The organism is Kitasatospora sp. P5_F3, assembly GCF_054049135.1.
The window spans coordinates 1-56,467 of record NZ_JBFUMY010000015.1 but is presented as its reverse complement, the minus strand read 5'-3'; the positions used below and the strand labels follow the sequence as shown (position 1 = coordinate 56,467).

The window sequence follows — 56,467 nt, the reverse complement described above, 5'->3', positions numbered from 1 at the left end:
GCCTCCCCCCGAGGCGAGTTGGACGACCCCCACAGATCGAGGCAGGAGCATCCCCCACATGCGAACTCCCCGAACCACCAGAAGAGTGGTCGCCGCCGCGACCGCCTGGAGCACGGCCGCGGCTGGCGCCGTCGCCCTCAGCTTCACCCTGGCCCCGACCGCGAGCGCCAGCGAGTTCCTCGGCAACGGCGGCTTCGAGACCGGCAGCGTCTCCCCGTGGAGCTGCACCGGCGGGCTCGGCAGCGTCACCAGCCAAGCCAGGACCGGCAGTTACGCGCTGGCCGGGGCCGCTTCGGCGAGCGACTCGGCCAAGTGCAGCCAGACCGTCACGGTCAAGCCCAGCACCACGTACCAGCTGACCGGCTGGGTCAAGGGCGCGTACGTCTACCTGGGCGTGGACGGCGGCACCAGCACCTGGACCCCGAGCACCGGCGGTGCCTTCCAGAAGCTCTCCGTCAGCTTCACCACCACCGCCTCGCAGACCAGCGCCACCGTGTACACCCACGGCTGGTACGGCCAGGGCACCTACTACGCCGACGACCTCTCACTGGACGGCCCCGGCGCGCCGAGCCCCTCGCCGAGCGGCACCGTGGTCACCGACCCGCCGCCGTCCCCCTCGGTCTCCGCCTCGCCGTCGGCCTCCGCTTCGGCCTCGCCGTCCCCGTCTCCCTCCACCTCGCAGTCGCCGACCGCGCCGCCGAACGGCCTGCCCGCGCACGCGCTGGTCGGCTATCTGCACGCCAGCTTCGCCAACGGCGCCGGCTACACCAAGGTCGCCGACATCCCGGACTCCTGGGACGTCATCAACCTCTCGTTCGGCGAGCCGACTTCGGTGACCTCGGGCGACATCCGGTTCAACCGCTGCCCGGCCACCGAGTGCGCCGGGGTGGAGTCGGACGCCGACTTCAAGGCGGCGATCGCGGCCAAGCAGGCCAAGGGCAAGAAGGTGCTGATCTCGATCGGCGGCCAGAACGGCCAGGTCCAGCTCACCACCACGGCGGCCCGGGACACCTTCGTCAGCTCGGTCTCCGCGATCATCGACAGGTGGGGCCTGAACGGCCTGGACATCGACTTCGAGGGCCACTCGCTGTCGCTGAACACCGGGGACACCGACTTCAAGAACCCCACCTCGCCGGTGGTGGTCAACCTGATCTCGGCGCTGAAGACGCTCAAGGCCAAGTACGGCCAGAACTTCGTGCTGACCATGGCCCCGGAGACCTTCTTCGTCCAGCTCGGCTACCAGTACTACGGCTCCGGCCCCTGGGGCGGCCAGGACCCGAGGGCGGGTGCCTATCTGCCGGTGATCTACGCGATGCGGGGCGACCTCACCCTGCTGCACGTCCAGGACTACAACTCCGGCTCGATCATGGGCCTGGACAACCAGTACCACTCGATGGGCGGCGCCGACTTCCACGTCGCGATGACCGACATGCTGCTCAAGGGCTTCCCGGTGGCGGGCAACACCGCCAACATGTTCCCCGCGCTGGCCGCCTCCCAGCTCGCCATCGGCATGCCGGCCACCACCAACGCCGGTAACGGCTACGTCAGCCCGACCGAGGTCAACAAGGCCCTGGACTGCCTGACCAAGCTCACCAACTGCGGCACCTACGTCCCGCGCAGCGGGGCCCAGCCCAACCTGCGCGGCCTGATGACCTGGTCGATCAACTGGGACCAGTACAACGGGGTCCGGGAGTTCTCGAAGAACTTCGACAGCTACTTCGGCTGACCGAGCTGAGAACGAAGGAAGGCCCCCACCGTGAGGTGGGGGCCTTCCGACCGTCTGTGCGCCGCCAGGGACTCGAACCCCGGACCCGCTGATTAAGAGTCAGCTGCTCTAACCAACTGAGCTAGCGGCGCGTGCTGACGAAGAGAACATTACCTGGTCAGCAGCGGAAAGCAGAAATCAGTTCCCCCAGGGGGTGATCACCGCCTTGCCCCGGACGTGACCGTCCTCCACCAGGCGGTGGGCCTCGGCGGCGCGGGACAGCGGGAAGGTCGCGGCGATCTCCAGCCGGAGTGCGCCGGACTCCCAGAGCTCGGTCAGCTCGGCCAGCCGGGTGGCGGTGCGCGGGCCGCGCAGGGCGGTCAGGCCGAGCCGCTGGGCGCCGGGGTAGTCGACGATGGTGCCGATCCGGGACCGGTCGGGGACCAGCTCGAGCGAGGCTTCCAGGGCGCCCCGCCCGGCCGCGTCCAGTGCGGCGTCCACGCCGTCGGGTGCCAGCTTGCGGACCCGGTCGGCCAGGCCCTCGCCGTACGTGACCGGGATCGCGCCGAGCTCGCGCAGGTAGGCGTGGTTGCGCTCGCTCGCGGTGCCGATCACGGTGGCGCCCCAGGCCCGGGCCAGCTGGACGGCTACCGTGCCGACCCCGCCCGACGCGCCGTGGATCAGCACCGTGTCGCCCCGGCCGACCTTCAGCTCGGTCAGTGCGACGTGCGCGGTCTGCGCGGAGGCGGAGAACGACCCGGCCTCGGCCCAGCTCATCGCGGCGGGCTTGGCCACCAGCTGGGCGCTGTCCACCGTGACGTGCTGGGCGTGGCAGTTCAGCAGCCGGAAGCCGAGCACCTCGTCGCCCACCTCCCAGCCGAAGCTGCCCGCGCCGAGCTGCTCGACCACCCCGGCGAACTCGTTGCCCGGGATCGCCGGGTACGTGATCTCCGCGCCCGGCGGGCTCCAGCCGGCCCGGACGGCGGTGTCGGCCGGCTGGATACCGGCCGCCAGCACCCGGATCAGCACCTCGCCCGGGCCCGCTACGGGCACCGGCAGCTCCGCCACGTACAGCACCTCGGGGCCACCGGGCTCGTTGAACATCGACGCCAGCATGGGACCGCTCCTCTTGGTTCGTCGGCTTCTGCCGCCCACTCTCGATGTTCAAGTGCGCTTGAAGTCAAGTACCCGGCGGCGCGCCGGAGCACGGCTTGGCGCATTGTCAGATTTATCCTGACCCGAGGGTCCGTCAGAACCGAGAGGACGTCACTCCGTGGCTCAGCTGTCACTGCTCTTCCTGGTGCTGCTCGCCTCGGTGGTGACCATCCCGGTGGCCCGGCTCAGCCGAGTGCCGCAGCCGGTGCTGATGACCGCGATCGGGCTGCTGTTCGCCTGGCTGCCGCAGGTGCCGGACATCACCGTCAACCCCGAGCTGATCCTGCCGCTGGTGCTGCCACCGCTGATCTTCGCGGTGGCCCGGCGCTCCTCGGTCCGGTACTTCCGGGCCAACATCCGCTCGATCCTGCTGCTCGCGGTCGCCCTGGTGATCGTCACCACCACGGTGGTGGCCGGGGTCTTCCACTGGCTGATGCCCACCCTCCCGCTGGCGGCCGCCGTCGCCCTCGGGGCGCTGGTCTCGCCGCCCGACCCGGTCGCGGCCGTCGCGGTGGCGGGCAGCGTGGGACTGCCCCGGCGGCTGGTCGCGGTGCTGGAGAGCGAGGGCCTGTTCAACGACGTGACCGCGATCGTCATCTACTCGGTGGCCGTCGAGGCGGTGGTGACCGGGGACTTCTCGGGGAGCCAGGCGGCGCTGCGGTTCGTGCTCTCGGCGGTGGTCGCGGTGGTGGTCGGGATCGCGCTGGGCTGGCTGAACGCCAAGCTGGCCGGTCTGCTCGAGGACCCGACCCAGCAGGTCGCACTCAACCTGCTGGTGCCGTTCGCCGCCTACGTGCTGGCCGAGGAGATCCACGGCTCCGGCGTGCTGGCCGTGGTGGTCTGCGCGCTCTACCTGGCGGACCGGGCGGCCGACGCCGACGACGTGGCGTACCGGCTGGTCGGCAACGCCTTCTGGGAGATCGTCGAGATCCTGATCACCGGCGTCGCGTTCGGGCTGATCGGGCTGGAGCTGGCCCCGCTGATGGAGGAGGTCAGGGACAGCTGGCACGGCATGGTGGGTGACGCGGCCTGGGTGGTCGGCGCGCTGGTGCTGGTCCGGTTGCTCTGGCTGCTGCCGGCCGCCTGGATCTCCAAGCGGGTCAGCCGGGCGGACGAGGACACCCCGATCAGCTGGCGGGAGACCGTGGTGCTCTGGTGGTCCGGGATGCGCGGGGTGGCGACGGTCGCGCTGGCGCTCGGCATCCCGCTCACCATCGACGGCGGCGCGGCCTTCCCCGGGCGGGACGAGATCATGGTGGTCGCCTTCGCGGTGGTGCTGTTCACCCTGCTGGTCCAGGGTCTGACGCTGCCTCTGGTGGTCAGGATGCTCGGCCTCGGCGGCGCGGCGGACGCGCACGAGGAGGCGGTCAAGCAGCTGTGGTGGCGGGCTGCCAAAGCCGGGCTGACCCGGCTCGGCGAGCTGGAGGACGAGCGCGACCTGCAGCCCGAGGTGGTCGAGCGGCTGCGGGAGCGTCAGCACGACCGGCTGGCCAGGCTCTGCCCGGAGAGGTACGCCGAGGAGGAGGCGCAGGAGGCCAGGGAGCGGTTCGTCCAGTGGCAGGCCGCCGCCGACCTCGAGCAGGAGATGATCGCCGCCTCCCGCCGCGAGGTGCTCGCCGCCCGGGGCGAGCTCGGCGGCGACCCGGAGATCGCCGACCAGGTGATGCGCAAGCTCGACCTGCGCTCCCGGCGCAAGTGACCGGCAGGGGTGGAACCGACGAAGTGTCCGTGACCGCAGGTGGCGGCGAGGGTGACGGTCCGCCAGGGCGGTTAGGCTGGCCCGGGCAGGCCGTCAACGGAGTCGGCGCACCACACCTGTACTACCGCCGGACCTCGCGTCACCCTCCCGCTGGGCCCTGCCGGTACTCACAACCGGATGACTTCGAGGAGCAACCGATGACGGCGCTGAACCGCACCCCCCTGGACCGGCTGCCGCAGTGGACGGCACTGGCCAAGCACCGGGAGGAGTTCGGTGACACCCACCTGCGCGAGCTGTTCGCGGCCGACCCCGGCCGCGGGGCCGAGTACACGCTGCGGGTCGGCGACCTGCTGGTGGACTACTCCAAGCAGCTGGTGACCGGCCAGACCCTGAGCCTGCTGCGGGAGTTGGCGGCCGCCACCGGCGTCGCCGAGCTGCGCGACGCGATGTTCCGCGGCGAGAAGATCAACATCACCGAGGACCGGGCCGTCCTGCACACCGCCCTGCGCGCCCCGCGCGGCGCGGTGGTCGAGGTGGACGGCGAGAACGTGGTGCCCGCCGTGCACGCGGTGCTGGACCGGATGGCCGCCTTCGCCGACAAGGTCCGCTCCGGCGAGTGGACCGGACAGACCGGCAAGCGGATCAGGAACATCGTCAACATCGGCATCGGCGGCTCCGACCTCGGCCCCGCGATGGCGTACGAGGTACTCCGCTCCTACTCCCAGCGCGACCTGACGGTGCGTTTCGTCTCCAACGTGGACGGCGCGGACCTGCACGAGGCGGTCCGCGACCTGGACGCCGCCGAGACGCTGTTCATCGTGGCGTCCAAGACCTTCACCACGATCGAGACCATCACCAATGCCACCTCGGCCCGCGAGTGGCTGCTCGGTGAGCTGGGGGCCGGCCAGGAGGCGGTCGCCAAGCACTTCGTGGCGCTCTCCACCAACGAGGCCGGGGTGGCCGACTTCGGCATCGACGTGGCCAACATGTTCGAGTTCTGGGACTGGGTCGGCGGCCGTTACTCCTTCGACTCGGCGATCGGCCTCTCGCTGATGATCGCGATCGGACCGGACCACTTCCGCGAGATGCTGGCCGGCTTCCACCTGGTCGACGAGCACTTCCGCACCGCGCCCGCGGAGGAGAACGTCCCGCTGCTGCTCGGCCTGCTGGGCGTCTGGTACGGCGCGTTCTTCGACGCCCAGGCGCACGCGGTGCTCCCGTACTCGCACTACCTGGCCCGCTTCACCGCCTACCTCCAGCAGCTCGACATGGAGTCCAACGGCAAGTCGGTGGACCGCGAGGGCAACCCGGTGGACTGGCAGACCGGCCCGGTGGTCTGGGGCACCCCCGGCACCAACGGCCAGCACGCCTACTACCAGCTGCTGCACCAGGGCACCAAGGTGATCCCGGCCGACTTCATCGGCTTTGCGAAGCCGGTCGCCGAGCTGAGCCCGGCGCTGGCCGCCCAGCACGACCTCTTGATGGCCAACTTCTTCGCCCAGACCCAGGCGCTGGCCTTCGGCAAGACCGCCGAGGAGGTCGCCGCCGAGGGCGTGCCCGCCGAGCTGGTCCCGCACAAGACCTTCAAGGGCAACCACCCGACCAGCACCGTGCTGGCCGCCGAGCTCACCCCGTCGGTGCTCGGCCAGCTGGTCGCGCTGTACGAGCACAAGGTGTTCGTCCAGGGCGCGGTGTGGAACATCGACTCCTTCGACCAGTGGGGCGTCGAGCTCGGCAAGGTGCTGGCCAAGCGGATCGAGCCGGTGCTGCTGACCGGCGAGGGTACCGAGGCGCTGGACAGCTCGACCGCCGCGCTGGTGGAGAACTACCGCTCGCTGCGCGGGCGCTGACGGACGGGTGGCCCTCCGCCTCGGCGGAGGGCTGTTCCGGCTGAGCACCCCTGGAAACGAAGGAAGGCCCCCACCGTGAGGTGGGGGCCTTCCGACCGTCTGTGCGCCGCCAGGGACTCGAACCCCGGACCCGCTGATTAAGAGTCAGCTGCTCTAACCAACTGAGCTAGCGGCGCCTGTCTGACGTGGAAAACATTAGCAGCGTGATCCGGCGGAACCAAAATCGGTTTCAGGCCTCGGTGGGCTCGGCCGGCGCCTTGGCCCGGGAGGCCCGGACGCAGGCCCAGAGCACGGTGGCGGCGCCCGGCAGCCAGGGCTCCCGGGAGTCCGGCGCGACGATCCAGCGACCGGCGCCCTGGCCGGGCGAGGCCGGGGCGTCCACCATCCGCTGGATCGGCGGCACGGTCACCGCGTCGCCCTGCCCGTGGCAGAGCAGTGGCGGCACCTCGCGGGCCCACTCCTCCCAGGCCAGCAGGGTACGGAGCCGGGGCGCCGCGCCCGGCTGGACGAACAGCAGGGTCCGCCCCCGGAAGGAGGCGACCGGACCGCAGCCCGGGCCGGTGGCCCAGAGTTCGTCCAGCACGGCGCGGCCGAACAGGGCCGGCATGCTGATCACGTCGAAGGCCCGCCCGCAGGGCAGGACGGTCGGCGCCCAGGGGCGTGACTCCCAGAGGGCGCGCATACTGCGCGGGTACTCACTCGCGGAGGCCAGCCAGGACTCCCCGGCCACGGTGACGTACTCCACGGATTGATACGTCCAGATGTCCACGGGCAGCAGACTGGCCCGGCCGGGGTGAGCCGCGCCGGGAAAGTGACGTTCGGCGGACAGCGGGCGGGGGAGGGGCGTACCCTTCCCGCCTGCATATGCCAGAGGCGTGTCGAAGGGCCTAGTGCTGCTCGCCGCTGTGCTGCTGCCGGATCAGGGTGCGGCCGTACTCGACCATCCTGGCCGCGTAGTCCGGCGTCCAGTCGATCCGGGTGGCGATCTCGGCCGGCGAGAGCGCGTCGAACCGGCGGGTGTCCGCGAGCTGGGCGGCGGCGATCGCCTGGAAGTCGGCGGCCCGCTCGGCGGCGACCCGGAAGGCCAGGGTCAACTCGGTGGAGCGGCGGAGCAGTTCGGCCGGGTCGTCGATCGACTCCAGATCGAAGAACCGTTCCTCCTCGGGCTCCGCAGCCGTCGGCTCGAACAGCAGCTGGGCCGGGCGCAGGCGGCGCGGCGGCGGGGTCTCGGCGGTGGGCGGAGTGCTGCTCGGCTCGCCAGCGGAGGAACCGGACTGCGCCGGGAGTGGCGGTACGGCTTCGCGGTCGACCGGCTGGGCGGACACCGGCGGATGGCGGTCGGGCATGGGGAGACACCTCCGAGATGGCGGGTGAGGGGGCTGCCGTCCATTGTCGCGCGGGAACGGCCGGTAACGGAACGGTGCACGTGCAGGCGCTATTCCCCGGCCGCGCGCCCCCGTCAGTGGACCTGTACCCGGTGCTCGTTCAACTGGGCCAGCACCGCGTGGTTGGCCTCCCAACCGTCCGGGAACTTCATCGTCACCCCGAGCTGGACCGGCTCGGTCGCCGGATGCTCGTCCAGCAGCTCCGGGATACCGGCCCTGGCCACCACGATGCAGGCGTGCCGGTGCCGGGACGCGAGCACACAGAGCCGCCCGGTCTCCAGGTGGAAGGCGGTGGCGTCCGGGCGGCCGGAGAGCGGGTGCAGCACGACGGTGACGTCGTACTCGCGGCCCTGCAGACGGTTCGCGGTGTCCACGGTGACGGCCGGGCCTGCCGAGCCGTCCACCGGCACGCCGAGCCGCAGCAGCTCGGCCCGGACGGCGGCCGCCTGGTCCCGGTGGGCGGTGCCGACCGCGATCCGGTCGGCGGTGAGCGGGGTGCTGCCCTGCTCCGAGTGGGCGGTCAGCCCCCGGGTGAGCAGCCGGTGCACGGTGGCGGCGGTGGCGGCCACCGCCTGCGGGTCGGTCCGCACGGTGTGCCGGGCGGGCAGCTCCAGCAGTGCCCAGCCGTGCTCGGCCGCCTCGTCGATCGCGGCGTCCAGCGCGGAGCCGTCCGGGGCGGTGGTGGTGGTGGTCAGCCGCCGGTCGTCCGGGCCGGTGCCGGAGCGGAACGGGGTGTACGGGTAGAAGGCGGCCGAGATCAGCGGCGCGGCGGAGTACGGCAGCCGCCAGGAGACCGGCAGGCGGTGCGGCCGGATCTCCGGGTTGTGCGCGAGCAGGGTGACCACCGCGCTGCTGGACGGGTCGTAGGACAGGCCCGCCCACTGGTCGGTGCCGACCACCGTGAACGGGTCCAGCTGGCCGGGGTCGCCGACGAACAGGGCCCGCTCGAACAGCCCGGCCACCGCGAGCAGCGCGTCCGAGCGCATCTGGTACGCCTCGTCCACGATCGCGTGCCGCCAGCGCGTCTCGGTCTTCACCCACTGCCACTTGGCGGCGGTGGAGATCACCACGTCCTGCTCCAGCAGGTCGCCGACCTTCGGCGCGGCGGTGACATTGGCGTACCGGGACAGCTCGGCGGCGGGCTTGCTGTCGGCGGCGTGCAGCCGACCGATCGTGAGGTCCGGGCCCTTCTCGGCCAACCGGGCGACCAGGTCGTCCACCTGACTGTTCGTCTGGGCCACGATCATCAGCTTCTCGCCGCCCGCCACCAGCTCCCGGGCGGCCCGCACCACCAGGGTCGACTTGCCCGCGCCGGGCGGTGAGTCGACCACCACCCCGCGCGGGGCGCCCGGGGCGGGGTGGACGGTGGCGGCCAGGATCGCGGCCACGGCGGAGTCGGCGGCGGCACCGGGATTCTGGTCGGGGCGCTCGTTGGTCGGACTGCTGGTCGGACTGATGGTCATGCCGGTGGTCATTCCCACTCTTCGGTGGCGGTAGGCGAACGATCGCTGCCGCCGGGCGGCCCGCCGTGCGTCCACGGCGTGTCGTCCGGCTCGGGGAGCGGGGCGGACTGGCGGGGCGTCAGCTCGAACAGGGTCAGCACGATCCGCTCCCCGGGCTCGGGCAGGCTGCCCGGCTCCGGCTCCTTCTTCCGGCCCATCCCGTTCAGCACCCGGACGGTGACGGTGCCTTCGGCCGGGTCGGACCCGACGATCACCGCCTCCTGGGCCGAGCTGTGGTTGGCCCGGTACACCTTGCGGCCCTGGTCGGCGTGCGGGCGGTCGGTGGTGCGGATCACCAGCAGCGGACGGGGCTTGGGCGAGCGGCCCGAGGTGTCGTACTCCGGGACCACCTCGGTGACCACCCCCGCGAACGCCTCGCCGGACAGCCGGTGCTCGGCCATCGCCAGCGGGTCGTCCAGCGCCTCGTGGACGTCCAGCCGGGCCTGCTCGCGCTCCCGCTGGGCCAGTTTGCGGGCGGCGGTGACGGCGTCGTCCTGCTTGGGCTGCGGGGGCTCGCCGGCCGCCAGCCGGTCGCGGTGACCGGTGTAGGACCAGCGGTCGCCCTCCCAGCGCTCGGCCAGGTGGGCGGCCGGGGGGAGGGCGCGGAGCAGGTCGAGGCCGCGCCAGACGTCCTGCCAGGTGGGCAGCAGCACCTGGAGCAGCACGGCGTGCAGCTCTTCGGTGGTCTGTTTCACCCGGAGGCGGGCCGGGTCGCTCTGGGTGGTTGCCAGTGCGGCCAGTGCGGTGTCGTGCCGGGTGATGGCCGGGGCCAGCACCCGGGCGTCGAAGGCCGGGTCGGTGGCGGGGCCGGCCGGTGGGTGGAGCAACTGGCCGGCGGCATCCCGCTCGGTCTCCACCCTGGTGGCCAGCTCGGCCCCGCCGATACCGAACGGCGGCCGGTGCCAGGCGAGTTGGGCACCGAGGTGCTGATCCTCCAGGTGGCTCTGGCCGGTCGCCCAGTGCCGGGACAGCAGCCCGGTCATCGGCAGCAGCAAGCTGGACCCCGGCACCTGGGCCCGCTCGGTCAGATGCGTCAGCCAGCGGCCCAGCAGCGGCACCCTGGTCGGCGCGGGGTAGGGCCCCGGGTCCGGATCCTCGGCGGTGCGGCGGAACCGGGTGGACCGGCCGAGCAGTGCCAGGTGCTGCACGGAACCGCTGTTCGGCACGATCAACTGGGGGGCGTCGGCGCAGAGTTCGCGGAAGGCCTGGGTCTTCTCGCCGGTCTCCGGGTCCTTCTCGGTGCGCTCGATCTGCTCGACCTCGGCGCCGTACGACTCCAGGTAGGGCACCAGCTCGGCGGCGAAGCCGGCCAGGAACTCGAAGCGCTGACTGCGGTTCAGCGGCTGCGGCACCAGGTGCAGCCGGGGCGCCGCCCGCTCGGTGCCGAGCAGCACCGCGAGCGGCGCCCCCGCCTCACCGGCGGCGGCCAGCGGGACCAGCACCATCGGCCGGTCGGACAGATGCCGGTGGCGGACGGTGGCCAGCGGCTCGGCGTGCCCGCTGCGGACGGCCTCCAGCCGGGCCAGGGTGGCGAGCAGGCTCACCGGCCGGCCCCGTTGGCCCCGTTGGCTGCGAGGGCTTCGGCGCGTAGGGCTGCCGCGTGCGCCAGCCGGGCGGCGGCCTCGCTGTCGGCCTGCGGGCCCTGGGCCGTGGCGGCCGCGAGCGCGGCGGTGACCGTCCGGAGGCTGCCCAACTCGCCCCGGACACCCCGGCCGAGCTGCTCCACCGCGTCCGCGCAGCGGGCCTGCGCCCGGCAGTGGAAACCCAGCTCGCAGGTGGAGAGGCAGTCCGGACTGTAGGCGGCCGGGACGGATTCGACGGACTCGGTGAGTGCGGCCACCGGGCGGGTCGGCGCCCCGGCCTGATCCGGTGCCAGGTCGAAGCTGGTGCCGGCCGGAAGGGCGTCGAGCAGCTGCTCGATCCCGGTCAGCCGGGCCAGCTGCCGGCGGGTGGTGGCCAGCTCGCGGCGGACGTCCACGGCGGTGGCCGTCGGCCGGTTGGTGAAGTCCCTCGGGCAGACCAGCAGCACACTCAGCTCGGGGCTGCCGGGGAACTCGTCGGTGGCGTACGGGGACTGATCGGCCGTCGTACCGGCCAGCCCGGCCGCCGTCTCCTGCAGCGCCAGCACGTACACCGCCGCCTGCCGGGCGGCTGCCCCGACCTTCGCCGGGTCGGCCGAGCCGTCGATGATCGGGAAGGACTTGATCTCCACCACCGTGCAGCGCCCGCCGTGCACCACCACTGCGTCCGGCTCCAGGTAGGCCGGGCTGCCCGCCACGGTGAGCCGGAACATCGGGTGGTCGAGCAGTGTCCAGCGCCCGGGATCGGCGGCGGCCTCGGCCAGCGCCTGAGCGGTCCGCTCGGCCCGGGTCGCGGGGGCCGAGCGCGGCAGCAGATCCGGCACCGCCAGCTCGACGCCCTCCGGCGGTGCGCCGAGCAGCCGACGGAGCGGCTCCAGCAGCGCCGCGTAGCCGTCGGCCTTGAGCCTGGCCTCGAAGACGTTCCCCCGGGTGATCGCGAACGGGGACTGCCCGAACGGTGCCGGATGCCCGAGCCGCTCGGCGACCGCGCCCTTGTCCACCCCCGCCGCGTCCAGCACCGCGCGACGGCGGCACCCCGGATTGGCCGCGAGCGCGGCCAGCGCCCGGGCGTCGAGGCTGCGCTGCGGCGCCGGGCCGCGCAGATCACGGAGCCGCCGCGCGACCGGCTCCGCCTGCCCGTAGGTCAAGACGTTCATGGTGCGGCCAAGTCTCGCACCCGGCACCGACAAACCACCCCGGAATGCGCTCCCCGGACCTTCCGGGGCCATCCGGACGCTGGACGGTTGACTCGAAGTGCCCGGGCTGTGAGGGATCATGGGGAGGTCGAAGCAGCCCCCTGTCTGCGAGGAGTCCGCTCATGCCCGCCCGTATCGTGCTTGTCCGGCACGGTGAGACCGCCTGGTCGGCCAGCGGTCAGCACACCGGCCGTACCGATGTCCCGCTCACCGAGGAGGGCCGCGGGATGGCCCTCGCCCTCGGGGCCCGGCTGGCGAAGGCTCCGTGGAACGGACTGCCGGACGCCACCGTCTACACCAGCCCGCTGTCCCGGGCCAAGGAGACCTGCGAGCTGGCCGGTTTCGGCGACCGGGCGACCGACCGGGACGAACTGCTGGAGTGGGACTACGGCCAGTACGAAGGGCGGACCGGCCCCGACATCCGGGCCACCGACCACCCCGGCTGGCTGATCTGGCGGGACGGCGTGCCCGGCGGCGAGAAGCTCGCCGACGTGGCGGCGCGGGTGGACGGCTTCCTCGCGGATCTCAACTCCGCACACGGGAAGCCGCATCCGGAGACCACCACCATGCACTGTGCCGACCACGACGTGGTGCTGTTCGCGCACGGGCACCTGCTGCGGATTCTGACGGCGCGTTGGCTGGGGCTCCCGCCGGAGTTCGCGCAGCGGTTCAAGCTCGGGACGGCGGCGCTGTCGGTGCTGTCCTGGGAGTACGGGGCGCCCGCGGTGGAGATCTGGAACGACCACAGTCACCTGCAGGGCTGAGCTGGCGTTCGGTTCGGGTCACTACGGAAGTGCCTGACCATTTACGTACGGATCACCTTTGTAGAGGTCGGCGCCGCCGTTCCCCGGGCCCCTGTCTTCCGATGCGTTTGCCGAAGTTCAAGCGGCCTCGTAGGTGGTGAGGAAGGTGGCCACCTCGGGGACGGTGCGGTGTGGGCGGAGGCGGTCTGCGGTGGCGGCGAGCATGCTGCGGATGCGGGCCGAGCGGACCTGGCCGAGCAGGGTGGCGGCGGCCGTGCCGTGGACTGCGGCGCCGGCCAGGTCGCCGAGGCCGAGGCGGTCGTGGGCCAGCTCTGCGGTGTAGAGGACCCGGTTGCGGACGAAGTGCGGCTCCTGCAGGGAGATCGCCCGGCAGACCCGTTCGGTGGCCCGGTCGAACTCGCCCAGCGCGGACCAGCACTGGGCTTCGAGGCCGGCGATCTCGGCTTCGCCGAAGAAGCTCATCCACTCCGGGTCGGCCTCCGACTCGCCGCGGTCGAAGAGCGTGTGCGCTCGCCCCAACGCCCGTTCGCAGGCGGCCCGGTCGCGCAGCAGTGCCCAGGCCCCGGCCTCCCGCATGACCAGCAGCGAGAGCAGCCGGTCGGAGTCCAGGTGCCGGGCTGCGGCCTGTCCGGCCTGGGCCGCCCGGAGTGCTTCCCGGGCCCGTCCGGCGTCCCGGGCCAGGAAGGCGCTGTTGGAGAAGACGTGCGCCTCCAGTGCCGCGTCGTCGGCCATCCGGGCGGTGGCGAGGGCCTCGGAGTAGAACGAGCGGGCGTCCGCCAGCCGGTCCGAGTCGTGGGCCAACCAGCCCACCGAGATGGCCAGTTCGCCGGCCCCGGACTGCAGCCGACGTTCGGTGGCGGCGCTGTACTCGCCGTCGTTGAGCATCACGTATGCGCCGCGCAGGGACTGACCGGCCAGTTCGAACAGGGCGTCCGCGCCGTGCACGTCGTCCAGCAACCGGATGTCGCGGACGGCCTGCTCGACACCGAGCACCTCGGCCGCGCCGACCCGGCGTGGGGGCGGCACGACCGGTGTCGCGGCCTGCGCGGGCAGGTCGAGGCCGAGCGCGGTCACCAGGGCGGTCGAACCGCCGTTCAGGAATGTACGGCGACGCACGTCGTCGTTCTCCTCGTCGGGATGGTACGAGTCGCCGAGCCGGTTCGGCCCGCCCGGCCCGAGCCTGGGGGTCGGGACTGACGGTGGGTCGGCCACCCGGCGGCGGACCGTCGTACGTGGGGTGAACCCGAGCTCGGACAGGGAGCGGCCCGGCCACATGTGCCGGAACACCCGCTCGTAGGCGTAGTTGGGACAACGGATCTCCCCGGCCTCCACCCGCCCGACGTAGCGGGCGTCGCAGGAGACGTGCTCGCCGATCTCCCGGGCGGCCCGGCGGATCGCGACCGCGAACTCGCCTGGGGAGAGGTCGCCGCGCAGGGCTCGCATGGCGGCGTTGGGGGTGAGGGGCCTCGTGGCTGCCATCTGATGCGCTCCGAGCTGGTGCGTCGGGGGTCGGTCCGTGGTGCGTCCGTCGTCGGTGCTGCCTGTGGTGCTGGTGGTGGTGCCGGTGGCCCGGGAGGGCCTCGATCCAGCGCAGACAGTACCGGCCGTCACAGACCGATCACGTCCAGTTGCGGGTCGATCTGCGGTCAATTGGCATTAAATCGGGCGCTGTTGCCGAGATCTGCCATGAAATGCCACGCCTTGCTGTACGTCGCCCCGTGGCCTTTCGGCCCGCCCGGCGTTGTCCTGATACGTGGAAGCCATCGCCGCGCCCCCACCGATCCGATCCTCCGATCGAGGGACTCCCGGCTTCCGACCTGACGAGGTGACAGGAGGGCCCCATGGCCACCGGACTTCCGCACTACCGACGCATCACGGCCGGAGCAGGCCGGGGCCTTCCCGGTCTCGTCCCGGCCCTGCACCCCGCGCTGCATCCCAGCTCGGGGGCGGGCGGGGCGGACCAGGAGCCCTCCAGCTTCGCCGTCGGTGGTGGCGGCCCCGGGGTGGGGCGGCCCGCCCCGGCGGGGTTCGACACCGTCACTGTCTCGGTCCGGCACGGCCTGGAGACGGTGGACATCCTCCGGCTCCGCCGGGCCTGCGGCACGGTGCACCAGAGCAGCGGAGGGTCGGCGATCGCGTTCCTGGTCCCCGCCGGGGTCGCCGGGCAGTGGCACCTGCCCGGGACCAGCTGTACGCCGGGGGCCAAGCAGCTCCCCGCGACCGACCCCCGCTGGGTGATGCCGCCCGCCGGGCCCGCCGCCGCAGCCCGGGCGACCGACCCCTGGGTGCTCCGCTCGGCCCTCTGTGAGGCGGCCTGCACCCTGACGGCGAGCGGCCTCGGCCCGTTCTGACCTGCGCCGTCGTCCTGCCACCGTTTCTCGCCCGCCCCGCCGGCCGCGGCAGTCGGCCCGCCCCGCCCGGCGATAATGGTCCCCATGGGACGCAGCAACCGGGCCGGTCGGGCTCGCACCGAGGCCGAGCCCGCCACGACGACCGCCCCCGCCGGGTCGCCCGGCGGTCGTACGCACGCGCAGGGGCCGCTGGCCCGTCCGGTCGCCTCCGGCCTGGCCGAGCTGATCCCGGACCGTGACCGCCCCTGCGCCTGGACGCTGCTGCTCGACGGAGCGCCGCAGTCCCTGGTCGACCTCGACGACCCGAGCCACCTGGGCTTCGAGTACCAGCGCCGCCTCGGCCACCTGATCGACCTCGCGGCCCCGCCCGGCAAGCCGATCACCGTGCTGCACCTCGGCGGTGGCGCCCTGACGCTGGCCCGCTACACCGCCGCCACCCGGCCGAGATCCCGTCAGCAGGTCGCCGAGATCGACCCCGAGCTGACCGAACTCGTGCGCGCCGAGCTGCCGTTGGAGCGCAGCTGGCAGATCAAGGTCCGCGGCGCCGATGCGCGGGCGGTGCTCGAACGGACCCCAGAAGCCTCCGTCGACCTGGTGATCGCCGACATCTTCTCGGGTGCCAGGACCCCGGCCCACTGCGCGACGGTCGAGTTCGCCACGCTGGCCGCCCGGGCGCTCGCCCCCGGTGGCCGGTACGCCGTCAACATCGCCGACGGCGGGGCGCTGAGCTTCGCCCGCTCCCAGGTCGCCACCCTGCTGGCGGTGTTCCCGGAGGTCTGCCTGACGGCCGATCCGGCGGTGCTGCGGGGCAAGCGGTTCGGCAACCTGATCCTGACCGCTGCTCACCAGCCGCTGCCGCTGGACGAGTTGGGCCGTCGGGTGGCTTCCGACTCCTACCTCGGCCGGATCGAACACGGCCGCCCGCTGGCCGACTTCACCGCCGGGGCCGCCCCGGCCACCGACGCCACGGCGGCACCGTCCCCGGCGCCCCCGCCGGGCGTCTTCCGCTGACCTGCCTGGCCCGATCCGACCTGACCCGACGTCGGCTGCCCGGTGGCCGCCGATCAGTGCCCGCTGGGGATGCCCCGGTGCTTGTACATCGCCGCCCCGGTGAGCAGCAGCCCGGCCGCGATCGGCACCAGGACGGCGGTGAGCTTGCCCTCGGTCTCCACCGGGGCGGCGGTGGCCAGGGTCAGCTCCGGTGGGACGGTCTCCCAACTGCCTTCCACCAACTGGAGGTCGGCGCTCCGGGCGACCGTCGCGGCCCGGTCCGGAGCGGCGGCGGTGACCGCCGCCGGCTGCCCGACCACCGCCGGGCGCAGCGCGGCAGTGGCCACCAACGGAGTGTCCGCCGCCGGTGTCTCGGCGCCCCCGCTGGACCGGGAGGCCCGGGGTTCGCCGTCCCCCCGGGGCTGCGGCGGTACGGCGGGCAGCAGGACGGCCGCGATGGCGAAGGCGTCCGGCACCGTGGTGGCCTGACCGGGCAGCGGCAGTCCGTCGCTCCTGATCCGGTCCTGCAGGGCGCGGCCCACCGTGGCGGTCTGCTGTTCCAGCACGGGCACGGTCGCCCCGGTCAGGCGGCCCAACAGCTCCGGGGCGTCGGCCTGGTTGACCGTTGTCCCCGGCCCCGCTCCGGGCCCGGACGCTCCTGACACTCCGGGTCGCCGCTCGGGCCTTCGACTCGCGGTCGGGCCGCGTGATTTGCTCGCACGACAAGAGAGAACGACCGGTCGGGTGGTCAGGTCACGCGGCCGCCGTCACCCCCGCTCCGGCAGGGTTCCGGTACGGATCACCTCGGCGTACCAGCGGGCGCTGGCCTTGGGCGTACGGGCCAGCGTGGCGTAGTCGACGTGCACCGCACCGAAGCGCTTGGCATAGCCGTACGCCCACTCGAAGTTGTCCAGCAGCGACCAGAGGTAGTAGCCCCGGACATCGGCTCCGGCGGCCACGGCGTCGGCCACCGCGGCCAGGTGGCCGTGCAGGTAGGCGATCCGGTCCTGGTCGTCCACCAGACCGTCGGGGCCGACGGTGTCCTCGAAGGCGGCGCCGTTCTCGGTGACCAGCATGGGCAGGCCCGGGTGTGCCCGGTGCACGTCGAGCAGCAGGTCGGTCAGGCCGGTCGGGTCGATCGGCCAGTCCATGGCGGTGCGTTCGCCGGGGGCGAGGTGGAACGCGACGTCCTCGGCACCCGGCCAGGGCGACTGGTCGCCGCCGCCGTGGCCGTCGTGACGGGGGATGTCCTTGGCGTTCTCGGCGCTCGAAACCACGGTCGGGGTGTAGTAGTTGATGCCCAGCAGGTCGATCGGCCGGCCGATCTCGGCCTGGTCGCCGTCCTGGACCAGCTCGTCCCAGTCGACCAGGTGGGCGGTGTCGGCGAGCAGGTCGGCGGGGTAACCGCCGTTCAGCATCGGGCCGGTGAAGATCCGGTTGCCGACGGCGTCGATCCGGCGGGCGGCGGACAGGTCGTCCGGGTCCTGGGTGAGTGGCCGGATCTGGTGCAGGTTGAGCGAGACGGCCAGCTGGGCGGTCCGCGGCAGCGCCGAGCGCAGGGCGCCGATCGCCAGGCCGTGGCCCAGGTTGAGGTGGTGTGCGGCCCGGAGCGCGTCGGCCTGGTTGCTGCGCCCGGGGGCGTGCACGCCGGAGCCGTAGCCGAGGAAGGCGCTGCACCAGGGCTCGTTGAGGGTGGTCCAGGTGGAGACCCGGTCGCCGAGCGCCTCGGCGGCCAGCGCGGCGTAGTCGGCGAACCGGTACGCGGTGTCCCGGGCCGGCCAGCCGCCGACCTCCTCCAGGTGCTGGGGCAGGTCCCAGTGGTACAGGGTGGCGACCGGGGTGATGCCGTGGGCCAGCAGCTCGTCGGTCAGCGCCCGGTAGAAGTCAAGACCGCGCTCGACGGCCGGGCCGCGCCCGGTCGGCTGGATCCGCGGCCAGGAGAGCGAGAACCGGTACGAGGTCAGACCGAGCTCGGCCATCAGACGGACGTCCTCGCGGAACCGGTGGAAGTGGTCGACGGCGATATCCCCGGTGTCGCCGCCGGCCACCTTGCCGGAGGTGTGGCTGAAGGTGTCCCAGATCGACGGGGTGCGTCCGTTCTCGGCGACGGCACCCTCGATCTGGTAGGCGGCGGTGGCCGCGCCCCAGGCGAAGCCGGGCGGGAAGGCCGGGCCGGTGCGGATGGTGCTCGGTTCGGTCACGGTCATTGCGGGAGCGCTCCCATGATGAGTGTGGACGCTGACGTCGGATCAGCTCTTGACGGCACCGGCGGTGATACCGCCGACGATGTGCTTGCCGAGCACGGCGAAGATCAGCAGCAGCGGCAGGGTGCCGACCAGTGCGCCGGTCATGATGACCGCCTGGTTGATGTCGTACGCGCTGCCGCCGCCGATCGCGGAGAGCGCGACCTGCACGGTCGGGTTCTGCTGGGTGAGCACCACGAAGGGCCAGAAGAAGTCGTTCCAGGACTGCACGAAGACCAGCATGCCCAGGACGGCCATGGCGGGGCGGGCGATCGGGAAGACCACGTGCCAGACGATCCGCAGACTGTGCGCGCCGTCCACCCGGGCGGCCTCGATCAGCTCCACCGGCAGGGCCTCGGCCAGGTACTGCCGCATGAAGAACACCCCGAAGGCGGCCACCAGCGAGGGCAGGATCACCGACTGGAGCTGGTTGCCCCACTCCAGGTCGGTGATGATCTGGTACAGCGGGATGACGCTCAGCTGCGGCGGGATGGTCATGGTCGCCACCACCAGGGTGAGCAGGATGTTCCGTCCCCGGAAGGGGAGTTTGGCGAAGGCGAAGCCGGCCAGCGTCGAGAACATGACGGTGGAGATCGCCACCAGCCCGGCCACGACGGTCGAGTTGAACAGGGCCTGGCCCATCGCGGTCTGGTCCCAGACGGTGGAGATGTTGGTCCACAGGTGCCCGCCCGGCACCAGTGGCGGCGGTGACTGGGCCACCCGTTCCCCGGTGTGACTGGCCGCCACGAAGGTCCAGTAGAGCGGGAAGAGCGAGAGCACGGCGGCCAGGCCGAGCAGCAGGTAGGTGATCGGGCCGGCCTTGTCGTGGTCACCGGCTCCGGCCCGGAACCGCCGCCGGGCGACTTTGGGCCCCGGGGTGCTCCGGGCCTCGGCCGGGCGGGGCGTGGTCAGGGTGCTCATCGCTCAGCCTTCCAGCTTGACGCGGTTGCGACGGGCGATCAGCAGGTTGATCGCGCCGATCAGCAGCAGGATCAGCAGCATCGTCCAGGCCACCGCCGAGGCGCGGCCCAACTGGCGGCTGGGCCAGCCGAGTTCGTACAGGTAGAGGCTCAGGGTCTGGAACTGGTGCGCGGAGCCGCCGCTCACCCCGACCCCGCCGCCGAACAGCATCGGCTCGCCGAACAGCTGGGTGGCGCCGATGGTGGAGACGATGATGGTGAACAGGATGGTCGGCCGGATCGAGGGGATGGTGATCCGGGTGAACTGCTGCCAGCGCGAGGCGCCGTCCAGGCTGGCCGCCTCGTACAGGTCCTTCGGCACGGCCTGCATCGCGGCCAGGTAGATCAGCGCGTTGTAGCCCGTCCAACGCCAGGTCACGATGGAGGAGATGGCGATCTGGGAGGGCCAGCTGTCGGCGAACCAGTCGGTGCGCTCGACGCCGACCGCGGAGAGCACCCAGTTGATCATCCCGTAGTCCGGGTTGTAGAGCTGGACGAACACCAGGGTGGCCGCGGCGATCGAGGTCGCGTACGGGGCGAGCACCGCCACCCGGAAGAAACCCCGGGCGCGCAGACGGTAGTTGAGCAGGTGGGCCAGGCCGAGGGCCATCAGCAGCTGCGGGACGGTGGAGAGCACCCCGATGGTGAAGGTGTTCCGGAGCGCGGTCCAGAACTGCTCGCTGTCCCAGAGGCGGGTGTAGTTGCCGAGCCCGCGCCACTCCATGACGTCTGGCGTGAGCAGGTCGACCTGGTGCAGGGACAGCCAGCCGGTCCAGACCAGCGGGATCAGCCCGAAGGCGGCGAAGCAGAGGAAGAACGGGGCGATGTAGGCGTAGGGCGCGGCCTTCAGGTCGAAGCGGTAGAGGCGCGAACGCCAACTGGTGGGCTGGGCTGGGGTGGCCACGGGGTGTCCTCCCGGGAGGGCTGCTGATGGTGCCGCCCGGCCGACGGATCGTCAGGCTTCGGCCGGGCGGCGGTTCTGGGGTGGGTACGGCGGCGGCAGCCGCCCTTACGGTCTTAGCCGTTGATCTTGTCCGCGATGCCCTTGAGCACGTTCTGCCAGGCCTTGGCCGGGTCGGTGCCGTGCTCCTCGATGTCGAGGATGCCGTTGTCGGTGATGATGGTCTTGGCGGTGCCGTCGTCCGGGCCGATCTTGGCGGGCTTGATGGACGCGGCGGCGGCCGCGTAGATCTGGCCGGTCGGGGTGTCGCCGAAGTAGTCCAGCTTGGCCGACTGCACGGCGGGCAGCTGGAGACCGGCGGAGGTCGAGGGCAGGTTGCCGACCTTGGTGAAGACCTTGGACTGCTGCTCCGGCGCGGTCAGCCAGGCGGCCAGCGCGGCGGCCGCCTTGGTGTGCTTGCCGGCCTTCGGGACGGTCAGGAAGGCGCCGCCCCAGTTCGCGGCGACGGGGGCCTTGGCGATGTCCCACTTGCCCTTGCCGGCCTCGCCGGACTGCTTGCTGACGATGCCGGTCATCCAGGACGGGCAGACCACGGTGGCGAACTTCGCGTTGGCGAAGGCCGCCTCCCACGGCTTCTGGAACTGCCGCAGACCGGCGCTGATCTTCGCCTGCGAGGCGGCGACCGAGATGTCCCAGGCCTTCTTGACCGTCGGGCTGTCCTTGACGTTCAGCTTGCCCGAGGCGTCGGAGTACTGCTGGGTGTCGCTGGAGATCACGGCGTTGAACAGGCCGCTCGCCGAGTCGGTGAAGAAGGTCCCGGCCGGAGCCTTGGCCTGGAAGTCCTTGCCCTTCTCGACGAACTTGTTCCAGTCGCCGGCCCAGAGCGCGCCGACCGCCTCCCGGTCGCTCGGCAGCCCGGCCTGCTCGAACAGGTCCTTGCGGTAGCAGACGGCCATCGGGCCGATGTCGGTGCCGAGGCCGATCAGTTCGCCCTTGGCGGTGGTGGCCTGCTCGGACTTCCAGGGCAGCCAGGAGCCTGCGGAGATCCCCTCGGTCTTGCCGAGGTCGACGAACTTGTCGCCCAACTTGCCGGTGGCCTGGGCGATGTAGCCGACCTCGACGGCCTGGATGTCGGTCAGGCCGCTGCCCGCCGCCAGGTGGGTGGTCAGGGCGTCCCAGTACTTCTGGCCGTCCTGTGCGGTCTCGGCCTTGATGGTGATGTTCGGGTGGGCCGCCATGTAGTCGGTGTAGAGCCCGGCCTCCTGGTAACCGAAGGTGCCGAAGTCGCCGACGGTGAGGGTGATCTTCTCGTTGGCGTCCCCGCCCTTCGCGTCGCTGGAGCTGGAGCTGGAGCAACTGGTGAGCAGCAGGGCGGTGGCGGCCACCGTGGCGGTGGCGAGGGCGGCTGCTCTGCGGGGGCGGGTGGTGCTGCGGCGCATGGCGATCTCCTTGATCCAGGGTGGGGCAGGGGTGCTGTGTGCGCGGTGATTGGCCAGTAGAGTGTGGGAGCGCTCCCACGGAAGGCATGCCGGAAGGTTGCTCGGTCGCGGGGGTGAGTGTCAAGAGCAGAAGTCGGAACCGTTGCCGGAGTGTGTCCTGAGGGGCTCTCCGACGGACGTACGGACGCCGGTCGGTCGGCCCGTGCCCGAACCGGCCACAATGAGCACGACGACCACGACGACGCGTCCCACGAGGTGAGCGATGAGCCAGTCCGCACAGCGGCCGACGGGGCCGAACAGGCCGCAGAGGCCGCAGAGCTCGCAGGGAGAGCCGGGTGGTTCCGGTCGCGTCTCGACCCGGACCGCCGCAGGTCCGGCGCGGCCGACGCTGGAGGAGGTGGCCGCGCTGGCGGGCGTCGGGCGCGGGACGGTCTCCCGGGTGGTGAACGGCTCGCCCCGGGTGAGCGAGAAGGCGCGGGAGGCGGTGAAGGCCGCGATCGCCGAACTCGGCTACGTCCCGAACCGGGCCGCCCGCACCCTGGTCACCTCACGGACCGACTCGATCGCCCTGGTCGTCCCCGAGGCGGAGACCCGGCTCTTCTCCGAGCCGTACTTCTCCGACATCATCAGCGGCGTCTCCGCCGAACTCGCCGAGACCGACATGCAGCTGCTGCTGATCCTGGTCCGCAACCAGCGTGAGCGGGAGCGACTTTCGGCCTATCTGACGGCCCAACGGGTGGACGGCGTACTGCTGGTGTCGGTGCATCAGGACGACCCGCTGCCGAGCCTGCTGGAGAGCCTGGAGATCCCCTCGGTGCTGGCGGGACGGCGGGGGGACCTGGAGCCGCTGAGCTACGTCCACGCGGACAACGCGGGCGGGGCCCGGATGGCCGTCCGGCACCTGCTGCGGCGCGGCTGCGAGGAGGTCGCGACCATCACCGGGCCGCTCGACATGGAAGGGGCCAGGGCCCGGCTGTCCGGGTACCGGCAGGCCTTGGAGGAGGCCGGACGTCCGTACCAGGAGGAGCTGGTGGGGCCGGGTGACTTCACCGAGGAGGGCGGGCGGCTGGCGATGCGTGAGCTGCTGGAGCGCCGGCCCGGGCTGGACGCGGTGTTCTGCGCCTCGGACGTGATGGCGGCGGGCGCGCTGCAGGTGCTCCGGGCCGCCGGGCGGCGGGTGCCGGACGACGTGGCGGTGATCGGCTTCGACGACTCGATCGTGGCCCGGCACACCGACCCGGCGCTGACCAGCGTGCGACAGCCGATCGAGGAGATGGGGCGGACGATGGCCCGGCTGCTCCTGGAGGAGATCGCCGAGCAGGGGCGGGCGCGACGGCAGGTGGTGCTGGCCACCGAGCTGGTGGTGCGGGAGTCGGCCTAGGGTCCGATCCGACGGGGATCGTCGGCAGGCCCCTGGGTTTCGGGCCGGGGCGGTCTGGTCTGGGCTGGTCTGTCGGCGGGGGCCGGGGTGGCCGGACCCCGCCGGGTGACCGTGGGTCAGGAGTTGGGGCGCAGGGTCCAGGTGATGGTCATCACGCCGGTGACGTCGCCGTCGGCGCGGGTGATGTCCACCGTGACGGTGAACTCCGGGCGCTCGCCCTTGTCCAGCTCGGCGACCACGTCGGCGGCCGGACGGTCCAGGGTGGCGGTAGCGGTGACCACGCCCTTCGCCAGCTTCTTGTACGCGATCTCCGCCTTCACGGCGAGCGGCACGGCCCGGTGCAGCTGGTCGCCGAACGCGGCGAGCACTATGCAGCCGCTGGCGGACTCGGCCAGGGTGAACATCGCGCCGGCGTGCGGGCCGCCGACGTGGTTGTGGTACGCAGGCTGGTCCGGCAGCTGGAGCACCGCGCGCTCGGGACTGGTCTCCAGGTACTCGAGCTTGAGGGTGTGCGCCATCGGCACCGTGGAGTCGAGCAGCTGGCCGATCGAAGGTGTGGTCATGGCAGAGATGTTACTAGTGGGTAGCTTCTGAGGGTAGTGCCATGTTCGGCACGGCCCCTACGGTGGCGGGCAGTGCGGTGGCGGCAGTGCGGAGAACGCGAAAAGCCTTGAGGGCCCGATCTCCAGGAGATCGGACCCTCAAGGCTGTTGGGGTGAGTAACGGGACTTGAACCCGCGGCCCCCTGGACCACAACCAGGTGCTCTACCAGCTGAGCTATACCCACCATCTGTCGGTGCGTTCCCGCTCCGACAGGAAGAACTCTACAGGATCGGAACGGGTGCTCGCGCCAGGGTTTCGGTGACCGGCGGAAGTGGCTGTCCGGTCAGCTGGTCGGCAGCTGGTACTTGGCCGCGATGGTGCGAGCGGCGTCGGTGTCCGGGCCCGGCTGGGCGACGAACACCGCCTCGCGGTAGTAACGGAGTTCGGCGATGCTCTCCCGGATGTCCGCGAGGGCGCGGTGGCTGCCGCCCTTCTGCGGGCTGTTGTAGTAGGCGCGCGGGAACCAGCGGCGGGCCAGCTCCTTGATCGAGGAGACGTCCACGATCCGGTAGTGCAGGTGGCTTTCGAGCGCGGGCATGTCCCGGGAGAGGAAGCCGCGGTCGGTGGCCACCGAGTTGCCGCAGAGCGGGGTCTTGCCGGCCTCGGCGGCGTGCTCCCGGATGTAGGCGAGCACCCTGGCCTCTGCCTCGGCGAGCGTGACGCCGTTCGCCAGCTCGTCGAGCAGGCCGGAGGAGGTGTGCATCTGGCGCACCACGTCCGGCATGGTCTCCAGGGACTCGGCGGGTGGGCGGATGATGACATCCACGCCTTCGCCGAGGATGTTCAGCTCGGAGTCGGTCACCAGAGCGGCGACCTCGACCAGGGCATCCCGGCCGAGGTCGAGCCCCGTCATTTCACAGTCGATCCATACCAGGCGGTCGTTCACACGCTCACCCTACGGCGCGATCACGGGAGCCGGACAGCTGTCGGCCCGTCCGCCCCTCCGTGGCTTCGTCTGTGGCTTCATTCGCGGCGGTGCTCGCAGGCTTGCCGGAACCGGCCGCAGGACCGCCGTGGCCCGGGCGGGGCGCGGACGCCGGTGCCCCGTCCGGCCGGTGACCCTGGCCCAGATCACGGGCCGTCGGCTGGCCGTAGCCCTCTTCGGTCGCGGGGGCGTGCGCGTGCTCCACAGCGCGTTCGTTGGAGTTGGTGTTGGAGTTGGGGTTGGCTTGAGGGTGGGCGGGATGTCCGGGGTGGGCGCCACGAGAGGCGGCCGGGCGGGGAGCGCCGCCGGACTGGGTGGGTACCACCGGACGGATCGGACCCGCCGTCAGGTGTGCCGCCCCGCCGGGGACACCGGCGGACCGGTCGGCCGGGTGGGCCTGAGCAGGCACGGTCGGATTCGGCCCGGTGGGCAGCGGCGGACCGGCGGTCGGCTGGGGAGCCGGCCGCCGCGCGCGGTAGCCCGTCCGGTACGCGGCGGGGGAGACCCCGAGCTGGCGGCGGAAGTGACCGCGGAGTGCGACCGGCGAGCGGAAGCCGCAGCGGCGCGCGACGTCGTCCACGGAGAGCTCGGACGCCTCCAGCAACCGCTGTGCCTGGAGCACCCGTTGGGTGATCAGCCACTGCAGCGGGGCGCTGCCCGTGAGGGTGCGGAACCGCCGGTCGAAGGTACGGCGGCTCATGTAGGCGCGGGCTGCCAGGACCTCGACGTCGAACTGCTGGTTGAGGTTCTCCAGGGCCCAGGTCACGACCTCGGCGAGCGGGTCGTTGCCGATCTCCTCCGGTAAAGACTGGTCGATGTACTGGGCCTGACCGCCGCCGCTGCGCCGACTCGGCACCACGAGCCGGCGGGCCAGCGCGTTGGCGGCCTCGGCGCCGTGGTCGCTGCGGACCACGTGCAGGCAGAGGTCGATACCGGCGGCGGTGCCGGCCGAGGTGAGGACGTCGCCGTCGTCGACGAACAGCTCGCGCGGATCGACGTGCACCTTGGGGTACCGCTTGGCCAGGGTGGGCGCGTACATCCAGTGGGTGGTGGCCGGACGGCCGTCCAGCAGGCCCGCCGCCGCGAGCACGAACGCGCCCGTGCAGAGGCCGATGATCCGGGCCCCCTCGTGGTGCGCCTTGCGCAGCGCGGCGATCGCCTCCGGGGGAGGGGGCTGCGAGATCGACCGCCAGGCCGGGACCACGATGGTGCCGGCCCGGGCGAGCGTCTCCAGCCCGTACGGCGCGGTGAGCGTCAGGCCGCCGGTGGTCGCCAGCGGGCCGTCCTCACCGGCGCAGACCAGCAGGCGATAGCGCGGAACTCCGGCGTCCTGACGGTCGACGCCGAAGACCGAGAGCGGGATCGAGCTCTCGAAGATCGGGGCGCCACCGAAGATCAGCACGGCCACCGTCTCGCGACGGCGGCGGCCGGACAGCTTGCGCGGGGTGGTGGCATGGCCGAGCAGGGCGGAGTTCGACGCTGCGGAGGCGGACGGGGTGGAGAGAGTGGCCGTGGCCGAGCCGGAGGCGAACTGGCCCGGGGTCAGCTGTGCTGCAACGGCGCCGTTCTGACTCGCCGCCAGATTGACGCTGGAAGAGATCCCGCGCCGAGGCGCGGAGTTGGCGGACTGCTGTTGGCCAGCCGAATGTCCTGCCTGATGCCCAGCCTGGAATCCGGCCGAATGTCCGGCCTGGTGCCCGCCCTGGGGTCCGCCCTGGTGCCCGACCGGGCTTCCGGGCTGGTATCCGAGGGGTGGGGCGGAGGGGTTGATCTGGTGCTGATGTGACTGGTGGGGCGCGTTGTCTCTCGAAGCGCGGTTCGTGAAGCCGGCCGACGACTGGCCGCCGTCAGGACCCGTGTCGCCCCTGCTCACCCTGCTCAAGGCGCTCCAGCCCCCTCGGTGGTGTGTGTGGTGGTGCCGTGGTGCCGAACTGCTCGCCGTGATGGCCGAATCGCCCCGCAGATCGCCCTACTCGCCAAGATCGAATCTACTGGTTGGACCGTTGCCGTTGTGACAAGTTCACCATCCGACGCTATGTCGACATGGCAATTTGGCGTGATGCATTCGATCACGAAGCGTGGCAGCCGTCGACCCCCCTGTGAAGGGGGCCGGAGGATCGATGGCTTGTTGCCGCACGACCTACCGGTCGGCCGCACGGGAGAATGCGCCGCGCCGGCTGCCCTGGGCTGCGACTTTGCCGAACAGGGCGGACAGACACTGAGATTGACCGAAAACAGCCGGTCCGCAGCGGGGGCGCTCGCGGTAGACGCGTGCGCCTGCGTGCGCCTCCTGGCCGCGGGGCAGCGGGGTGGGGAGGGGGAGGGTGGGGCTGGATCGGACGGACGTGCCACCGCTGGTTAGGGTCGAGCCATGACGAATCGGGGGCGGCTCGAAGCGGCCAATGACAACGCAGCGGCCTTCTGGCTGGCCCAGGCCAGGGTGCACGGCTGGGAGTCCGTCGGCCGCCCCGGGTTCACGGCGGTCCGGTGCGCGCGGGACGCCGCCGACGCCCACCGGGTGGTGGTCACCCGCCCGTACGGGCCGGACGGGATCGAACCGTTGCTGGCCGAACTGGCCGAGCTGTTCAAGGAGTGGAGCTCCGACCATTTCGTTCTGGAGGACCCGTACGGCGGGATCGACCTGGCCGGCCAGGGGCGGGAGCCCACGCTCGAGATGGCGGTGATGGTCCGCGAACCCGACGCACCGCCGATTGCGGAGCTGCCGCCGTCGGCGAGGCTGGCGGGGACGTCGGCGGCAGCCTGGGCAGCGGGAGTCTCGGTCGCGGAGGTGCGCGGAGCCGATGAACTGGCCGCCATGGAGCGAGTGATGGTGGACGGCTTCCCGATCGAGCCCAGGCAGCCGTGGGAGCGGGGCGTACATCTCCCGCCCGGGCTGCTGGCGGAGCCTGGTTGCCGGGGCTGGCTGGGACGGGTGGACGGCGAACCGGCCGCCGCGTGCATGACGTACGACAACGGGGAGACCGTGGGCGTCTACTGGGTGGCAGTGCTGCCCGAGTACCGCTCGAAGGGGCTGGGCCGGGCGGTGCTCTCGGCCGCTCTGCTGGCACAACCCGGCAGGGTGACCACTCTGGTGGCCACCCTGCTCGGCGAACCGCTCTACCGGCGGTTGGGGTTCGTTGAACGGGGCCTCACGCGCTGGTGGCGGTAGCGGCGGTTGCCGGACCGGGAGGGGTGGGGGCGGGGGCGAACCTGGTCATGATGGAGCGGAGGGCAGCGGGCGCGAGCTGCTGGCCCTGGCCCTGGCCGTGGGCCTGGGTCTGGACTTGGTTCTGTGACGGTGACCGCGCGAGTGTTGTGCTCGGGCGGTGCGTCTGCTTGGTGGCGGAGACGGCTGCGTTCGGGGAGGCGGCTGTGGCCGTGCGACGGGGACCCGGGGCGGAGCGGGCGGAGAGGATCAGGCCGACGGCCTCGGGGATGCCGGCTGCGCTCAGGGTCGGCCGGTAGCCGAGCTCGGCCCAGGGGCGGCCGTGGTGGAGCCAGACGCTGCGCAGGCCGGTCAGTTCGGCGCCGGCGATGTCGGCGGGGGCGTGGTCGCCGACCATCCAGGTATGAGTGGCCCAGTCACCGGTCGGCGGGACTCCACAGCGTTGGGCGGCGATCTCGAAGATCCGTGGGTCGGGCTTGAGGTAGCTGGCCTCCTCGGAGATCACCCAGCCGTCGACCAGCGAGCCGAGCCCCACCCGACGGATCTTCTCCAACTGGGGCCGAGTGCCCCCGTTGCTGACGATGCCGAGGGACCAGCCGGCCGAGCGGGCCGCTTTGAGTGCCTGGATGTGTGAACTGGGGCAGTGAATATGTGAGTTGATGCCTCGCCGGTAGTGGGCGAGCAGGAAGTCCATCGACCGGTCGAGCCCGTAGCGGCGCTTGGCCGCCCCGAGTACCGTGCTGCGCGGGACGTGCCCGCTGCCGTCGATGGTGGTGAACCAGCCCAGATCCCCGGCCGGAAGCCCGTGTTCAGCCAGGAAGTCCTGCGCCCAGGAACGGAACGCGGCATCCCGGGGCAGCAGGGTGTTGTCAAGATCGAACAGCAGCAGCGGCATGCGCTGCATGCTGCCAGTGTGCCGGCGTATGCAGCAGGCATTTGCCCGGTTGCGTTCCGTAGCGGACCGAAATGGCCAGAAGCGAGTGGTCTGCCGGCCTGCGGGGTTTGGGCCGGAGCCGGATGGTTCGCGGAGGGAGGGAGCGGGAATCGGTCGGGTCCGCCTCCCGGCCGGGCGGGCTTGTGACGTCGGCGTATTGGTGGGCGTATATGCGGGCGTATATAGGGGACAACAACAGACAGACCGGCCGGTCGGGTTGAGTACTGGACGATGACAGTCGGGTCACGTTGTGTGGCGGCACTGTTGCGCCCAGGAGCTTCCTCGGGGAAGCTCCAGGGAACCTTCTCGTCGGGCGGCGCGCAGCCTCAACAGAGGGGCGCGAAAGCCACGGCGCGCGCATCCTCCGTTAGCGGGATCGTCGCCGTTTCAGGGCTCCGCAGCTGGGCGGGGCCCCGAGCCCGTCGTACTCTGAGAGGAACAGGTCACATTCGGTGGTGCTCGGCAGAGACCGACTCGGTGTCGGGGGTGGGCCTGTTGCCCGGGCATTCGTGCCCCTTCCTGTCGGCCCATCTCACTCGAAGAGCTTTGAGCCATGGTCGGTCTTGAGCCTCCCCGGTCCGCTGCCACCGACGCTGCGGTCGGCGCACGGACGGTGGATGAGTTGTCGCCCGGCCGGTCCGGTCTGTCTGGCCTGCTCGGACACCGGCGTTCGGTGGTCCTCGTGCGGGAAGGTGTCCTTGCGCGGGAGGTGGTCCGCCGCGGCTGGCCACGACCGCGTCAGCGACGGGGCGGACAACGGGGTGCGGGTGCGGTGGAGGACGCCATGACGGACGGAAGAATCGCGGACGGCGCCGGAGCGGGCTCGGGCGGTGCCGGATCCCGCACCGGGCGGAGCGGTGAACCCACGCTGCAGGAGCAGCCCGTACCTGCCTGCGACCCGGCTTTCCAGCACGGCGTGGTGGTCGGCTTCGACGGCTCCCTCTCCAGCGAGCGGGCGCTCGCCTACGCGGTGGGCATGGCCCGCCGTTCGCGCTGCGGGCTGGTCATCGTGCACGTGGCGAACCGGTTGCCCGCCACGGTCTGGGCCGGCTGCGAGCCGCCCGTGTTCGTCGACATGCCGGACCATCGGACCGAGCTTCTCGGCCTCGAGCTGGCCTGTGCCGACTACCTGGCCGGTGTGCCGTGGATCCTGGTCGAGCGAGGCGGGGACATCTGCCACGAGATCGAGGAGGTCGGTCGTGAGTACGCCGCCGACGCGATCGTGGTCGGCAGTACGCACGGACTGCTGGGCAAGCTCTTCGGCTCGGTCTCCGGCCGACTGGCCCGCAGGGCGAACCGGCCTGTCATCGTCATCCCCTGAGCGATCCCGCTGTGGTGGTCCGGCCCCAATGCTCAATGGTGTGTATCCATGCGGTCGTTGTGCCGGGATGGTCTCGTTGGTGCCGGGTGGGCTGATCGAGTCATCTTGATCACTGATGAGGCGTCAGGGCGCTGGCGACGGTGCTCGGGTTCTTCGCGCTCTTCACCGGCTTCAGCGTGGCCGGGGCTTGGCAGCAGCTCAACTCCGCCCGTCAGCAGACGTATGCGGAGAGCCGGGCGCTCACGGAGGTGTACTGGGTGGCGAAGGGGCTCCCGGATCCGGACCGCGCGGTGGTACGGCAGAGGGTTCGGGAGTACACCCGGGATGTGGTGAGTGACGAGTGGGCGCAGATGCAGAAGGGGCGCGGCAGTGCGGTGGGCTGGCAGGCGCTCGATCAAGTCCGGGTGGCGGTGGACGGGGCACGGGTCACTGTGCCGACGGAGATCGCGGTCAAGAACGAGGTGATGCGGAATCTGACCGACGCCTACGCCCGGCGGAACACCCGGCTGGCCGACGTCAGAGCAGCGGTGCCGGAGGTCGTACTGGCTGGTCTGTTCGTCGGGGCGATCTTCGTAGTGGCGACCCCACCGGTGATCGGACTCACCGCCAATGCGCGGAACCTCGTGCTGATGGGCTTTCTGGGGGCGTGCGTTGCGTTCGGAGTGAGTCTGGTGGTGGAGTTGAGCGGTCCGTATTCAGGGTTGGTGCGGCTGCAGGCGACCGCATTCGAACTGGCCCAGGTCAGATACGACCAGATCGATGCCCGGATGAGCAGCAGTTGACGTGGTGTCAGGAGGACTCCGGGCGGTGCGCACCGCCCGGAACCCCCAGGACCTACGGCGACGGAAGCCTGATCGCTACCGTCCGTGCCGAGTTCAGACGTTGACCCCCAACTCGCGTGCGATGAGCATCCGCTGGACCTCGGAGGTGCCCTCCCCGATTTCCAGGATCTTGCAGTCGCGCCACATGCGGGCGACCGGGTACTCGTTCATGAAGCCGTAGCCGCCGTGGATCTGGGTGGCCTCACGGGCGTTGTCGACGGCGGCCTCGGAGGAGAACAGCTTGGCGATCGCGGCCTCCTTCTTGAAGGGCTCGGCGTGCAGCAGCCGGGAGGCGGCGTCCCGCCAGGCCAGGCGGGAGGTGTGTGCGCGCATCTCCATGTCGGCGAGCTTGAACTGGATGACCTGGTTGGCGCCGATCGTCCGCCCGAAGGCGCGACGGGTGCCGGCGTAGCTGACTGACTGGTCGACACATCCCTGGGCCAGGCCGGTGGCCAGGGCTGCGATGGCGATGCGTCCCTCGTCGAGGATGCGCAGGAACTGGGCGTAGCCGCGACCTTGGGTGCCGAGGAGGTTGGCCGCGGGGACTCGGCAGTCGGTGAAGGACAGTTCTCGGGTGTCGGAGGCGTTCCATCCGACCTTGGAGTATTTCTTCGAGACCGTGAAACCAGTGGTACCAGTGGGCACGATGATGGAGGAGATCTCCCGGCTTGGCGAGGGGTCCGAGCCGTCTTCACTCGAACGAGCGATCGGTTCGGTCAGCGCCGTCACCGTGACCAGGCCGGTCATCTCCGTGCCGGAGTTGGTGATGAAGCACTTGGTGCCGTTGATCACCCACTCGTCGGTGGCCTCGTCGTACCGCGCGGTGGTCCGGGTGGCGCCCGCGTCCGACCCGCCCTCCGGCTCGGTCAGGCCGAAGGCGCCGAGCAGCTCGCCCGAGGTCAGCCGGGGCAGCCACTCGCGCTTCTGCTCCTCCGTGCCGAACCGGTAGATCGGCATCGCGCCGAGCGAGACCGCGGCCTCCAGCGTGATCGCGACCGAGGAGTCGACCCGGGCCAGCTCCTCCAGAGCCAGGCCGAGCGCGAAGTAGTCGCCGCCCATGCCGCCGTACTCCTCGGGGAAGGGCAGGCCGAACAGGCCCATCTGCCCCATCTCGCGGACGATCTCGTACGGGAACTCGTTCTGCTCGTAGTAGTCACCGATCTTCGGGGCGACGACGTCGTTGGCGAACTGTTCGACGGTGCGCCGAAGTTCCTCGTACTCACTGTCCAAGCGGTGATCGAGCATGGTGATCCTCCTGGATCGAGGCGGCTGCGGAGCCGAAGAAGGGGGGTGAGGGTTCTGCCGGGCCACAGCCCGGTCGAGAGTGGTGGAGGACGGCTCAGGCCGGGCGGCCGGCCAGGGCCTGGACCGCCCGGGACGGGCTGGGCCGGCCGAGCTGACCGGCCATCCAGGCGCTGGCGGAGACCAGCGCGCGCAGGTCGACGCCGGTCTCGATGCCGAGGCCGTGCAGCATCCAGACCAGGTCCTCGGTGGCCAGGTTGCCGGTGGCGCTCTTGGCGTACGGGCAGCCGCCCAGGCCGCCCGCCGAAGCGTCGACCGTGGTGACTCCGGCGCGCAGTGCCGCCAGCGTGTTGGCGAGCGCCTGGCCGTAGGTGTCGTGGAAGTGCACGGCGAGTCTGCTCATCGGGACACCGGCTTCGGCGAAGCTCTGGAGCAGCGCGCCGACCTGGCCGGGGGTGGCCACCCCGATCGTGTCGCCGAGGCTCAGCTCGGTGCAGCCGAGCTCCAGCAGCCGGACTCCGAAGTCGACCACCTGGGCGGTCGGGACGGGCCCCTCCCACGGGTCGCCGAAGCACATCGAGAGGTAGCCGCGGGTCGGCACCCCGGCCGCACCGGCCCGTTCCACGACCGGCCGGAACATCTCCAGGGCCTCGCCCGCCGTCCGGTTGAGGTTCCGGCGGGCGAAGGTCTCGGTCGCGCTGGCGAACACCGCGATCTCGGTGGCGTGGTGGGCGAGCGCACGGTCGAGGCCACGCTCGTTCGGCACCAGGACCGGCAGCCGCAGCCCGGGGTACTGCTCGGGCAGTCCGGCCAGCCGGGGCATCAGCTCCTCGGCGTCCGCCAACTGCGGGACCCACTTGGGGTGTACGAAGCTGGTGGCCTCCACGGTGCGCAGCCCGGCGGCGGCGAGCCGGGCGATGAACTCGGCCTTCACCGTCACCGGAACGAGTGAACTCTCGTTCTGCAGACCGTCACGCGGCCCTACTTCGTGGATACTGACCCGACCGGGCAGGCCGGGTTCCGGTACCAGGGCGGGCAGCCCCAGTTCGAGGGCGTCGGGTTCGTGGGTGGCCGACGTTCCCGTGGGCTCGCCGGCGAGGGTCGACTCGCTCATGACGCAGCCACCTCCAGCTCCTCGGACGTGTTCTCGACGGGCTCCACCACGACCAGCAGTTCGTCCATCGCCACGGTTGCCCCGGCGCCGGCCCGCAGTTCGCTGACGGTGCCGTCGTGCGGCGCGGTGATCACGTGCTCCATCTTCATCGCCTCCAGAACCAGCAGGGGTTGCCCACGGCGGACCAGCTCGCCGAGAGCGGTCTTGACCACGGTGACCGTGCCCGGCATCGGCGCGGTCAGGCCGCCGTGGTGGGCGGCGCTCGCGCCCGCCCGGTCGACGATCGGGTCGTACGGGTGCACCGCCCAGGCGTCCCCGTCCGTCCCGAGCCACTGGACCAGGCCGTTGGCGGCACCTGGGCTGCTGTCAGTGGCGTAGGCGAACGTCGACCGCAGACCATCGACCGTCAGGTGCAGTCGGCCCGGGGCCAGGGCAGCCCGGGCGAGCCGGAGCACGCCCGCCTCGCCGAGCCGGACTTCGAACTCCGGTCCGGCGTCCGACGACGCGAGACCTGACGACCCGACACCTGCTGCTCCGGCGCCTGACGAGGCGTCGACCGCGGCGGGCCGGATCAGCACGGTGACCGGGTCGTGCCCGGCCAGCCGCAGCCGGTGGGTGGTCCAGGCGGCGGTGCCGCCCAGCCGCCAGCCGGACGCCACGGCGAACGGGTCGGTCCAGCCGTCGGCGCCGGTGGCCGGTGCCAGGCCCAACTGCCGGGCCAGCGCGGCCGCGTAGTAGAGGCTCTCGGCCGGAACGGTCTCGCCGGAATCGGCGGGGTCACGCAACAGGGAGGAGGCCAGCACCTCGGGCGTCTGCTCCACGGTGCGCTCGACCAACCCGGTGTCGAGTCGGCCGGCCACCACGTCCGGGTGGGCGAGCAGCCGGCGGAGGAAGCCGGTGTTGGTGGTGACGCCGAGCACCCGGGTGTCGGCCAGGGCGGCCCGCAGCCGGCGGAGCGCGGTCGGGCGGTCCGGCCCGTACGCGATCACCTTCGCGAGCATCGGGTCGTACAGACTGCCGATCTCGGTGCCCGTCTGGATGCCGGAGTCGACCCGGATGCCGTCGCCGGTCGGCTCGTCCAGCAGCAGGATCCGCCCGCCGGTGGGCAGGAAGTCACGCTCGGGGTCCTCGGCGCAGACCCGGGCCTCGACCGCGTGGCCCAGGAAGGAGATCTCCGACTGATCGAACGTCAACTCCTCACCGGCGGCGACCCGCAGCTGCCACTCGACCAGGTCGAGCCGCTCGGGGGCCGGGGTGTCGGCCCGCACGGCCACGGCGAGCTCGGTGACGGGGTGCTCCACCTGGAGCCGGGTGTTCATCTCCATGAAGAAGAAGTCCAGGACGCCCTCGGGGGCCGGCCCGTCGGGGTCGATGCCCGGCACGATGAACTCCACCGTCCCGGCGCCGGTGTAGCCGCAGGCCTGGGCTGCCCGGACGGCCGCCAGTCCCATCGCCGCCCGGGTCTCCGGGTTCAGCAGAACGGAGGGCGCCTCTTCGATCAGCTTCTGGTGTCGGCGCTGCAGGCTGCACTCGCGCTCGCCGAGGTGCACCGTCCGGCCGTGGGTGTCGGCCAGGACCTGGACCTCGATGTGCCGAGGGCGGTCCACCCAGCGCTCCAGCAGCAGGGTGTCGTCGCCGAAGGCCGTCCGGGCGACTCGTCGGGCGGCCGCCAGCTCACCGGCCAGCTCGGCCGGGTCGTGCACCAGCCGCATGCCCTTGCCACCGCCACCGGCCGAGGGCTTGAGCAGCACGGGGTAGCCGATCTCGGCTGCGGCGGCGGTGAGTTCGGCGTCGGTCGGCGAGCCGCCCTGGCTGCCGGGAACCACCGGTACGCCGGCGGTCCGGACCGCCTGCTTCGCGTTGATCTTGTCGCCCATCAGCTCCACCGCAGCCGGCGGCGGGCCGATGAAGACCAGACCGGCCTCGGCGCAGGCCCGGGCGAAGGCCGGGTTCTCGGCCAGGAAGCCGTACCCCGGGTGGACGGCCTGCGCACCGCTGCGGCGGGCGGCGTCCAGCAGCAGGTCGGTACGGAGGTAGGTCTCCGCAGCGGAGCTGTCGCTGCGCCCCGGCGGGCCGAGCCGGACGGCGACGTCGGCCGCCCGGGTGTGCGGTGCGTCGGCGTCCGCGTCGCTGAACACCGCGACCGAGCGAACGCCGAGACGGCGGAGGGTGCGGATCACCCGGACCGCGATCTCGCCTCGGTTGGCGACCAGAACTGTGTCGAACATGGGAGGTGTTCCTCCGAGTCGGAAGATCAGGAGAACAGCAGGGCGGACAGCAAGGCGGGCCGGACGGCGGCCGGCGGACGGGGCGTCACATCCGGAAGACCCCGTACGGCCGGGCCGGGGCCAACGGGGCGTTGGCGCAGGCGGTCAGCGCGAGGCCGACCGCGGTACGGGTGTCGAGCGGGTCGATCACACCGTCGTCCCAGAGCCGCGCGGTCGCGTAGTAGGCATTGCCCTGCCGCTCGTACTGCTCCCGGACGGGCCGCTTGAACTCCTCCTCGGCCTCCGCGGGCCAGTCCTCGCCCTGGGCGTCGAACTGGTCCCGGCGGACGGTGGCCAGCACCGAGGCCGCCTGCTCGCCGCCCATCACCGAGATCTTGGCGCCCGGCCACATCCACAGGAAGCGGGGTGAGTACGCCCGGCCGCACATCGAGTAGTTCCCGGCGCCGTACGAGCCGCCGATCACCACCGTCAGCTTGGGCACCCGGGTGCAGGCCACGGCGGTGACCATCTTGGCGCCGTGCTTGGCGATGCCGCCCGCCTCGTACTGGCGCCCGACCATGAAGCCGGTGATGTTCTGCAGGAAGAGGAGCGGGATGCCGCGCTGGTCGCACAGTTCGATGAAGTGCGCGCCCTTCATCGCCGACTCGGCGAACAGCACGCCGTTGTTGGCCACGATGCCGACCGGGTGACCGTGGATTCGGGCGAAGCCGGTGACCAGGGTGGCGCCGTACTCGGCCTTGAACTCGGCGAACCGGCTGCCGTCCACCAGCCGGGCGATCACCTCGCGGACGTCGTAGGGCGTCCGCGGGTCCACCGGCACCGCGCCGTACAGGCCGGCCGGGTCCACCGCGGGGGGCTCGACCGGTGTGAGCGGCCACGGCTTGGCGGTCCTGGCGCCGAGCCCGGCCACGATGGTGCGGACGATGGCGAGGGCGTGCGGATCGTCCTCGGCCAGATGGTCCGTCACGCCCGAGGTGCGGGAGTGCAGTTCGCCGCCGCCCAGCTCCTCGGCGGTGACCACCTCACCGGTCGCGGCCTTCACCAGCGGCGGGCCGCCCAGGAAGATGGTGCCCTGGTTCCGGACGATCACCGCCTGGTCGCTCATCGCCGGGACGTACGCGCCGCCCGCCGTGCAGGAGCCGAGCACGGCCGCGATCTGCGGGATGCCGGCGGCGGACAGCCGGGCCTGGTTGTAGAAGATCCGGCCGAAGTGGTCGCGGTCCGGGAAGACCTCGTCCTGCATCGGCAGGAAGGCGCCGCCGGAGTCGACCAGGTAGATGCAGGGCAGCTGGTTCTCCAGCGCCACTTCCTGGGCCCGGAGGTGCTTCTTGACCGTCATCGGGTAGTAGGTGCCGCCCTTGACGGTGGCGTCGTTGGCGACCACCACCACCTCGCGACCGGCCACCCGGCCGATGCCCGCGATCACGCCCGCCGCCGGGGCCGCCCCGTCGTAGAGGCCGTCCGCCGCGAGCGGGCTGAGCTCCAGGAAGGGGGAGCCGGGGTCGAGCAGGGTGTCCACCCGGTCGCGCGGCAGCAGCTTGCCTCGCGCGGTGTGCCGGGCCCGGGACTTGGCGCCGCCGCCGAGGGCTGCTGCGGCGAGTTTCTCGCGGAGTTCGGCGACCAGGGCCCGGTGGGCGGCGGTGTTCGCCCGGTACGCCTCCGAGCCGGGGTCGGCCGCGCTGGTCAGCCGGGGCGCGGGCGCCGCAGCCGGATCGACCGGTACGGCCGACGGTGGAGCAGCAGCCGGACCGGCGAACGGACCGACAGTGGAGATGGCCATCCCAAGAGCTCCCTTGCCCTCGGAGAGCGGACGGGACGGGCTGCCGAGCGGGTAGCCCGACACCCGAATCCACCCAAGGTTAATGAGCGTTAACTCGTGGGCTCAGGTTAACCATGGATAACCCCACTGTCTACGATGGGTGGCATGCCGAACGTCCCAGCAACCCCCGCAGTCCCGCGTCGCGACCAGATCCGCAAGGAAGCGGCCCGGCTGTTCGCCGCGCGTGGCTTCCTCGGCGTGGGCGTGGACGAGATCGGCAAGGCAGTCGGGATCAGCGGTCCCGCGCTCTACCGCCACTTCTCCGGCAAGGATGCGATGCTCGCCGATCTGCTCATCGGCATCAGCGAGCGTCTGCTGGAGGAGGGCCGCCGCCGGGCGGGTGAGGCGACCGCCCCGGACGGCGCACTGGACGCCCTGATCGTCGGGCATGTCGACTTCGCGCTGGACGACCGCGATCTGATCACCCTGCACGACCGCGAGCTGCTGCACCTCAAGGAGGAGGACCGTCGCCGGGTCCGCCGCCTGCAGCGGGCCTATCTCGAGCTGTGGGTCGAGGTGGTCCGGCAGACCTACCCGGCGCTGGCCGAGTCGGCCGCCGAGCCCACCGCCCGCACCGCCGTGCACGCCGTCTTCGGTCTGCTCAACTCCACCCCGCACAGCGCAGACCGCACCGGCCTGTCGCGGCCGGCCATGGCCGGCCTGCTGCACGGCCTCGCGCAGGGCGCGTTCACGGCCGCCGCCGAGCAGGTTACGTCCGAGTAGGTTATGTCCGAGCAGGTCCGGGGATAGCGGTCCGATGCGTGCATACGGGTGAATCTCCCCGTTCGCCGGCATGAGGATTGCCTATGATCAACTTTCATGATGGAGAGTCAGAGCGTCCGAGCCGTGCGCCATTCGGCTGACGTGGTCATCCTCGGAGCCGGGCCCGCCGGGCTGGTGCTGGGCAACCTGCTGGTCGCCGCCGGAGTGGACTGCGTCATCCTCGAACGTGCCACCGAGGCCCAGCTGGCGGCAAGGTCCCGGGCCGGGTTCCTGGCGGCCAACACCGTGCGGGTCCTGGACCGGCACGGCCTCGCCGAGGGCCTGCACCGGCACGGCAAGGAGCACGCGGTCTGCGAGTTCCGTACCGAGGACGGCCGGTTCCGACTGGACTACGGCGGTCTCGGCCGGGGCGAGCGCCACACGGTCTACCCGCAGCACCTGCTGGTGGCGGACCTGCTGGCGCACTATCAGGAGGCCGGCGGGCAGATTCGTTTCGGCACCGAGGCACAGGCCGTCGCCGACATCGGGACCAGCCGCCCCCGGGTCACGGTCATCGAGCCCGACGGCCACCAGGAGACCTGGCAGGCCCGGTACGTGGCCGGCTGCGACGGACGGCACGGCGCGGCCCGCCGCTCGCTCCCAACCGGCAGCTTCCGCCACCACCGGCACGACCACGGCATCTCCTGGCTCGGCCTGCTGGCCGAGGCGCCGCCGAGCCTGGACGCGGTGGGCTACGCCGTCCACCACCGGGGCTTCGCCGGACACATGGCACGCACCCCCTCGGTCACCCGGTACTACCTCCAGACCGAGCGCGGCAGTGCGCCCGAAGCCTGGTCCGAGGAGCGGATCTGGGAGGAGCTGGAGCTGCGGATGCGGTCCGCCGAGCACGGTCCGCTGCACCGCGGCCCGATCGTCCAGCGCGCCGTGGTCGACCTGGAGTCCGACGTGCTGGAGCCGCTGCGCCACGGCTCGCTGATCCTCGCCGGTGACGCCGCGAGCCTGCTCAGCCCGTCGGCGGCCAAGGGGGCCAACCTGGCCGTCCTGGAGGCGGAGCTGCTGGCCGAGGCGCTCGTCGCGGACCTGCTGCGCGGCGACGGCGATGGGCTCGCCACGTACTCGGAGCGGTGCCTCCGGTACATCTGGCGCGCGCAGGAGTTCTCGCACTGGATGGTCCGGCTCCTGCACGGTGCGCCCGGGCACGAGGACGGAGCACCCTTCCAGGACTCCCTGCGGCGTTCGCGGCTGGACTCCCTGCGCACCTCGCGCAGTCACCAGGACTGGTTCGCCGAGCACTACGTCGGTATCTGAGCCTCCGTCCGGAGAATCGTTTCCCCCAGACCCACCCCTCCGTGGCACCGCCATGCCCGGATCCGGCGTCCCTGAGAAGGGGCGCTTCCCAGCAGCAGAGCCCCCAGAAAACGGCGCCCCATCCCAGAATTGAGGACCCGTCACCATGACCACCACCACCTGTCCGACCGACCTGGCCCGGTTGACCGAGACCGTCGGCTTCGTCCGGGAGCAGGACACCGCCACCCTGCTGCCGCTCCTCCTCCCGGGGCTCGATGCCCTCGAACTGCGCGCAGTGGTGGACCGCTGCCGGTTCTCCCACGCGGCCCTGCTGGTGTTCCCGCCCTCCCCGGAGGCGCTGCACGCCCTCCTCGCCGACGGCGGACTGCCCCCCGACGCGACAGCGCGCCCCAGCGTGGTCGTCCGGGACCGCCTGGCCGCCCGCCACGGCCGTGACCCGGCGGAGCTGGACGTGCAGATCCTCCGCCCACGGGTGGCGGGGTCGGACCGGACGGTCGAGGTGTTCGCCCTGCTCGTCCCGCCGGGCTCGGACCTCACCGGCCTGGCCGAGCAGGAGCGCACCCGCGACCACGAGGCCCATCTCGCCCTGGAGGTCGAGCAGCCCGACCCGCTGGTGCTGCGCGGTCTGTGCGCGCTGCTCACCCAGCACGGCGCCACCGCCGACGGCGGCGGCTACAACCCGCACGAGGACGGCACCGTCCTCTACTTCACGGTGCCCGCCGGCTCCAAGACCGGATATCGGCGGCTGGAGCTCTACGTCCCCGGCGAGCACCCCGACGTCCTGGCCGCCCACCTGGCCCGGCACCGGGCCGGCCGGCCCGCCGAGGCGCTGCTGCGTCAGCTGACCGGGGCGTGGACCACCCAGGCCCTGGCCGTCTGTGCCGAACTCGGGCTGCCCGACGCCCTCGACACCCACACCGCGCTCGGTGCACCGGCCCTGGCCCTGGCAGTCGGCGCCGACCCGGACACCCTGGTCTCCCTGCTGCGCTACCTCGCGATGGTCGGCGTGGTGTCGGCCGACGGGGAAGGTGACGGGGACGGCTACCGGCTCACCGAGACCGGTGCCCTGCTGCGTACCGACGTCCCGGCCTCGATGCGTCCGCTCGCCCTGATGTACGGCGGCCCGTTCTACCAGTCGTTCGCCGCCCTCGGACACACGGTGCGGACGGGCGAGGTGGCCTTCGACCACCTGTACGGCGAGAACCACTTCGACCACTTCGCCCGCGACCCCCGGCTCGCCGCGCTCTTCGACGACTCGATGGCCGCGAGCTCGCGGATGTTCGACCCGCTCTCCGCCCACCCCGCCGTCACGACCGCGGCCCGGGCATCCGACCCCGGCACGGTGGTCGACGTCGCGGGCGGGAACGGCGAGCTGCTCGGCCGCCTGCTCGCCGCACACCCCGGGCTGAAGGGCGTGCTGCTCGAACGCCCGCACGCCGTCGAGGCCGCCCGCCGCGCCCTGGACGCGGCCGGCCACGGGGACCGGTGCGCGTATGTGGCGGGCGACTTCGCCGACGTCCCGGCGGGCGGGGACGTCTACCTGCTCTCCCGGATCCTGCACGACTGGGACGACGACCGGTGCCGGGAGATCCTGCGGCACTGCGCCCGCGCGATGCCCGCCCACGCCGACCTGCTGGTCGTGGAGCGGGTCCTCCCGGCTGACGACTCGCCCTCCCTCGCCACCGCCTGGGACCTCCACATGCGCTGCAACGTCGGCGGCCGCGAACGCCGGGCCGACCACTACGCCCGCCTGTTCGCCGACGCGGGCCTCACCCTGGTGGACACCGCCCCGCTCCCCTTGGACGCCACCGTCCTGCACGTCCGAAAGGCCGGAACCGCAGTCCCCGGCCAGGTGACCCGCCCCGGCAGGTCCTAGGTCCAACGTAGGGTCTGACGAAGTCCGCCCGCCCGGTCCGATCAGGTGGCCCGACGGGTCATCCTGGTCGGGACGGGAAGCAGCTCGGCCGGAGAGCTGTTCGGTCCGATGCGTGCCCGTCGAAAAGCGATGGGGGGCGGACGATGAAATGGTTAGTATCCCTAAATATGTCTGATACTCACGGATCGCACGGATCCCAAGGATCCACAGCCGAGCAGGGCTGGCTCCGCCGACTGATCAGCTACAGCTGGCGGCACCGCCGTAACGTGCTGCTCTCGTTCGGCGCGTCGCTGGTTGGCATGGCCGTCACCGCCACCGTCCCGCTGATCACCAAGGTGATCATCGACGACGTGATCACCACGCACACCCGGCCGCTCACCCCGTGGGCGGTGGCCCTGCTGGTGGCGGCTGCGGTGGTCTTCGTCTGCACCCAGGTCCGCCGCTACTACGGGGGCCAGCTGGCCGTCGACGTCCAGCACGACATGCGGTCGGACCTGTTCCGTTCGCTCACCCGGCTGGACGGTGACCGGCAGGACCGGCTGGACACCGGCCAGGTGGTCGGCCGCGCGACCTCGGACCTGCAGCTGATCGTCGGCCTGCTGTCGATGCTGCCGATGATGACCGGCAACGTCCTGATGTTCGGCATGTCCGTCCTGGTGATGCTCTGGCTCTCGCTGCCGCTCACCCTGGTCGCCCTGGTGATGGGCCCCGCCCTCTGGTGGTTCGCCACGCTCAGCCGGAAGCGGCTGTTCCCCGCGACCTGGGCCGCCCAGCAGGAGGCGGCGGCGGTCGCCGGGGTGGTGGACGGTGCGGTCGGCGGCGTCCGGGTGGTCAAGGGCTTCGGCCAGGAGGCCCAGGAGCGGGGCAAGCTGGAGCGCGCCTCGCGCGAGCTGTTCGGCGCCCGGCTCCGCTCGATCCGGCTGAACAGCCTCTACACCCCGGCGATGCAGGCCATCCCGGCCCTCGGCCAGGTCGCGGTGCTCGCGCTCGGCGGCTGGCTGGCCGTCCGGGGCCAGGTCACCCTGGGTACCTTCGTCGCCTTCTCCACCTACCTGGCGCAGCTCACCGGCCCGGTCCGGATGCTCACCATGGTGATCACGGTCGGCCAGCAGGCCAGGGCCGGGGTCGAGCGGGTGCTCCAACTGGTCGACCAGCGCCCGAAGGTGCAGGAGCGTCAGGACGCCGTCGACCTGACCACGGCAGCGGCCACGACCACAGACGCCCCCGCCATCGAGTTCGACCAGGTCGACTTCGCGTACGGCGAGGCGGCCCCCGTCCTGCAGCGGCTGAGCTTCCGGCTCGCCGAGGGCGAGACACTGGCGCTGGTCGGCGGCTCGGGCTCGGGCAAGTCCACCGTGGCCCAGCTCCTCCCGCGCTTCTACGACGCCACCGAGGGCACCGTCCGCCTCTACGGCCACGACGTCCGGGAGCTGACGCTCGATTCGATCCGGGCCACCGTCGGCATCGTGCCCGAGGACAGTTTCCTGTTCTCCGACACCGTCGGCAGCAACATCGCGTACGGGCGCCCGGACGCCACCGAGGCCGAGATCGAGGCCGCCGCCCGGGCCGCGCAGGCCGACGGGTTCATCCGTGAACTCCCGGACGGCTACGCCACCAAGGTCGGCGAGCAGGGCCTCACCCTGTCCGGCGGCCAGCGGCAGCGGATCGCGCTGGCCCGGGCGATCCTGAGCGACCCGCGCATCCTGCTGCTGGACGACGCGACCTCGGCGGTGGACCCGCAGGTCGAGGCCGAGATCCACCAGGCACTGCGCGGTGTGATGGCCGGCCGCACCACGCTGCTGATCGCCCACCGTCGCTCCACCCTCCAACTCGCGGACCGGATAGCCGTACTGGAGCGCGGCCGCCTGGTCGACCTCGGTACGCACGAGGAACTCGACGCCCGATGTCCCCAGTACCGGGCCCTGATCAGCGACCCCGACGCGATCCTCGACGCGGCCCCCGAGGAGGAGACCCCCGAGCAGGAGCCCGAGGCCACCAACACCGGCACCGACCCCGAGCTGCTCGCCAAGGTCGCCGCCCTGCCCCCGGCCGTCGACACCCCCGACATCCCGGTCGAGCAGGCCGAGGCCGGTGACCCGGACTTCAGCCTCCGCCGCCTGCTCACCCCGTTCCGTGCGCCGCTCACCGTCGCCCTGCTGCTGGTCGCGCTGGACGCCGCCGCCGGGCTGACCCTGCCGATCCTGATCCGGCACGGCATCGACGACGGCGTCAGCAAGGCCGCGATGGCCGGGGTCGCCACCGCCTCGCTGCTCGCCCTGGCGATCGTGCTGCTCGACTGGGTGGTGCAGACCGCCGAGGCCAGGGTCAGCGGCAGGACCGGCGAACGGGTGCTCTACACCCTGCGGTTGAAGATCTTCGCGCACCTCAACCGGCTCGGCCTGGACTACTACGAGCGTGAGCTGTCCGGCCGGATCATGACCAGGATGACCACCGACGTCGACTCGGTGTCGAGCTTCCTGCAGACCGGTGTGGTCACCGCTGTGGTCAGCCTGTTCACCTTCTTCGGCATCTTCGCCGCACTGCTGGTGATCGACGCGGGCCTGGCCCTGATGGTCTTCGCGGTGCTGCCGGTGCTGGCGGTCGCCACCCTGGTGTTCCGGCGCAAGTCCAGCACCCAGTACCAGGTCTCCCGGGACCTGATCAGCACGGTCAACGCCGAGCTGCAGGAGAACGTCGCGGGCATGCGGATCGTCCAGGCGTTCCGCCGACAGACCGTCAACACTGACCGGTTCGTGGCCAGCGGGCTGGCCTACCGGCACTCGCGGGTCAGGGCGCAGCTCTACATCTCGCTGTACTTCCCGTTCGTGCAGTTCCTGTCCAGTGCGGCCGCCGCCCTGGTGCTGATCGCCGGTGCCGCCCGGGTCGAGTCGGGCACCCTGACGATCGGTGCGCTGGTCGCGTACCTGCTCTACATCGACCTGTTCTTCGCCCCGGTCAACCAGCTCTCGCAGATCTTCGACGGGTACCAGCAGGCCGCCGTCGGCCTCGGCCGGATCCGTGACCTGCTGCGCACCCCGACCAGCACGCCGGGTGCGGCGGACCCGCTGCCGGTGAAGAAGCTGCGGGGCGAGATCACCTTCCAGGACGTCAGTTTCGCCTACCACGGCGGTGCTGACGGCCACTCCGACGTGCTGACCGGCATCGACCTGCACATCCCGGCCGGGCAGACGGTGGCGCTGGTCGGCGAGACCGGCGCGGGCAAGTCCACCCTGGTCAAGCTGGTCGCCCGGTTCTACGACGCGACCGGTGGCAGCGTCCGGATCGACGGCACCGACATCGCCGCGTACGACCTGGCGGAGTACCGGCACCGGCTCGGCGTGGTCCCGCAGGAGGCGTACCTGTTCGCGGGCACCGTGCGCGAGGCGATCGCGTACGGGCGGCCGGAGGCGAGCGACGCCGAGGTGGAGACGGCCGCCCGGGCGGTCGGCGCCCACGAGATGATCGTCCGGCTGTCCGGAGGCTACGCGCACCGGGTCTCCGGCCGGGGCCGCAACCTCTCCGCCGGGCAGCGGCAGCTGATCGCGCTGGCCCGGGCCGAGCTCGTCGACCCGGACATCCTGTTGCTGGACGAGGCCACCGCCGCGCTCGACCTGGCCACCGAGGCCGCCGTCAACCGCGCCGCCGACCGGATCAGCGGCGGCCGCACCACCCTGGTGATCGCCCACCGCCTGACCACCGCGGAGCGCGCCGACCGGGTGGTGGTGCTGGACCACGGCCGGGTGGTGGAGGACGGTACGCACGCCGGCCTGCTCGCCGAGGACGGCGCGTACGCCCGGCTCTGGCGGGCCTTCGTCGCGGACAGTCACCAGAAGCAGCGGGTGTAACGGCAGGTCAGCCCGCCGTCGGTGCCCGCAGTTCACGCGGGCCACCGGCGGTGGCGTCGGCGACCAGCTGGGCGAACCAGGCCAGGCCCGGGATCAGCAGCACCCAGCCGAGCAGCGCCCACCCCAGGTGGAAATGCTGCAGCGCCCGGCCGAGCGCGGCCACGCCCTCCGCCCGCTCCCGGCCGTCGGCCGACTCGTAGGTGATCCGCCGCAGTCCGGCCGGGTGTTCCTCGGCCGGGCGGACGGTGAGCGCCACCGGCGAGCGGGCGATGATCCAGCGGCCGACGCCGCTGCACACCCCGCAGGTCTGGGCGACGTGGATCTCGGCCGGCGCCGTGCCCGCCCACGGGCGCAGCCGGGGGAGCCAACTGCGCACCCCGGCGGTGTACTCGGCCCAGCCGGGTCCGTACCGCTGCGCGAGTTCGGCACCCTCGTGCCAGGAGGCAAGCCCGGCGCTGTAGGCGAGGCTCACCCCGGCGGCCGCCAGCAGCCAGGCGCTGCCGGTGAAGGCGGCCAGCACCAGGTGACACAGCACCAGCGAGAGCTGGATCGGATTGCGCACGTACGCGTACGGGCCGCTGGTGACCAGCCGGTGCGGCGGGTCGTACGGCAGCGGGGTGCCGCCGCCGCGCACCACGAACTCCCGTACGGCGGCGACCCCGAGCAGCATCGGCACGGCCAGCACCTGGAGGCCGGTGCTGAGCGCGGTGCCGTGCGGGAGCCGGGCCCCGGCGGCCGCCATGGGCAGGGCGAGCATCAGCACGGCGGCGATCAGCACCTGCCCGGCGGCGCGCAGCCGGAGCCGCTCGCCGCGGGCGGTCCAACGGGCCAGCAGCAGCCCGGGCAGCAGACAGAGCGCGATGGCCAGCGCCTCACCGGTCAGCCACTGCCCGCCGAGCCGGACCACCGGGTCGAGCAGTGGCATCGCGGCCAGGTCCAGCCAGCCGAGCAGGGCGGCGGTGAGCGGCCACGGCAGCCGGTCGGCGGCCAGCGGCGGCAGGACGCCCCAGAGCAGCACCCAGCCGAGCAGCAGGTCGACGGGCATCCCGGCGACGGTGCCGCCCTCGGCTCGGAAGCTCCACCAACCGACCTGTACGGCCAGCAGGTTGACGGCGGGCAGCAGGGCGAGCTGCCAGGCCCCGCCGACGATCGCGGCCGCGATGGCGGCCCGGTCCGGCCGCCGGAGAGCGGCTGCCAGCACGACCGCGAGCAGCGGTACGAACAGGCAGGCCGCCCGGATCAGGGCCGGAGCGCTGTCGACGGTGGCGGTGGTCACGGCTGCGGCGTGAAGGTGTCGGCGAGGTAGTTGGCGGCCTGTTCCATGCCGTAGTTCTGGATCGGGCCGAAGTACCAGCCGGGGTCGAAGGTGCGCTGGTAGCCGAGCTGCCAGGTGACCTCGGTGCCGCCGTCGGCGGTGGGCTGCCAACGCACCTCGGAGGTCCGGAAGTTCAGCCACCGTGCGGTGGTGGAGTCCTGCTCGACCCGGAACAGCACTCGGCCCTGGTCGCGTTCGGCGATCCGCAGCGTCATGGACCGGGGCGTGGGCGTGGCACCGATGCCCAGTGACTTGCGCGGGTTGAAGGTGATCAGGCGTCCGTCGCCGACCGCCAGGCCGCTGCCGGTGACCTGCTGCGGCCGGGGGAACGGGACCTTGAGGAACACCGGGCGGGGTGTGCCGAAGACGGGCGGAGCGGCCAGCGCGGCGGCGAACTGATCGGGCGTCACGGACAGCGTGCGGGTGACCGTCACCGTGCTGTCGCGCTCCACCGTGCCGTCGACGCCCTGGAGGACGGCCAGTCCGAGCAGCGGGGCCAGCGCGAAGGCGTTCAGCCGCTGCCGTCCGCCGGGCTCCTTCGCCGGGCGGCGCGAATGGTCGACGGCCCGGCCGATGCAGGCCGCCACCAGGTAGAACAGCGGCGCGGCGATCAGCAGGCAGATGATGCCTTCGTTGAGCAGCGGACCGGCCAGCGCCAGCCCGATGGTGACCGAGGCCATCGCGGTGCCGGTGGCGCTCTTCGGCCGGGCACTCAGCGCCACGGTGATCGCGATCACGGCGGGCAGGCCGACGTAGAAGAGCGCGGTCTGCTCCAGGCCGCCCGCGTGCAGCACCTTGTAGCCGAGCATCGCGAGGAAGAGCGCGGCCAGCACGATCGCCAGCCGGCGGCGGGCCGAGTGCTGGGCCGTCCGCTCCGGCTCGGCGTAGGCCGGTATGTCCTGACTGTCGCTGCTGTTCTGATCCTCGGTCATGCCCACCCCTTGATCGGTCGGTTTAATCACCTGATTAAACCGTATGATGAACGAATCCAGTGACGGGGGGCAAGACCATGGCGGCGACTGCGGACAGCGGAGCCCAGACCAGGGAGCGGCTGATCGAGGCCGCGACGCGGGTCCTGCGGACCCACGGGTACGCGGGGTCCAGCGCGCGGGTGATCGCGAAGGAGGCGGGGGTCAACTCGGCCCTGGTCTTCTACCACTTCGGCGGCGTGGACCCGCTGCTGCTGACCGCCTTCGACCGGGTCTCCGAGGACCGGATGGCCCGGCACCTGGCGACCGTCGCGGAGGTCCGCACCCTGGAGGAGCTCGCCGCCGCCGCCGAACGGATCTACCGCGACGACCTCGACGGCGGGCACCTCACGATGTTCTCCGAGCTGGTCGGCGCCGCCGTCGCCCGGCCCGAGCTGCGCGCCGCCGTCTCCGAACGCGCCGAGCCCTGGCTGAAGTTCGTCGAGACCACGCTCGAGCGGGTGATCGGCGGCACGCCGCTGGCCAGGCTCACCCCGCCCCGGGACCTCGCCAACGCGGCGATCACCTTCTACCTCGGCGTCAACCTCTTCACGGTGCTGGACGCCGACCGGAGCCGCACGGAGTCCCTGTTCGCGATGGCCCGGCGGCTCGCCCCGCGCGCCAAGCTGCTCACCATGCGGCTGCCCGGCCGCCGCCGCCCCACCACACCGGCTCAGCTGGAGGCCGGACCGGCCGAGGGCTGACGGACGGTCAGGAGTACCGTTCCGACGGTGGACGACGACGTGCGGCCCTGGGAGGTGGCAGCGCCGCTGGTACGCGCGGCGCAGCGCGGCGACGCCCTGGCCATGGACGACCTGCTGAAGCTGATCACCCCGTACGTCACCCGGCTGTGCGCGTCGATCGCCCTGGCCGACACCGCCGACGCCGTACAGGAGTCGCTGCTCGCCGTCTTCCGCGGCCTGCGCGGGCTGCGCGACCCGGTGGCGGTCTACGGCTGGGTGCGGGCGCTGACCGTCCGGGAAGCGGTCCGGGTGGCCCGGCGGACCGGCGCGGAGACCCCGGCCGACCCCGAACAGATCACCCGGCTGCGGGACCTGCTGCCCGCCGCCGGCACCGAGTTGACCGCCGAGGTGCGGGACCTGCTGGCCCGGCTGCCCGTCCAGCACCGCACCGTCCTGGTGCTGCGCGAACTCGAGGGGCTGGACGAGCGCACCATGGCCGAGCTGCTCGACATACCCGAGGGCACCGTGAAGTCACGGCTGAGCAGGGCCCGTTCCTCCTTCCGGAAGGCGTGGACGCGGTGAACGGACCGGATCGGATCGCCCGGCTGCAGGTCCTGGCGGCCGGGCTGCGCGCCCCGCTGTACGCCGAGCGGCGGCTCGACCTGCCCTTCGACCGGGTCTGGGCGGTGGTCGCCGACCTGGAGGGCGAGCTGCCCCGGCTGATCTCCTTCGTCCGGGAGTTCCGGGTGCCGGCCGGGGACAGCGAGCTCAAGCAGGCCGAGGCCGTGGACGTCCTCGGGCTCCGGGGACCGTTCGAGGTGCGGCTCCGGCCCGGCTGGTGCCTGATGCAGTCCCGGCTGGTGACCATGGGCATGGCCGCCGAGCCCGACGGCGACGGCACCCGGTTCGCGGTCTGCGGCGCGCTTCGGCCGGCCGCCCTCGGGCCGGTGCAGCGCGGGTACCGACGCCTGATCGGCGAGCGCCGGGCCCGCGCCTTCTTCCGCGAGGTGGAACGCCGGGCCGCGCTGCGCTGATCCCCCGTCAGCCCGTCCTGGCGATCAGCTTCCGGAGCGCCTCGGCCACCTGCGCCGGGCACTCCTCGGGCAGGTGGCCTCCGACGCCGGGCAGCACCGAGACGGTCAGGTCGTCGGCGTTCGGTTCTGCGCCGCGCAGCAGGGCCGGAGGGATCACCGGGTCGTGCTCGCCGCCCAGCAGCACGGTGGGGACGGCCAGCCGTCGGCGGCGGTGCGTCCCCCGGAAGCCCGCCGGGATGTCCCGCAGCACGTACTGCCAGAACAGCGACTGCCCGGCCCGGGCCGACTGCCGGGTCGCCTCGGCGAACTCGGTGAGCTCCGCCGCCGACCAGCAGCCGGGGTCGGGGGCGGCCCGGCGCAGCAGGTATCGGGTGAAGGCGGGCCAGTGCCGCAGCACCAGCCGCCCGACCACCGGGTACTCGATGAAGGCGGTGAACCACATCCGCCAGAGGTTCGGCAGCACCTGACGGTGTGCCGTCCAGGGGTGGGCCATGTTCAGCGCCAGGAACGCCCGGAACCGCTCCGGGGCCTGCTGGCAGATCCGGAATCCCACCGCGGCGCCCCAGCTGTGCCCGACCAACGTCACCCGGTCCAGGCCGAGCGCGTCCAGCAGCGCGAGCACGTCCGCACCGAGGGAGTCGGTGTCGTAGCCCCGTGCGGTCTGCTCGGACCAGCCGAAGCCGCGCAGGTCCACACAGATCAGCCGGTGGTCGGCCGCGAGCAGCGGGGCCAGTCGCCGCCAGGCGTACCAGTGCTGCGGGAAGCCGTGCAGCAGCAGCACGGGCTCGCCGCTGCCGAACTCGGCGAGGTGGAGGCGGGCGCCCCGGACCTCCACCCAGCGGTGCTCCGCACCTTCCAGGTCGGGCATCGGACGGTTGCTGACGGTCATGTGGTCTCCTTCGGCGGGATGCGGTCGTCCTGCCAGGAGGCGCGCGATCCGGCGGAGGTTCCCGGGAGTTTCGAAGTCGAGGCCGTTCGATCACGGAGCGATCTCGGGCGGGACGCAACTGTGCAGCTCGGCGATTGCGAAGCGGCTCTGACGGGACGTCACCCGAGGTGCTGCTGATAGACAGACCGGGCGACCGGGCACGAGGCCGGGAGCGACTCCCCGGTCCACCCTGGTCGAGAGGCCATGCCCATGTCTTCGCGGACGGGGCGCAGCTCTGCGCGCCTTGCCGTCACCGCTCTGGTGACCCTGTTCTCCGCCGGATACCTGCCCGCCTACCTGCTGCCGACCATCGTCGGCCGGCTGGTGACCGGCTTCGGCCTGACCACCCCTCAGGCCGGGGCGGTGGGCAGTGCCCTGCTGCTCACCTCGGCCGGGGCCGGCCTGCTGCTGGCCGGGCGGGTCCGCGCCCTCGGCCCGGTCCGGCTGGCCAGGACCGGGCTCGGGCTGCTGATCGCCGGTGCGCTGCTGGCGTCCGGCGCTACCGCGCTGCCGCAGCTGCTGGTCGGCTGCCTGCTGACCGGGATCGGCGCGGGGACCGCGACGGCGGTGGCGGCGGTCGGGGTGGCCGCCTCGGCCGATCCGCACCGCAGCTCCGCGCTCGGTCTGCTGGTCACCTCCTGCGTGGCCGCCGCGCTCTTCCTGCTGCTGCCCCGGCTCGGTGCCGGGCACCCGCTGCCGTTCGCCGCGCTGGCGGGCTGGGCGGCGGTGGCCTGGCTGACGGCGGGTCGGCTGATGCTGGTTCGGGAGTCGGCCTCGGGCAGGATCAGGACGGCACTGCCCCGGAAGCCGGCGGGCCTGGTGCTGGCCGGCGGCATGATGCTCTGGTCGATGGCGCAGAACGCGCTCTGGGGTGTCAGCGGCCAGATCGGACTGAGCCGGGTCGGGCTCTCCGAGCAGGCGATGGGCCTGGTCCTCGCGCTGGCGCTGGGCGGCGGGCTGCTCGGCGTGACGGTGGCCGGAGCGGTCGGCGCCCGGCTCGGCCGGGCCCTGCCGATCGGCCTCGGCACGGCGGTGATCGCACTCTGCGTGCTGCTGACCGGCAGCGCCGAGTCGGTCGGCCCGTTCGCCCTGGGTGAGGTGCTCTGGAACACCTGCTACCCGCTGGTGCTCACCTACCTGATCGGCATGGCGGCCGCCCTCGACCAGGGCGGCCGGTGGGCGGTGCTGGCCGGTTCGGCCTCCTCGCTCGGGGTGGCCTGCGGGCCGGTGGTCGGTACGGCGCTGGCGGCGGCCGCCGGGTACCCGGCGATGGGCGCGACGCTCGGCGGGCTGCTGGCCGCGGTCGCGGTGCCACTGGTGCTGGTCGCCCGGCAGCGGCAGGCCACCAGGGTGTTCGTCCCGGCCCAGCGGGCTGCGCCCGACGAGCTGTTGACGGATCCGGTCCTCAGCCTCCGCTGACCGCGAGCAGCGCGGACAGCAGCCGCCCGAGGTCGGCGCCCCGCGGCAGGTCGCTGACCTGGCCGTCCCCGACCTCGACCACCCGCCAGGCCCCGCCGTCCGCCGTCTGCGCCAGGTCGGTAGTGACGAACCGGCAGCCCAGCTCCCTGACCAGCTGCCCGATCCCGTCGAGCTCGGGCCGGACCTCCGCGTCGGGGCAGTCCGGGTGCGGCCCGACCAGGACGGGTTCGCCGTCCAGCCACCAGACCCGCGCCTCCTCCACCCGCCCACCCTCGTCCCGCCGGAACTCCTCGAACCGCCGCAGCACCACTCCGCCGGTCAGGAACTCCTCCTGGAGTTCCACGAACCGCCCCACCACCCGCGCCAGCCCGTCCGGATCGCCCAGGTCGGGCACGTAACAGGCCTCCGCCCACTCGTGCTTGCGCGACTTCACGTAGTCCTTGACGATCGCCGGCCCGTGCCCGCCGAGCTGCCGGGCCGCCTCGGCGAGCTGCTCCGGAGTCGGTCCCGACAGCCCGGGCACCCAGACGCTCTCCGGGGTGGACCCCGCGAAGACCGGGTACCAGCCGGGCAGTTCATGGGCGTCCGCGTACGAGGCCGGTGAGGTCAGCAGCGGCCGCCCGCGCTCGGCGAGCGCCTCGGACAGCGCCGCGTACGCCGGTACCGGCACCATCCAGCCCCGGTACCAGAGCGGTCCGCCGCCCGCCGGGACCCGGCGGACCGCCTCCCGGACGTCCCCGGCGAGCAGCGCATCGTGGTCGAGCAGGACGAACCCGCCGCCCAACTCCTCCACCCGGCGGGCCTCCCGGAGGTAGTGCGGGTCGGGGCGGCCGGGAGTCAGCGGGTCGGCAGGCAGCATGATCACCGGCTCAGGGTAGAACCTGGCCGCCGGAATTGCAGTGGTCCGACGCGACGGCGTTCTGCCAGGGTGACCGGATGCGAACCCCACGACGTGCGGCCAGGACCGCGGTACTGGAACCAGGCGGCGCGGTCTTCCTGCTGCGATCCGACAACAGCGAGGTCGGTGTCCACTGGAACATGCCCGGCGGTGGCATCGAGGACGGCGAGTCCCCGACCACCGGAGCCGGCCGGGAGCTGTGGGAGGAGACCGGCTGGACCGACCTCGCGCCGGGCCCGCTGCTCTGCACCTGGGAGCACGACTTCACCTGGCACGGCATCCCGGTCCGGCAGTCCGAGCACATCTACCTCGGCCGGGGCCCGCTACGCGACCCGGTCGGGGACGTCAGCGAGATGCACCTCGCCGACGGGATTCTGGGCTGGCGCTGGTGGACGCCCGAGGAACTGGCCGACCCGCAGGCCGACCCGTTCTGGCCGCCGAAGCTCCCCGAGCTGCTGGCCACCGTCCGGGACGACTGGCTGGCCGGACGGGAGACGGTGAACCCGGTCCACTTCGGCTACGTGCCCAACCAGCCGCATTGCTGACGCGGTCCGGCCCGGTGGAGGTGACGTGCCGTCACCTTGTACGAATCTGGATTAGGTAAGGCAAGCCTATCCAATCGCCTGAAAGGAACTGCAGCCAGGCCCGGAAAACCCGTGCCACCGGCGGCCCCTGGTCCGTACGCTGGGCGTCATGAAGCAGCAGCCGTGCCTGAACTGGTGGCCGTCCTAGGACGGCCACCCTTTCCCGCGCGACTCCAGGGCCGTCCGACCGGACGGCCCTGTTGCGTTTCCTCAGGGCACCCCGGTGGACGACCCGACCCACCGTCAGCCACCGAGGAGCACCTGATGCAGATCGAGACCGTCCAGCAGCACCCCGACCGGTACCGCGTCCTGACCGGCGACCGCCCCACCGGCCCGCTGCACCTCGGCCACTACTTCGGCACCCTGCACAACCGCGTCCAACTCCAGCGGATGGGCGTCGAACTCCTGCTGGTGGTCGCCGACTACCAGACCCTCACCGACCGGGACCGGGCCGACCGCCCCGCCGAGCACGCGGAGAACCTGGTCCTCGACTACCTCGCGGCCGGGATCGACCCGGAGCGGACCACGATCTTCAAGCACAGCTCCGTCCCGGCGCTCAACCAACTGCTGCTCCCCTTCCTCAGCCTGGTCAGCGTCGCCGAACTCGGCCGCAACCCCACGGTCAAGGACGAGATCGCGCACTCCAGGCAGGCCACCGTCAGCGGGCTGATGTTCACCTACCCCGTCCACCAGGCCGCCGACATCCTGTTCTGCAAGGCCAACCTGGTCCCGGTCGGCCGCGACCAGCTTCCGCACCTGGAGACCACCCGCACCATCGCCCGCCGGTTCAACGAGCGCTACGCCACCTCGCTGTTCCCCGAACCGCAGCCTCTGCTCTCCGAGGCACCGCTGCTCCCCGGCACCGACGGCGGCAAGATGAGCAAGAGCCGGGGCAACGCGATCGCCCTCGGCGCGACCGAGGACGAGACGGCCCGGCTGATCAAGGGCGCCACCACCGACGCCGACCGGCACATCACGTACGACCCGGAGCGACGGCCGGGAGTCTCCGGCCTGGTCCAGCTCGCCGCGCTCTGCGAGGGCCGTGACCCGGCCGAACTCGCCGCCGAGATCGGGCACGGCGGCGCTGGCGCGCTCAAACGCCGGGTCACCGAGACGGTCAACGAGTACCTCCGCCCGCTCCGTGCCCGCCGGACCGAACTCGCCGCCGACCGCGCCCTGCTCCGGGCCGTGCTGGCCGCCGGAGCCGAACGGGCCAACGCCGTCGCGGAAGCCACCCTGGGTGAGGTCAGGTCCGCGATGGGCATGGGGTAGGACTGTGGCAGGCGCGCGGACCCGCGTCGCGCGCCTGCCTCTGCTCCCGCCCCCTCGGAAGGAACTGACGATGTCCCAGCAGACCTGGACGACCGCGCCGCGCCGCGCCCGCCGGCTGGTGCCGGGCGACCGGGTGGCTTTGGTCGCCACCAGCGGCGCCATCGACCTGGACCAACTCACCGCAGGCACCGCGATCCTGCGCTCCTGGGGGCTGGACGTCGTCCTCGGCGACCACCTGACGGACCGCCATCTCGGCTACCTGGCCGGTACCGACGCCGACCGCGCCGCCGACTTCCAGCGCGCCTGGCTCGACCCCACCATCGCCGCCGTCATCTGCGCCCGGGGCGGCTACGGCGTCCAGCGGATGGTCGACCTGCTCGACTGGGACGCGCTGCGCGCCGCCCCGCCCAAGGCCCTGGTCGGCTTCAGCGACATCACCGTGCTGCACGAGACCGTCGCCCAACGCCTCGGCGTCCCCACCCTGTACGGCCCGATGGGCACCGGCGCCACCTTCATCGCCGACCCGCCCACCGCGGAACACCTGCGCCGTACTCTCTTCACCCCGTCCTCGACCCTGGTCGTGGGTGGCCGGGGTGTCTCCGGTGCTTCGGGTGCCGGGCCGCTCGTCTCCGGCACCGCCCACGGCGTCACCGCCGGCGGCTGCGCCAGCCTGCTCGCCGCCGAACGCGGCACCGCCACCGCCCGCCGCTCCTTCGCCGGCACGATCCTGCTGCTGGAGGACGTCGGCGAGCACCCCTACCAACTCGACCGCATCCTCACCCAGCTGATCCGCTCCGGCGCCCTGGACGGCGTCGCCGGCTTCGCGCTCGGCTCCTGGGAGGACTGCGGACCGCTCGACCAGGTCCGCGCAGTGCTGTCCGACCGGCTCGCCCCGCTCGGTGTCCCGGTCGCCTGGGAGCTCGGCTTCGGCCACTGCCCCTCCACCCTGACGGTGCCGCTCGGCCTGCCCGCCACCCTGGACGCCGACGCCGGGACGCTCACCTTCGACGTACCGGTTCTCACTGGCGAACTCGCTGAGTAGGGTGCGGCCCATGCACGAGGAAGCCCGAGCGGCACACACCAGTGACCCTTCCGCTGCCACCGACCCCGCCTCACTTGTCGAACTGGCGGCCCGGCTGCTGAACGGGCGGACGGTCCACAAGGGCCGCTCCCTCCTCGGCCTGGCCGGCCCGCCCGGCGCGGGCAAGTCGACCCTGGCCCGGTACCTGGTCACCGAGCTCAACCGCGCCGAGGGTCCAGGCACCGCTGCGTACCTCCCGCTGGACGGCTTCCACCTCTCCAACACCCAGCTCGACCGCCTTGGCCTGCGCAGCCGAAAGGGCTCACCCGCCAGCTTCGACTCGCTCGGCTACCTCGCCCTGCTGCGCCGGGTCACGGTGGAACGGTTCAACGACATCTACGCCCCCGGCTTCGACCGCCACCTGGACGAGCCGGTTGCCGGCCGCCACGTGATCCAGCCGCACACCCGCCTGGTCATCACCGAAGGCAACTACCTCGCCAACGACGACCTCCCGTGGAGCGAAGCCCGGGCCCTGCTGCACGAGCTCTGGTACGTCCAGACCGAGGACGACGTGCGGGACGAACGGTTGATGCGGCGTCACGTGGCCGGCGGGCGGAACCCGGCGGCCGCCCGGGACTGGATCACCGGCAACGACGGCCCGAACGGCGAGTACGTGAAGCTGGGCACGGCGGCCTGTACGAGGGTGGTCCGAGCTGGCGGTTTGCAGCTGGACGGCGGCGGGGGTAGTGTTYCCTAGTCGCTCGGCAGGGAGCACCGGACACGCATCGGCGCGGACGGTCCCGGRGYGGCCAATCCTCTGAACACATCTTCTGATCGAGCTGATTCGCGCGTTTTTGCGGGTCGGGTCTATTTGTCGTGTGCGTTTATATGGATTGCGGCTGGATTCGCTTTGTGAAGCGGGGATCGGCTAAGGTTTGAAACGTCGGACAGGCCGTCAGGTCGGTTRCGACACAAGCTTCTTGAGGCTCYGGAAGCGCGGAACGGCWGGYCAGGGAAACCTGGTAGGGTCGGAAGCGCCGAAAGGCCGAAGGAAAGAGTGAGTCGGGTGAGTGAAACTCCGGAAAACGGAGCGGAAAACATCTGATAAGCTCGGAACACGAAAGAACGAAGCRCCCGGAGGGTCCGCCTGATAAGCGGCTCGAAGGAAGTRTCCGTTCCTTGAGAACTCAACAGCGTGCCAAAAGTCAACGCCAGATATGTTGACATCCCCGGCCTCACCGWTTGGTGGGGTTGGAGATTCCTTTATGAAGTAAAACACTAGCGAGGACGCAGTGCGCGGGGCCGCCTATTCCGGTGGTT

Annotated in this window: 45 protein-coding genes, 3 tRNA genes and 1 pseudogene; 22 read left to right on the top strand and 27 right to left on the bottom strand. The window is 72.1% G+C overall.

Annotated elements, in window-relative coordinates; all coding sequences use genetic code 11:
• Positions 1-58: 58 nt before the first annotated feature.
• Positions 59-1,726, top strand: a complete 1,668-nt coding sequence (locus tag ACXJMZ_RS13010; protein ID WP_457030170.1) for a chitinase — start codon at positions 59-61, stop codon at positions 1,724-1,726.
• Between the two features lie 57 nt (positions 1,727-1,783).
• Here the strand turns inward: ACXJMZ_RS13010 and ACXJMZ_RS13005 are convergent.
• Together ACXJMZ_RS13005 and ACXJMZ_RS13000 are read right to left on the bottom strand one after the other, a co-directional pair.
• Positions 1,784-1,857, bottom strand: a tRNA-Lys gene (locus tag ACXJMZ_RS13005).
• Positions 1,858-1,903: 46 nt separating this feature from the next.
• Positions 1,904-2,821 (bottom strand): NADP-dependent oxidoreductase, encoded by a 918-nt coding sequence (locus ACXJMZ_RS13000; protein WP_457030169.1) that lies wholly within the window; start codon positions 2,819-2,821, stop codon positions 1,904-1,906.
• A gap of 157 nt (positions 2,822-2,978) precedes the next feature.
• On the opposite strand from ACXJMZ_RS13000, the gene ACXJMZ_RS12995 reads away from it, so the two are divergent.
• On the top strand, positions 2,979-4,559 hold the full coding sequence (locus ACXJMZ_RS12995) for a Na+/H+ antiporter (RefSeq protein WP_457030168.1): 1,581 nt from the start codon (positions 2,979-2,981) through the stop codon (positions 4,557-4,559).
• Positions 4,560-4,756: 197 nt separating this feature from the next.
• On the top strand, positions 4,757-6,409 hold the full coding sequence (pgi, locus tag ACXJMZ_RS12990; protein WP_457030167.1) for a glucose-6-phosphate isomerase: 1,653 nt from the start codon (positions 4,757-4,759) through the stop codon (positions 6,407-6,409).
• Positions 6,410-6,511: 102 nt separating this feature from the next.
• On the opposite strand, the gene ACXJMZ_RS12985 is transcribed toward pgi, so the two are convergent.
• The 6 genes from ACXJMZ_RS12985 to ACXJMZ_RS12960 all read right to left on the bottom strand — a co-directional run bounded on the left by ACXJMZ_RS12985 (position 6,512) and on the right by ACXJMZ_RS12960 (position 12,033).
• A tRNA-Lys gene (locus tag ACXJMZ_RS12985) sits at positions 6,512-6,585 on the bottom strand.
• A 53-nt stretch (positions 6,586-6,638) separates the two neighbouring features.
• Complete coding sequence (locus tag ACXJMZ_RS12980) at positions 6,639-7,178, bottom strand: bifunctional DNA primase/polymerase (protein WP_457030166.1); 540 nt, start codon at positions 7,176-7,178, stop codon at positions 6,639-6,641.
• Positions 7,179-7,296: 118 nt separating this feature from the next.
• Positions 7,297-7,617, bottom strand: a complete 321-nt coding sequence (locus ACXJMZ_RS12975; protein WP_057237847.1) for a hypothetical protein — start codon at positions 7,615-7,617, stop codon at positions 7,297-7,299.
• A gap of 251 nt (positions 7,618-7,868) precedes the next feature.
• Positions 7,869-9,269, bottom strand: a complete 1,401-nt coding sequence (locus ACXJMZ_RS12970; protein ID WP_457030165.1) for a helicase — start codon at positions 9,267-9,269, stop codon at positions 7,869-7,871.
• The gene (locus tag ACXJMZ_RS12965; protein ID WP_457030164.1) at positions 9,266-10,840 is read right to left on the bottom strand and encodes a hypothetical protein; all 1,575 of its coding nucleotides are present in this window, start codon (positions 10,838-10,840) and stop codon (positions 9,266-9,268) included. The genes ACXJMZ_RS12970 and ACXJMZ_RS12965 overlap by 4 nt, the downstream gene beginning before the upstream one ends.
• Positions 10,837-12,033 carry a hypothetical protein gene (locus ACXJMZ_RS12960; RefSeq protein WP_457030163.1) on the bottom strand — a complete coding sequence of 399 codons (1,197 nt, stop codon included), beginning with the start codon at positions 12,031-12,033 and terminating at the stop codon, positions 10,837-10,839. Before ACXJMZ_RS12960 ends, ACXJMZ_RS12965 begins: the two co-directional genes overlap by 4 nt.
• Before the next feature lie 161 nt (positions 12,034-12,194).
• Here ACXJMZ_RS12960 and ACXJMZ_RS12955 point away from each other — a divergent pair, with 161 nt between their 5' ends.
• A complete protein-coding gene (locus ACXJMZ_RS12955) occupies positions 12,195-12,836 on the top strand; it encodes a histidine phosphatase family protein (RefSeq protein ID WP_057237744.1) in 642 nt (213 codons plus the stop codon).
• A gap of 117 nt (positions 12,837-12,953) precedes the next feature.
• On the opposite strand, the gene ACXJMZ_RS12950 is transcribed toward ACXJMZ_RS12955, so the two are convergent.
• Positions 12,954-14,315 carry a tetratricopeptide repeat protein gene (locus ACXJMZ_RS12950; protein WP_457030162.1) on the bottom strand — a complete coding sequence of 454 codons (1,362 nt, stop codon included), beginning with the start codon at positions 14,313-14,315 and terminating at the stop codon, positions 12,954-12,956.
• Positions 14,316-14,677: 362 nt separating this feature from the next.
• Here ACXJMZ_RS12950 and ACXJMZ_RS12945 point away from each other — a divergent pair, with 362 nt between their 5' ends.
• Together ACXJMZ_RS12945 and ACXJMZ_RS12940 are read left to right on the top strand one after the other, a co-directional pair.
• Positions 14,678-15,187, top strand: a complete 510-nt coding sequence (locus ACXJMZ_RS12945; protein WP_457030161.1) for a hypothetical protein — start codon at positions 14,678-14,680, stop codon at positions 15,185-15,187.
• 84 nt (positions 15,188-15,271) lie between these two features.
• On the top strand, positions 15,272-16,198 hold the full coding sequence (locus tag ACXJMZ_RS12940; RefSeq protein ID WP_457030160.1) for a spermidine synthase: 927 nt from the start codon (positions 15,272-15,274) through the stop codon (positions 16,196-16,198).
• A 53-nt stretch (positions 16,199-16,251) separates the two neighbouring features.
• On the opposite strand, the gene ACXJMZ_RS12935 is transcribed toward ACXJMZ_RS12940, so the two are convergent.
• The 5 genes from ACXJMZ_RS12935 to ACXJMZ_RS12915 form a co-directional block, all read right to left on the bottom strand.
• Complete coding sequence (locus tag ACXJMZ_RS12935; RefSeq protein ID WP_457030159.1) at positions 16,252-16,842, bottom strand: hypothetical protein; 591 nt, start codon at positions 16,840-16,842, stop codon at positions 16,252-16,254.
• A gap of 102 nt (positions 16,843-16,944) precedes the next feature.
• Entirely contained in the window at positions 16,945-18,384 is a 1,440-nt protein-coding gene (locus ACXJMZ_RS12930) for a GH1 family beta-glucosidase (RefSeq protein WP_457030158.1), read from the bottom strand.
• Positions 18,385-18,426: 42 nt separating this feature from the next.
• Positions 18,427-19,341, bottom strand: coding sequence for a carbohydrate ABC transporter permease (locus tag ACXJMZ_RS12925; protein WP_457030157.1), 915 nt, complete (start codon positions 19,339-19,341; stop codon positions 18,427-18,429).
• A gap of 3 nt (positions 19,342-19,344) precedes the next feature.
• A complete protein-coding gene (locus tag ACXJMZ_RS12920) occupies positions 19,345-20,283 on the bottom strand; it encodes a carbohydrate ABC transporter permease (RefSeq protein WP_457030156.1) in 939 nt (312 codons plus the stop codon).
• A 113-nt stretch (positions 20,284-20,396) separates the two neighbouring features.
• Complete coding sequence (locus ACXJMZ_RS12915) at positions 20,397-21,719, bottom strand: ABC transporter substrate-binding protein (protein WP_457030155.1); 1,323 nt, start codon at positions 21,717-21,719, stop codon at positions 20,397-20,399.
• A gap of 262 nt (positions 21,720-21,981) precedes the next feature.
• Here ACXJMZ_RS12915 and ACXJMZ_RS12910 point away from each other — a divergent pair, with 262 nt between their 5' ends.
• Entirely contained in the window at positions 21,982-23,100 is a 1,119-nt protein-coding gene (locus ACXJMZ_RS12910) for a LacI family DNA-binding transcriptional regulator (RefSeq protein WP_457030154.1), read from the top strand.
• 116 nt (positions 23,101-23,216) lie between these two features.
• Here ACXJMZ_RS12910 and ACXJMZ_RS12905 read toward each other — a convergent pair whose 3' ends face one another.
• The 4 genes from ACXJMZ_RS12905 to ACXJMZ_RS12890 form a co-directional block, all read right to left on the bottom strand.
• Complete coding sequence (locus ACXJMZ_RS12905; protein WP_057237758.1) at positions 23,217-23,663, bottom strand: DUF4442 domain-containing protein; 447 nt, start codon at positions 23,661-23,663, stop codon at positions 23,217-23,219.
• A 148-nt stretch (positions 23,664-23,811) separates the two neighbouring features.
• A tRNA-His gene (locus ACXJMZ_RS12900) sits at positions 23,812-23,887 on the bottom strand.
• A gap of 99 nt (positions 23,888-23,986) precedes the next feature.
• Entirely contained in the window at positions 23,987-24,589 is a 603-nt protein-coding gene (gene orn, locus ACXJMZ_RS12895; RefSeq protein WP_057237760.1) for an oligoribonuclease, read from the bottom strand.
• A 4-nt stretch (positions 24,590-24,593) separates the two neighbouring features.
• Entirely contained in the window at positions 24,594-26,093 is a 1,500-nt protein-coding gene (locus tag ACXJMZ_RS12890) for a helix-turn-helix domain-containing protein (protein ID WP_457030219.1), read from the bottom strand.
• 906 nt (positions 26,094-26,999) lie between these two features.
• Here ACXJMZ_RS12890 and ACXJMZ_RS12885 point away from each other — a divergent pair.
• Positions 27,000-27,797: a GNAT family N-acetyltransferase gene (locus ACXJMZ_RS12885; RefSeq protein ID WP_457030153.1), complete on the top strand. Its 798-nt coding sequence runs from the start codon at positions 27,000-27,002 to the stop codon at positions 27,795-27,797.
• Here the strand turns inward: ACXJMZ_RS12885 and ACXJMZ_RS12880 are convergent.
• Positions 27,778-28,698 carry an HAD family hydrolase gene (locus ACXJMZ_RS12880; protein WP_457030152.1) on the bottom strand — a complete coding sequence of 307 codons (921 nt, stop codon included), beginning with the start codon at positions 28,696-28,698 and terminating at the stop codon, positions 27,778-27,780. The two genes, ACXJMZ_RS12885 and ACXJMZ_RS12880, sit on opposite strands and share 20 nt — an antisense overlap.
• A gap of 910 nt (positions 28,699-29,608) precedes the next feature.
• Between ACXJMZ_RS12880 and ACXJMZ_RS12875 the strand changes: the two are divergent.
• Positions 29,609-30,049, top strand: a pseudogene (locus ACXJMZ_RS12875) (universal stress protein); the annotation flags it as partial.
• 140 nt (positions 30,050-30,189) lie between these two features.
• Positions 30,190-30,831 (top strand): bestrophin-like domain, encoded by a 642-nt coding sequence (locus ACXJMZ_RS12870; protein WP_457030151.1) that lies wholly within the window; start codon positions 30,190-30,192, stop codon positions 30,829-30,831.
• 93 nt (positions 30,832-30,924) lie between these two features.
• Here the strand turns inward: ACXJMZ_RS12870 and ACXJMZ_RS12865 are convergent, their stop codons facing one another.
• From ACXJMZ_RS12865 to ACXJMZ_RS12850, 4 genes are all read right to left on the bottom strand, one after another.
• On the bottom strand, positions 30,925-32,115 hold the full coding sequence (locus tag ACXJMZ_RS12865; protein ID WP_457030150.1) for an acyl-CoA dehydrogenase family protein: 1,191 nt from the start codon (positions 32,113-32,115) through the stop codon (positions 30,925-30,927).
• Between the two features lie 94 nt (positions 32,116-32,209).
• Positions 32,210-33,226: a hydroxymethylglutaryl-CoA lyase gene (locus tag ACXJMZ_RS12860; protein ID WP_457030149.1), complete on the bottom strand. Its 1,017-nt coding sequence runs from the start codon at positions 33,224-33,226 to the stop codon at positions 32,210-32,212.
• A complete protein-coding gene (locus ACXJMZ_RS12855) occupies positions 33,223-35,454 on the bottom strand; it encodes an acetyl/propionyl/methylcrotonyl-CoA carboxylase subunit alpha (protein WP_457030148.1) in 2,232 nt (743 codons plus the stop codon). The genes ACXJMZ_RS12860 and ACXJMZ_RS12855 overlap by 4 nt, the downstream gene beginning before the upstream one ends.
• 85 nt (positions 35,455-35,539) lie before the next feature.
• Positions 35,540-37,234, bottom strand: a complete 1,695-nt coding sequence (locus ACXJMZ_RS12850) for a carboxyl transferase domain-containing protein (RefSeq protein WP_457030147.1) — start codon at positions 37,232-37,234, stop codon at positions 35,540-35,542.
• A 144-nt stretch (positions 37,235-37,378) separates the two neighbouring features.
• Here ACXJMZ_RS12850 and ACXJMZ_RS12845 point away from each other — a divergent pair, with 144 nt between their 5' ends.
• From ACXJMZ_RS12845 to ACXJMZ_RS12830, 4 genes are all read left to right on the top strand, one after another.
• Complete coding sequence (locus tag ACXJMZ_RS12845; RefSeq protein WP_457030146.1) at positions 37,379-37,996, top strand: SACE_7040 family transcriptional regulator; 618 nt, start codon at positions 37,379-37,381, stop codon at positions 37,994-37,996.
• Positions 37,997-38,092: 96 nt separating this feature from the next.
• The gene (locus ACXJMZ_RS12840) at positions 38,093-39,304 is read left to right on the top strand and encodes a 4-hydroxybenzoate 3-monooxygenase (RefSeq protein WP_457030145.1); all 1,212 of its coding nucleotides are present in this window, start codon (positions 38,093-38,095) and stop codon (positions 39,302-39,304) included.
• A gap of 145 nt (positions 39,305-39,449) precedes the next feature.
• Positions 39,450-41,180: a methyltransferase gene (locus ACXJMZ_RS12835; RefSeq protein ID WP_457030144.1), complete on the top strand. Its 1,731-nt coding sequence runs from the start codon at positions 39,450-39,452 to the stop codon at positions 41,178-41,180.
• A gap of 167 nt (positions 41,181-41,347) precedes the next feature.
• Positions 41,348-45,025 carry an ABC transporter ATP-binding protein gene (locus tag ACXJMZ_RS12830; protein ID WP_457030143.1) on the top strand — a complete coding sequence of 1,226 codons (3,678 nt, stop codon included), beginning with the start codon at positions 41,348-41,350 and terminating at the stop codon, positions 45,023-45,025.
• A 7-nt stretch (positions 45,026-45,032) separates the two neighbouring features.
• On the opposite strand, the gene ACXJMZ_RS12825 is transcribed toward ACXJMZ_RS12830, so the two are convergent.
• On the bottom strand, positions 45,033-46,301 hold the full coding sequence (locus tag ACXJMZ_RS12825; protein WP_457030142.1) for a methyltransferase: 1,269 nt from the start codon (positions 46,299-46,301) through the stop codon (positions 45,033-45,035).
• On the bottom strand, positions 46,298-47,272 hold the full coding sequence (locus tag ACXJMZ_RS12820; protein ID WP_457030141.1) for a hypothetical protein: 975 nt from the start codon (positions 47,270-47,272) through the stop codon (positions 46,298-46,300). Before ACXJMZ_RS12820 ends, ACXJMZ_RS12825 begins: the two co-directional genes overlap by 4 nt.
• Before the next feature lie 77 nt (positions 47,273-47,349).
• On the opposite strand from ACXJMZ_RS12820, the gene ACXJMZ_RS12815 reads away from it, so the two are divergent.
• From ACXJMZ_RS12815 to ACXJMZ_RS12805, 3 genes are all read left to right on the top strand, one after another.
• Positions 47,350-48,012: a TetR/AcrR family transcriptional regulator gene (locus tag ACXJMZ_RS12815; RefSeq protein WP_457030140.1), complete on the top strand. Its 663-nt coding sequence runs from the start codon at positions 47,350-47,352 to the stop codon at positions 48,010-48,012.
• Between the two features lie 102 nt (positions 48,013-48,114).
• Positions 48,115-48,573, top strand: a complete 459-nt coding sequence (locus ACXJMZ_RS12810; protein ID WP_457030218.1) for an RNA polymerase sigma factor — start codon at positions 48,115-48,117, stop codon at positions 48,571-48,573.
• Positions 48,570-49,025, top strand: a complete 456-nt coding sequence (locus ACXJMZ_RS12805) for a hypothetical protein (protein ID WP_457030139.1) — start codon at positions 48,570-48,572, stop codon at positions 49,023-49,025. Before ACXJMZ_RS12810 ends, ACXJMZ_RS12805 begins: the two co-directional genes overlap by 4 nt.
• Before the next feature lie 7 nt (positions 49,026-49,032).
• Here the strand turns inward: ACXJMZ_RS12805 and ACXJMZ_RS12800 are convergent, their stop codons facing one another.
• Positions 49,033-49,914 carry an alpha/beta fold hydrolase gene (locus tag ACXJMZ_RS12800; RefSeq protein WP_457030138.1) on the bottom strand — a complete coding sequence of 294 codons (882 nt, stop codon included), beginning with the start codon at positions 49,912-49,914 and terminating at the stop codon, positions 49,033-49,035.
• A 249-nt stretch (positions 49,915-50,163) separates the two neighbouring features.
• Here ACXJMZ_RS12800 and ACXJMZ_RS12795 point away from each other — a divergent pair, with 249 nt between their 5' ends.
• A complete protein-coding gene (locus ACXJMZ_RS12795; protein WP_457030137.1) occupies positions 50,164-51,372 on the top strand; it encodes an MFS transporter in 1,209 nt (402 codons plus the stop codon).
• Here the strand turns inward: ACXJMZ_RS12795 and ACXJMZ_RS12790 are convergent.
• Complete coding sequence (locus ACXJMZ_RS12790; protein ID WP_457030217.1) at positions 51,359-52,231, bottom strand: ATP-grasp domain-containing protein; 873 nt, start codon at positions 52,229-52,231, stop codon at positions 51,359-51,361. The two genes, ACXJMZ_RS12795 and ACXJMZ_RS12790, sit on opposite strands and share 14 nt — an antisense overlap.
• 77 nt (positions 52,232-52,308) lie before the next feature.
• Between ACXJMZ_RS12790 and ACXJMZ_RS12785 the strand changes: the two genes are divergently transcribed.
• The 4 genes from ACXJMZ_RS12785 to ACXJMZ_RS12770 all read left to right on the top strand — a co-directional run bounded on the left by ACXJMZ_RS12785 (position 52,309) and on the right by ACXJMZ_RS12770 (position 55,904).
• Positions 52,309-52,815, top strand: coding sequence for an NUDIX hydrolase (locus ACXJMZ_RS12785; RefSeq protein ID WP_457030136.1), 507 nt, complete (start codon positions 52,309-52,311; stop codon positions 52,813-52,815).
• A gap of 303 nt (positions 52,816-53,118) precedes the next feature.
• Positions 53,119-54,126, top strand: coding sequence for a tryptophan--tRNA ligase (gene trpS, locus ACXJMZ_RS12780; RefSeq protein WP_457030135.1), 1,008 nt, complete (start codon positions 53,119-53,121; stop codon positions 54,124-54,126).
• A 70-nt stretch (positions 54,127-54,196) separates the two neighbouring features.
• Complete coding sequence (locus ACXJMZ_RS12775; RefSeq protein ID WP_457030134.1) at positions 54,197-55,168, top strand: S66 peptidase family protein; 972 nt, start codon at positions 54,197-54,199, stop codon at positions 55,166-55,168.
• Between the two features lie 10 nt (positions 55,169-55,178).
• Positions 55,179-55,904, top strand: coding sequence for a nucleoside/nucleotide kinase family protein (locus ACXJMZ_RS12770; RefSeq protein WP_457030133.1), 726 nt, complete (start codon positions 55,179-55,181; stop codon positions 55,902-55,904).
• Positions 55,905-56,467 lie beyond the last annotated feature (563 nt).

Bases quoted from the DNA above. Each gene is read 5' to 3' on its own strand.
- ACXJMZ_RS13010 (WP_457030170.1), top strand. From the start codon at position 59: ATGCGAACTCCCCGAACCACCAGAAGAGTGGTCGCCGCCGCGACCGCC.
- ACXJMZ_RS13000 (WP_457030169.1), bottom strand. From the start codon at position 2,821: ATGCTGGCGTCGATGTTCAACGAGCCCGGTGGCCCCGAGGTGCTGTAC.
- pgi (WP_457030167.1), top strand. From the start codon at position 4,757: ATGACGGCGCTGAACCGCACCCCCCTGGACCGGCTGCCGCAGTGGACG.
- ACXJMZ_RS12970 (WP_457030165.1), bottom strand. From the start codon at position 9,269: ATGACCACCGGCATGACCATCAGTCCGACCAGCAGTCCGACCAACGAG.
- ACXJMZ_RS12960 (WP_457030163.1), bottom strand. From the start codon at position 12,033: ATGAACGTCTTGACCTACGGGCAGGCGGAGCCGGTCGCGCGGCGGCTC.
- ACXJMZ_RS12955 (WP_057237744.1), top strand. From the start codon at position 12,195: ATGCCCGCCCGTATCGTGCTTGTCCGGCACGGTGAGACCGCCTGGTCG.
- ACXJMZ_RS12950 (WP_457030162.1), bottom strand. From the start codon at position 14,315: ATGGCAGCCACGAGGCCCCTCACCCCCAACGCCGCCATGCGAGCCCTG.
- ACXJMZ_RS12945 (WP_457030161.1), top strand. From the start codon at position 14,678: ATGGCCACCGGACTTCCGCACTACCGACGCATCACGGCCGGAGCAGGC.
- ACXJMZ_RS12940 (WP_457030160.1), top strand. From the start codon at position 15,272: ATGGGACGCAGCAACCGGGCCGGTCGGGCTCGCACCGAGGCCGAGCCC.
- ACXJMZ_RS12930 (WP_457030158.1), bottom strand. From the start codon at position 18,384: ATGACCGTGACCGAACCGAGCACCATCCGCACCGGCCCGGCCTTCCCG.
- ACXJMZ_RS12925 (WP_457030157.1), bottom strand. From the start codon at position 19,341: ATGAGCACCCTGACCACGCCCCGCCCGGCCGAGGCCCGGAGCACCCCG.
- ACXJMZ_RS12915 (WP_457030155.1), bottom strand. From the start codon at position 21,719: ATGCGCCGCAGCACCACCCGCCCCCGCAGAGCAGCCGCCCTCGCCACC.
- ACXJMZ_RS12910 (WP_457030154.1), top strand. From the start codon at position 21,982: ATGAGCCAGTCCGCACAGCGGCCGACGGGGCCGAACAGGCCGCAGAGG.
- ACXJMZ_RS12905 (WP_057237758.1), bottom strand. From the start codon at position 23,663: ATGACCACACCTTCGATCGGCCAGCTGCTCGACTCCACGGTGCCGATG.
- ACXJMZ_RS12885 (WP_457030153.1), top strand. From the start codon at position 27,000: ATGACGAATCGGGGGCGGCTCGAAGCGGCCAATGACAACGCAGCGGCC.
- ACXJMZ_RS12880 (WP_457030152.1), bottom strand. From the start codon at position 28,698: ATGCAGCGCATGCCGCTGCTGCTGTTCGATCTTGACAACACCCTGCTG.
- ACXJMZ_RS12865 (WP_457030150.1), bottom strand. From the start codon at position 32,115: ATGCTCGATCACCGCTTGGACAGTGAGTACGAGGAACTTCGGCGCACC.
- ACXJMZ_RS12860 (WP_457030149.1), bottom strand. From the start codon at position 33,226: ATGAGCGAGTCGACCCTCGCCGGCGAGCCCACGGGAACGTCGGCCACC.
- ACXJMZ_RS12855 (WP_457030148.1), bottom strand. From the start codon at position 35,454: ATGTTCGACACAGTTCTGGTCGCCAACCGAGGCGAGATCGCGGTCCGG.
- ACXJMZ_RS12850 (WP_457030147.1), bottom strand. From the start codon at position 37,234: ATGGCCATCTCCACTGTCGGTCCGTTCGCCGGTCCGGCTGCTGCTCCA.
- ACXJMZ_RS12845 (WP_457030146.1), top strand. From the start codon at position 37,379: ATGCCGAACGTCCCAGCAACCCCCGCAGTCCCGCGTCGCGACCAGATC.
- ACXJMZ_RS12840 (WP_457030145.1), top strand. From the start codon at position 38,093: ATGATGGAGAGTCAGAGCGTCCGAGCCGTGCGCCATTCGGCTGACGTG.
- ACXJMZ_RS12835 (WP_457030144.1), top strand. From the start codon at position 39,450: ATGACCACCACCACCTGTCCGACCGACCTGGCCCGGTTGACCGAGACC.
- ACXJMZ_RS12830 (WP_457030143.1), top strand. From the start codon at position 41,348: ATGTCTGATACTCACGGATCGCACGGATCCCAAGGATCCACAGCCGAG.
- ACXJMZ_RS12820 (WP_457030141.1), bottom strand. From the start codon at position 47,272: ATGACCGAGGATCAGAACAGCAGCGACAGTCAGGACATACCGGCCTAC.
- ACXJMZ_RS12815 (WP_457030140.1), top strand. From the start codon at position 47,350: ATGGCGGCGACTGCGGACAGCGGAGCCCAGACCAGGGAGCGGCTGATC.
- ACXJMZ_RS12810 (WP_457030218.1), top strand. From the start codon at position 48,115: ATGGACGACCTGCTGAAGCTGATCACCCCGTACGTCACCCGGCTGTGC.
- ACXJMZ_RS12800 (WP_457030138.1), bottom strand. From the start codon at position 49,914: ATGACCGTCAGCAACCGTCCGATGCCCGACCTGGAAGGTGCGGAGCAC.
- ACXJMZ_RS12795 (WP_457030137.1), top strand. From the start codon at position 50,164: ATGTCTTCGCGGACGGGGCGCAGCTCTGCGCGCCTTGCCGTCACCGCT.
- ACXJMZ_RS12790 (WP_457030217.1), bottom strand. From the start codon at position 52,231: ATGCTGCCTGCCGACCCGCTGACTCCCGGCCGCCCCGACCCGCACTAC.
- ACXJMZ_RS12785 (WP_457030136.1), top strand. From the start codon at position 52,309: ATGCGAACCCCACGACGTGCGGCCAGGACCGCGGTACTGGAACCAGGC.
- trpS (WP_457030135.1), top strand. From the start codon at position 53,119: ATGCAGATCGAGACCGTCCAGCAGCACCCCGACCGGTACCGCGTCCTG.
- ACXJMZ_RS12775 (WP_457030134.1), top strand. From the start codon at position 54,197: ATGTCCCAGCAGACCTGGACGACCGCGCCGCGCCGCGCCCGCCGGCTG.